The organism is Caldimicrobium sp. SLHALR3 (assembly GCF_058692735.1).
This window is the reverse complement of the sequence record NZ_CP182484.1, coordinates 510,620-565,345: the sequence shown is the minus strand read 5'-3', so window position 1 is coordinate 565,345 and position 54,726 is coordinate 510,620. Positions and strand designations below refer to the sequence as shown.

Sequence of the window (54,726 nt, the reverse complement as noted above, 5' to 3'; positions counted from 1 at the left end):
GGGAGCAAAATTAAGGTTTAATTACTCTTTCTTTTCGGTAGCGTTTTCTGCTTTTTCTGCTTTTTTTGCTTTCTTAGCTTTCTTAACTTTCTTCTTTACAGTCTTCTTAACGGGCTTTACTTTTTCCTCTTTCTTTACTGGTTCTTCTCCAGATGTAGCTGGATCCTGAGCAAAACCTACTGTTGCTGTAAAAGCAAATACTAAACCTGCAATTACGGCTAAAACTTTTTTAACCATCTCTTACCCCCTCCTTTTTTGTTTTGTTTTTATAATTTATATATCAATTTTTGTGCCTAAATTATTTAAAACTTATTTTGTTGTTTTTTAAGGTTTCACATAATTACTTAATTTTCTTATTTGGGGAAATTTTCCCTTTTCAGGAATAAAAAATTTACTTTTTAAAAATTCTTGCTTTTACCAGGTCAAGTTGATAGCCATAAATATGAGCGCCAGCAGAATAGGCATACATGGGACCATTTTCAAGCTCTGCTTCCATAGCTACATATTGTTTAAGAAGTTCTATTCCACCAAGATTTGTAGGGAAACCAGCCCAAAGATCCCAACTCCTAAAATAAACTGAAACAGAAAGTAAAAGTTTATTTTCTACAGGAATAACTTTAAAATCAATAATTCTCAAACAGGGAGGATCAAGTTTACCATCTTTGCCATAACAAATGTCGTGATCCTCTGGAGTTCCTATTTCAATAACTGCCTGATTGGTAAGAGGAGTTTCTTTAAGCATCTGAATAACCCTTTCAAGCTGAGTTCCTCCTTTTGGCATGGGATATTGTATTCTTGAAGAATATCTATAAGTTTCATTGGGAGCTAGTTCCGGATTCATAAGATACTCAGCGAAATACTCTTCTATATACTCTTTACTTGTAGGAGAGGGTATTCCAAGATGAGGAGGTATTTCAGGAACCATATCCTCCCAAGGTCTTTCTATAAAAACTACAAGCGAGGGAAGCTGATATCTTATCTGTTCTTTCTCAAAAGACCCCTTTTGAATATGTTGAACATAACTTCTGTCAAGCATGTTATAAAGTATCTGAAACCAGGCATCAGAAATAGTTTTTGCACAAATTACTAAGGGCTGTAAATTAATCTCCATATTTTAAACCTTTTTTAGCCTTAAAATTCTAAATTAAAACTTTAAAAAATAAAGAGCTAACTTGTCCTTTTAAATTTTTACTCTGCTTGACATAAATTAATGTAGTGCTATTATTTTGAACTTAAGTTAAGTAAGTACTTACATATTAAAGTTTATGATTAAAAATAAGAAAAAATTCGGATTTTTTGTGCTCATTGTTTTAGCTTTGTTTTTTCTTTCCTGGCTTGCTTACTTTCTCTGGCACAGATATCACTATGCAGTAACAGATGCAGTTTTTGTTCAGGCTGATAACCTTATATATGTAAGTTTCCCCAAGGTAAATGGTAAACTTAGAAAACTCTATAAAAACGAGGGAGATTTCGTTAAAAAAGGAGAATTACTTGCAGAACTCGAAAACATAGATTATGCCTTAAAAGTTGAGCAATTAGAAAAGTCTATAAAAGAAATAGAAAATCAGCAAAAAGCCTTGGGTTACAATATTGAAAAACTTGAAAGGGAAATCCCACTAAAAGTAGAACAATTAACAAAAGAAAAAGAGAGCCTTAAAGAAGAAGAAAAATCTCAAATTTATGACATAGAAAAATTAAAAGCTCGTTTAGCCCAGATAAAAAAAGATAAAATTAGATACGAAAAACTTTATAGAGATGGCTTAATCTCAGCTCGCGATTTAGAAGAACTTCAAACCCAGGAAAAAGAATTGGAAAATCAGATATCATCAACCGAAGCAAAGCTTTTATCTACTAAAAGAAAGCAGGAAGAGGTAGATAAAAATATAGCTCTTGCCTTAAATGAAAAAAATACTGTTTGGGCTTACAAATCCTTTTTACTTTCTTTAGAAGCAAAAAAGAAAAACTTAGAAAAACAAAAAGAGGAAGCAAGTGTTTACCACGCCTATACTAAGCTTTACAGTCCTGTGGATGGAGTTATTGCCAAAAAGTTTCATTCTGAAGGAGATGTTTTGAATCCTGGAGAACCAGTTTATGCTATAGTTGATCCTCAGTCTTTTTATGTGCTTGTTTTATTAGAAGAAACAAAGCTAAGAGGGGTAAAAAAAGGATGTCCTGCCAAGATAAAACTTGATGCCTATCCAAATGAGGAGTTTGAAGGAGTAGTTGATGAGGTTTTACCAGCCTCTGCTGCAACCTTTGCCCTTGTTCCAAGAGATATTTCTGCTGGAGAATTTACCAAACTTGCTCAGAGAATTTATGTAAAAATAAAAATCACCAAAGGAAATAAAAATCTTCTAAGAGTTGGGCTGGGTGGTGAAGTAGAAATAAAAAGAAGTTTTTAATAGATGCCTTTAGACAAAAAAATTTCTCAATTTCTTTCAGAGGAAGCTTATCGTTTGATATCAACTAAAGAAAGAGTTCTTGTTACAATCTCTGTAATGATAGGAGCTTTCATGGCTATCCTTGACACTACCATCGTAGATGTAACCCTACCCAAAATGATGGGTCCTTTATCCACAGATCTTTATGGAATTCAGTGGGTTATCACAAGCTATATGATTGCTGCTGCAACAGCTCTTCTTTTCGTAGAAAATTTCTCTAAATACATCGGATATTCCTACACCTTTATAATTGGAATGGGCATTTTTACAGTTTCAAGCTTTTTTTGTGCAAGTGCTCGTACTCTTGCTGAAATGGTAATTTTTAGAAGTTTTCAGGGTATAGGAGAAGCTTTTATTATGGCTTGTGCTCAAACCATTCTTATGCTTATCTATCCACCTGAAAGAAAAGGGACAGCTCTTGGAATATATGGGCTTGGAGTTAGCTTTGCCCCTGCTCTTGGACCTACAGTAGGAGGTTTCATCACTGAATATCTAAACTGGAGGTGGATCTTTTACATAAATGTTCCCATAGGAATTCTAAACATCCTCTCTTCTTTAATACTCCTACCAAAATTCTTAGGAAAAACAAAAGTATTTCACTTTAACTTTGTTAGCTATTTTTTTATTGCAGTGGCAACCATTTCACTTCTCATCATGCTTTCTAAAGGACAGCAATACGGCTGGTTTCAATCAACCTTTATTATTACCTGCTTTTTCTTAAGTTTGGCATGTTTTTCCTTATTTTTTGCAAGTGAAATCTGTGCATCAATCCGTTCCAAAAAGACTCTAATAAACTGGGAAATATTTAAGTTTCCTGAATATAACCGGAGTATGGGTTTTTACTTTTTTATACTCGGCTTTTGTTTATATCAGATTTTTTATCTTCTTCCACTTTATTATGAAAATCTAAAAGGACTTACCACCTTTCAAACAGGTCTTCACATGCTTCCTCCAACACTTCTTATAGGAACTTTTAGTATCATTTCGGGAATACTTTCAGATAAAATCTCTTCTCTTACTATTTTAATCCCAAACTGGTGTTTTCTCTTAATTTATACCATCTTTATTCTTCCCAAACTTAACTACTATACCCCTGCAGTAAAGGCTATTATAATTACTTTACCCCTGGGAATACTTATAGGCACTTTCTTTGCCCCTTTAACTTCTCTTGCTATGAGAAATCTTGGGAATCTAACAGGTCTTGGGGTTGCTTTAATGCACTACATAAGATTCCTGGGTGGTTCTTTTGGAACTGCAATAGCAACCAATCACTTAGAGAAGGCTACAAATAAAAATTTCTTAAGATTAACCGAACTTCAAAACTGGTATTATGTAAAACACTTCATTTACTCAAAAATTCCTTTTATAGAAAAGTTTTTCTCACCTGATATCGCAGAAAAAAAGGCAAAAGCACTTCTTTATCACATCCAGTATATACAGGCTTTAAACTGGGGATTTCAGGAAACCTTTAGAGCTATATCTCTCTGGGTATTAATAGGGGGATTTTTTTTAATGGGTTTGATTTTAATACACCTTAAAAAATCTAATTTGCCTACTTACAAGGCTTTTCTATAGTACAAACTCCACTTTCTTCCGTAGCATTATTAGTAGCATTAATAAGTATGTTAGAAGTATGATTTACTGCCTGAGGAGTAGAAATTTCTTTTTTTCTTTTTTTAGGTAAATTTTCAGGTAAATTTACTTTTTCACTTTTATAAGTCTCGGTTATTTTCTCTTTAACTTCATATCTTTCTTTAAACCATCCTATTATCTCGTCTCTTCCTTTTATTATAGTTATTTTATTTTCTTTCTTATCTAACAAAATAGGAACACTTTCTAAATTGAAAATTCTCATTAGAGGAATAAGATTTTTTGCTTCATAGAGTTCAACTTTTATATTATTTTTCTTGGCATAAGAAATTACTTCCTCACAGTAAGGACAATCCTTTTTATAGATTATAACTGGAGAATTAAAGTTTAAAGGTTTTAAAGGAAAATTTACCAAGGAAGTTGCTATAAATAAAGAAAGAAACCCTAAAATACTCATTTTGTAAACATAAGTCTTTTTTTCTTTCTTTATAAAAAAATGACCCGTATCTTTTTCAGGATAAAAATAATCTAAGAAAAAGGCTAAAAATAAAAGACCTGCAATAATTAAACAATAATTGCAATAGACTTTAAGAAACCAGGTTTGAAATCCTATAAAGTATCCTTCTACTATGATGGAGAGTGCAATAATGTAAGTTCTTAATTTTAGAAAAAATCCTAAAAAGAAGTTTAAAAGATCAAGAAGAGAAATTAAAAAAAGATAGAAAAAGATGGCAAGTCCTATGTAGTTTAAAAATCCGTAATTGTCAAAAGTATGGACAAGGATGCAGCCTTCAGTTTTACATATAGAAGTATTTTTAAAATTTAAATAAATTTCAATTCCTGTTAAAACAAGTCCTATTAAGCTAATTAGAAAGTTTAAAAATTTTATGCGACTAATATTGCCCTCCTTTTAATATTTTAAAGGCTGAATCAAATATTTTTATTGCACAGTAAGGACCGCACATAGTGCAGGCTTTGCTTTGAGATATACCTCCTTCAATTCTATATTTTCTTGCCTTTTCAGGATCAATAGAAAGTTCTATTTGAGCTTCCCAGTCAAGTCTTGCCCTTGCCTTTGCCATTTCTAAATCCCATTCCCAAGCGGATTTAATACCTTTTGCAAGATCTGCCACATGAGCTGCAATTTTTGAGGCTATAAGTCCTTCTTTTACATCCTCAACAGTTGGAAGTCTCAAATGCTCTGCTGGAGTAAGATAGCACAGAAAATCAGCTCCTGCTGCTCCTGCAATAGCACCTCCAATTGCTCCAACAATATGATCATATCCTGGAGCAACATCAGTAGGAAGTGGACCCAATACATAAAAAGGAGCTCCATGACAAAGCTTTTTTTGTAGTTTTACATTTGCAGAAATCTGATCTAAGGGAACATGCCCTGGTCCCTCAATCATCACCTGCACACCCTTCTCCCAGGCTCTTAAAGTTAATTCTCCAAGTATAATCAATTCGTGTATCTGACCACCATCACTTGCATCAGCAATACAACCAGGTCTTATTCCATCTCCTAAAGATAAAGTAATATCATAATTATATGCAATATCAAGAAGTTCGTCAAAGTGTTCGTAAAGAGGATTTTCTTTATTATTATAGATCATCCACTCTGCAATAAACGAACCCCCACGAGAAACAATCCCAAGTATTCTTTCTCTATTTTTTAGTCTTTCAAGTCCCTCCTTAGTTATTCCACAATGAACTGTCATAAAGTCAACACCATCTTCAGCCTGCTTTTCTATTACCTTAAAAATCTCAGAAACTGTCATCTCAACTATAGATTTGTGATGTTTTTCCACTGCTTCAATAGCAGCCTGATAAATAGGCACGGTCCCGAGAGGAACAGGACAATTTTCCCTTATTATTTTTCTTATCTCATCAAGATCTCCCCCTGTTGAAAGATCCATAACTGTATCTGTTCCGTATTTCAATGCTATTTCAAGTTTTTTTAATTCTTCCTCTATAGAAAGTCTATCCTTAGATGTTCCTATATTCACATTTACCTTTGTTTTTAAGCCTTTTCCAATCGCACAGGGTTTGTTAACTTTACTTTTCTTATTTTTGCAAATAACTATATGCCCTTTGGAAAGCCCCTCTCTTATATACTCTGGCTCTACCCCCTCAGCCTCTGCACAGATTTTCATTTCTTCTGTAATTACGCCTTCTTCCGCAAGTTTCTTTAAAGTGCTCATAATAAATAAATCCCCCTTTTTTTTGCCAAATTTTTCACAAAAATTATAATTTAGATTTTTAATTATACACTAAAATTTAAAAAATTTTAGGAGAAAAGAAAAATTTCACTATTAAACTAATTATTGATAGACCTCTAAACAGATTTGATCTTTATTGTGAAGCTCCTTAAAATAAACAGAAACATATTCGTTAAAATTGATGTTTTTAACCTTTAACCCAACATAATTTGGCTCTATAGGAAACTCTCTGCCTCCTCTATCCACCAAGACCGCAAGTTCTATTTTCTTAGGACGCCCCATATCTATAAGGGCATCCATAGCAGCCCTTACAGTTCTTCCTGTATATATAACATCATCCACTAAAATTATGTTAAGATCTTCTATAGAAAAAGGAATTTCTGTTTTTTTTACCTTAGGATAGTTGGTAATTCTTGTCCAGTCGTCTCTATAAAGAGTTATATCAAGGTATCCAATAGGAATTTCAACTCCTGTCTTTTGAAAAAGAATCTCTTTTAGTCTATTTGCAAAGGGAGCACCTCCAGTTTGAATACCTATCAGGGAAACTTTTTCCAAAATAGGATGTTTCTTTAAAATCTGTTCTGCAACTTTCTCAATAAGTTTTTTTATCCTTTTTGGTCCTGCTATTACTTTTTTAACTTTTTGAGTTAAAATTTGATTATCCATAGATTGGATATTAACCATAATTTCCGAATTTTGCAAGTATGATTGCAGAGATAATTTACAGAGTTATATATGGAGATACCGATTGCGGAGGTGTAATGTATTATGGAAATTATTTTAGAATTTTTGAAATAGGAAGAACTGAACTTATTCGGTTAGCTGGATTAAGTTATAAAGAGATTGAAGAAAAGAGAAATATAATTTTACCTGTAGTGGAAGCCTTCGCTAAATATAAAGCCCCAGCTAAATATGATGATCTCTTGGTTATAAAAACCTCTCTAAAAGATCTTAAACCTTACAAAGTGGTTTTTGAATACAAAGTCTTTAAAAATGATACCCTCATCACAGAGGGCTATACCGTTCATGTTCCTATCAATAAAGAGGGAAAAATTGTAAAATTTCCTCAGGATATTTATGAAGCTTTAAATTCTCTTTTGGAAAAATAACTTTATGGAAATAGGAATAGTTGGTCTTCCAAATGTTGGTAAGTCAACTATTTTTAATGCCCTAATTCAGGCTAACAAAGCTCAGGTTGCCAATTATCCTTTTTGCACTATAGAACCAAATGTAGGGGTGGTAAGCGTTGCTGATGAAAGAGTTTACAAAATTGCAGAACTTGAAAAAAGTAAAAAAGTAACTCCTGCAACTATAGAATTTATAGATATAGCAGGACTTGTAAGAGGAGCAAGTAGAGGTGAGGGGCTTGGAAACCAGTTTCTTTCTCATATAAGAAATGTTTCAGCTATTGCTCATGTTATAAGATGTTTTGAAGACCCAGATGTGTCTCATGTGGAAGGATCTATAGATCCTGTAAGGGATGCTGAGATTGTTGAGCTTGAGCTTATAATGGCTGATTTAAATACTATAGAAAAAAGGCTTGAAAAGACGCAAAAAATTGCCAAATCCGATAAGAGTGCAAAAGCTGAGCTTGAAATCCTGCTTAAAGCCAAAGAAATACTTGAAAATCTTAAACCTCTGAGGTCATCTTTAAAAAATTTTGATGATTCTGAAAAACTTTTTCTTGAGAAAACTTTATTTTTGCTCACCATAAAACCCATGATGTATATTGCCAATATTTCTGAAAAGGATCTTCCTGAAGGAGAAAAAAACCCTCTGATTAAAAAATTAAAAGATTTTGCCTTAAAAAATGATATTCCGGTTGCTGTTCTTTGTGGAAAAATTGAACAGGAATTAATTGAACTTCCTGAAGAAGAAAGAAAGGAGTTCTTAAAAGCACTAAATTTAAGTGAATCGGGTCTTAACAAAATGATAAAGACTGGCTATAAACTGCTTAATCTTATTACTTTTTTTACAACCAATCCGAAAGAAACAAGAGCGTGGACTGTTAAAAAAGGGACCAAAGCTTTAAAAGCTGCAGGAAAGATTCATTCTGATATAGAAAAAGGATTTATAGCTGCAGAGGTAATAAATTTTGAAGATTACATAAAAATAGGTTCTCTTCAAAAAGCAAAAGAATTAGGTGCTATAAGAATTGAAGGAAGGGATTACGAAATCAAAGAAGGAGATATCATTTATTTTAGGTTTAATATTTAAAAAAATTAAAAAAAATTTTTTTTAAAAATTCATTGAATTTTTTCTAATCAAATTTTATAATAATATTTAAAGATATTTTTAAAATTCTTAAAAAATTTTTAGATGTTAAAAGAGCTTTTAAATTTATTTACTCCCTATGAATGGATTGTAACAAATGAGCTTGGGGGATATGCCTCGGGAAATGCGTTTTTAGCCAATTCAAGAAAGTATCACGGATTGTTAATTTCTGGAAAAGAAAATGGAAAAAGAATTCATTTAGTTAGTTCTATTGAAGAAAAAGTAACCTTTCTTTCTGGATTAAATTATTTTCTTGACACAAATTTTTATAGAAATACTATTTATCCAGAAGGCTATAAGCTTATAAAAGAATTTTTCTATCTCCCCTATCCTTGTTTTTATTTTGCCTGCCCTAAAAGCAATGATTTTTTTCTTAAAAAATCTATAAAATTGCACAGGGAAAAAAATTCAGTTTTAATAACTTACGAAAACATAAGTTCCTATCCTTTTAGACTTGAACTTAGACCAAAATTTTCTATAAGAGATCACCATTCTATTCAGTTTGAAAAAAGCTGGAAAGAGGCTTCAGTTGATATGGAATTTTCTGAAAAAGAAGTTTTTATCTCTAAGGATGAGGAAAGGGTTTTTTCTTACATTTCTAAGGGAAAAATACTAAAAGAGCCAATTTTTTATTATCAGGTTTACTATCCCATAGAAGAAATAAGAGGTTATGAAGCAACAGAAGACCTTTTTTCTCCTTTCAAAATTGAGGTTGATCTTAATCCAAAAGAATGTTTTTACTTAGTCTTTAGCGAAACCCCTTTAAAAGACTTAGAAAAGGAAATTAAAATCATAGAAGCTTATTACAAAACTTATCCTGAACTTAACCTTAAAAAGAAGTCCTTTTCCTACGAAGAATACTTAAAAATCTTAGAGCTTATGGTAAAAGCCTTTTTATTAAAAGACGACATTATTGCAGGATTTCCCTGGTTTTATTGCTGGGGAAGAGATACCTTTATTGGACTACCTTCCCTTTTTTACTTAGAAGATGGTTTTGAAAGAGCCTATAGAATATTTTTAAAGTATAAAAATAAAATGAAAAATGGTCTTATTCCAAATGTAGTTAGAAGCGAATCAGAAATAAATTACAACTCCATTGATGGGAGTTTGTGGTTTGGTTTAAGAATTTTCCAATTTATTGAAACCTTTAAAGATAAAATTACTGAATCGCAGAAAAAAGAATTGCTTTTAGCTATAGAAGAAATAATTAAGGAGTTTTTAACCAATCCTTCTTTGCCTTTTAGAGTTGATACAAAGGATGGTTTTATTGAAATACCAGATAACATTAACTTAGCTCTCACCTGGATGGATGTAATGATTGACGGAATTCCTTTAACTCCAAGATATGGGAAACCTATTGAAATTTCAGCTCTGTGGTATAACCTCCTTAAGTTTTCTACCAAGTATTTAGAAAAGTCCTTTATTAAAGAGTATAAAATAGATTCTTTGATAAGAAAACAGAGAAAAAACTTTTCTAAGTATTTTAACGGAAAACTCTGGGCTGATAGAATTTACAAGGATGAGCCTGTTTTTGAAATTCGTCCAAACTACATTATAGCCTTAAGTCTTCCTTTTGACATAGGTGATAAGGATTCTATGAAAAAAGGTATAGAACTTGCTAAAAAAGAACTTTTAACTTCTTATGGTTTAAGAAGCTTATCTCCCAGACATCCTGAATTCAGAAAAAGATATTTTGGAAGTCAGTATATAAGAGATTTGGCTTATCACAATGGAACCGTATGGGTATGGCTTATTTATCCTTATGCTGAAGTTTTAAAAAAGATTTACAGCACCAGAAAGGAGAGAAAAATTCTTAAAAATGAGCTTGAAACCTTAGTAAAACCTTTTAGAGAAAGGATTTTATCTGGGAAAATGGCAAGTATCCCTGAGTTATACGATGGAGAAGATCCCTATTATCCTAAAGGAACTCATGCTCAGTTCTGGTCTACTGCAGCAGTTTTTATTATTGAAAAAGAAATAAAAAATCTCGGAGGTATATAAACCTATGAAAGTTCTTATGCTTACCTGGGAATACCCTCCCTTTATAGTGGGAGGGCTTGGGGTAGCTTGTTATGGACTTTTTAAAGCATTAACTGAAAAGGGAATAAAACTTTACATGCTTTTACCAACTCAAGAAAAGGTCTTTTTTGAAATTTCCTCCCCTTTGGAAGCAGACTATCCTGTTGCCAAAAAATGGGATAAAAAACAGTTAGAACCAGTTCCTTTAAGTTTTTACGAATTTCATTATTTAGAACCAGGGGGAGCATATTTTACTACTCCTTTAATATCTATTTCTGAAAGATGGAAGCCTGCTAAAATAAAGACAAAAATACTTTATGAAATTCCCTCTGAGGTCTTAGACAGATTAGCGCTTCTTCTTTCTCAAAATAATTCCCTTATTACCAAAGTAAGAACTTATACAGAGAATGTAATAGAAATTAGTGAAAAGCTTGATTTTGACATAATCCATGCTCATGATTGGCTTACTTATCCTGTGGGACTTTTTTTAAAAAATCTTTATAAAGCACCTTTAATTGCCCATATCCATGCTACTGAATTTGACAGGGCGTTAGGATTTGGACACCCTGTAATTCACGAAATAGAATATCTGGGACTCAATTTTTCAGATAGAGTAATTGCAGTTTCTAAATACACATCTAATATTATAAAAGAGCATTACAAAGTGCCTGAAGAAAAGATAAGAATTGTTTATAATGCCTTTTTACCACCTTTGGAAGCACCTAAAAAAATTAAAAAATTTAAAGAACCGGTTATTTTATTTTTAGGAAGACTTACCATACAAAAGGGGCCAAAAATCTTTTTAGAATTTGCCAAAAAATTAATAGAAAGATATGGGAAAAAAGTAAGATTTTTAATAGCTGGTGCTGGTGAAATGGAAAGGGAACTTATGCTTGAAGCAGCAGGGCTCGGTATTGGAACTCAGATTATGTTTACAGGATTTCTTACGAGAAAAGAAGTGGAAGATGCTTTAAGCATAAGTGATATAGTAGTAATGCCCTCAGTTTCAGAACCTTTTGGACTTGTAGCATTAGAGGCTATGTCTTTTGGATGTGCACTTATAGTTTCAAAGCAATCAGGAGTTTCTGAAATAATAGAAAATGCTTATAAAGTTGATTTTTGGGATATAGACAAGATGGTAAATATAGTAAAGGAGCTACTTGAAAATCCTCAAAAAATGGCAGAAATTCAAGAAAAAGCCAAAAAAGAAGTTGAAAAATTTAAATGGTCAGATAGAGCTGAAGAAGTAATAAACATTTACAAAGAATTGATCAATTCTTACTCTTAAGGCATGCTTTATATAATTTTTTATTTTCAGGTTCATCAACCTTTTAGAATAAGTAAATATAAGGTTTTTGACATCAAAAAATCAACTTCTTATTTTGATGAAGAATTAAACAAATATGTATTTAACAAAGTGTCTGAAAAATGTTACCTTCCTGCAAACAGCCTTTTTAAAGAGTTAATTGAAAGCTCAGAGGGTCGTTTTAAGATATCTTTTAGCATTACAGGAACTTTTATAGAACAGGCTAAAACCTATCGTCCCGATGTCTATAAATCATTTATTGAACTTGTTAAAACTGGCGGAGTTGAGCTAATAAATGAAACCTATTATCATTCTCTTTCTTCTATTTTTGATCTTGAGGAATTTTTAGAGCAAATAAAAGAACATGCAGAAATCATAAAAAAAGAATTTGGATTTGTTCCGAGAGTTTTTAGAAATACCGAACTTATCTATTTTGATAAACTTTCAGATGTTTTACTCAGTTTCCCAAATATAAAAATGATCTTAATTGAGGGAGCAGACAAAATATTAAAGGGAGAATCTCCTTTATACCTCAGAACTTCTTATAATCATGCCCATCTTCTTCTTTTGAAACATTATAAACTTTCAGATGATATTGCCTTTAGATTTAGCGACAGAGCCTGGAATGAATATCCGTTAACTGCTGAAAAATATGTATCCTGGATAAAAGAATTAAATTTAATTGAAAAAGAGGGAAAAAATCTTTACCTAAATCTTTTTATGGATTACGAAACCTTTGGAGAACATCAGTGGAAAGAAAGCGGAATTTTTGAATTTATAAAAAAAGTAGTAGAATTATTGTTAAAGGATAAAGACATTGCCTTTCTTTTACCTTCAGAAGTAAGCTATACTCTAAATTATCAACCAAAGACCATATCTGTTCCAGAACCCACTTCTTGGGCAGATATGGAAAGGGATCTATCTGCCTGGTTGTCAAATTCTTTACAGTGGAATGCTATGAAAACCTGTTATGAGTTATTAAAAAAAGCTAAAGAAAAAGGGAGAAAGGACCTAGTTAAAATCCTTAAATACCTTACTACTTCTGACCATTTTTATTATATGTGCATTAAATATTTTCAAGACGGAGATGTTCATAAATATTTTTCGCCCTATTCTTCACCTGAAGAAATTTACAGGTATTATATGAATGTATTAAGTGACATAGAGGAGAGGTTAGAGGAATAAAATGGACTTTAAAAAATTTTTCGTTTATCCAAAAATTCCAGAAAATTTGCAAAAACTTTTCATTCTTTCCAATAATCTTTGGTTTACTTGGAATTACGATGCTCTTTCACTCTTTTATAAAATTGATGCTGAAACATTTAGAAGATTTAAATATAATGCCAAAAAATTTCTCTATAATCTTCCAAAACTAAAACTTGAAAAGCTTGCAAAGGATGAAAGATTTTTAATGGATTTAGAAGATATCTGGGAATCTTTTGAAGAATATAAAAAATACAAACATCCTTTAATTGAAAGTTTAGATATCACAAAAGATGACATTATAGCTTATTTCAGCACTGAATTTGGTTTCCATCCTGTTTTACCTATATATGCTGGAGGTTTAGGTATATTAGCAGGAGATATTATAATAGGTGCATCAGATCTTGGGCTTCCTCTCATTGGAATAGGTTTAATTTATAAACACGGTTATTTTTTACAAAAAATTGATCCCATAAATAAAACCCAGATTGAAGAGCCAGATAAAGTTGATGTATTTTTAAATTTTTTGCAGGAAGTAAAGGACGAAAAGGGTAATCCCTTAATTATAAATTTAGAAATTCTTGAAGTCCCTATGAAAGTAAAGGTATGGAAGCTTGAGGTAGGAAGAAATGTTTGCTATTTCTTGGATACAGACATTCCTGAAAATCCTTTAGAAGTTAAAAATATTCTAAGATATCTTTATCCAGGAGAACCTGAGACAAGAATAAAGCAGGAAATAATATTGGGATTGGGGGGATATTATGCCTTAAAAGCTATGGGAATAAAACCCAAGCTTTATCACCTTAATGAAGGACATTCCGCTTTTGTAATATTTGCAAGACTTAAAGATTTGATTAAAGAAGAGGGATTAACCTTAGATGAGGCAAAATTACTCATAAAAGAAACCACTATATTTACCACCCATACCCCTGTGATTTCTGGAAATGAACATTTTCCTTATGAACTTGTCAAAAAATATCTTTTTGATCTTTTGGAAGATGTGCTTGATGTAAAAGAAAGAGAAAAACTTTTTGAAGAGGGTTTCATTGGAGAAGACAAAACCATATTTTGGCTTCCTGCTTTAGCTATAAGAAATTCTTCTTATGTAAATGCTGTTTCAAGACTACATCAAAATACTACCAAAAAAATGTGGAATCCCGTTTTTAAAAATCTTATCCCAGAAGAAGTTGGTATTGATTATGTTACTAATGGCGTCCACTGGAGATGGCTGAGTGAACCTTTTTATACTTTACTTAAAAAGTATCTCGGACCCCATTTTATATACATGTCCCCTGATGATATGGAATGGGAAGAAATATTAAAAATTCCAGATGAAGAAATTTGGGAGGCTCATAGAAAAAATAAATATAGATTAATAGCTTATCTTAAAAGAATACTGGAAGAAGAATATTTAAAAATAAGCCAACCAGGAAAAGATAAAAGACTCTTTAAATTTCCTACAGCCCATCACTTAATTATTACATGCGCAAGAAGAATTACAGGTTACAAAAGAAATACCCTAATTCTTTATGATAAGGACAAAATTGCTGAAATACTCAAAAATACAGATACAATTTTACTCTTTGCTGGAAAAGCACATCCTAAAGATGAAGAAGGGAAAAACATGATAAGAGAAATACTTGAATTTAGAGAAAAATATGAACTTTATGATAAGGTTATTTTTCTTGAAAATTACGATATTCATTTGGCAAGATATTTAGTTTGGGGATCAGATGTATGGCTAAATACCCCTCTAAAACCAATGGAAGCCTCAGGAACATCCGGAATTAAAGCTTCTATGAACGGGGTTTTACATTTGAGTGTGCTTGATGGATGGTGGCCTGAAGGTTATACGGGAAATAATGGATGGGCTATTTATCCAAAGGAAGGACTACCTCCTTATAATTCCTTTGAAGCTAACCAAATTTACAACCTTTTAGAAAACGAAATAATACCTTTATTTTACGAAAGAGATGAAGAAGGAATACCCAGAAATTGGGTTAAAATAATGAAACAGGCAATATATACAGCCTGTAAAAATTTTTCCATCACCAGAGCTCTTTTTGAATATACACAAAAATTTTATGTTCCTGCTTTGAATAATTTTAAAGCTCTTACAGAAGATAATTACGCTTTTCTGCATGAATTGATAAAAAAAAGAAATTTAATTTTAGAAAAATGGAATGAAATAAAAATTCTTAATGTATACGATAATATTACCCAAAAAGAACTTTTTGAAGATGACAAGCTTGAAATTACCGTTGAGGTGGATCTTGCTGGTCTTCCACCAAATTTAATAGATGTACAAGTAGTTTTTATAAGTGAAATTTATTGCGTTACCACCCCTGAAGTAGAAGAAGAAGTAAAAAGAGTTTTAAAAATACATTCAATTCCCTTTAAAGAATTCAAAGACAATAAAGCTATCTTTTATAGCGTATATCCTTTACATGGACACGGTTTAAAAGAATATAATGTAAGAATTGTTGGCTTCTATCCCGATCTAATAAAGTGGAAAAATTAAAATCGTGTCTTATATTTTAAATTAAAATTTATGCAGGAGTAAAATCATGGAAATTCTGATATATATCGTATTAGTTTTATCTATCATTTTGATTAGTATATCTATTTTTATATTTATAAAGGTTAACAAAATTATTACTACTTTAAACAAAGATCTTAATCCCTTTTTAGAAAATATTAAAAAATCTTCTGAAAACATAGCTCCTACTTTAAATTCTATCAATACTACCTTTAATAACTTAAATGAACTCATTACTAATTTAAAAATTGTTCCGGGTATAATAAAGGAACTTGGAGAAACTGTAAAAGATTTTGAAAACTATTTAAAAGGTAGAGTAGAAATAATTACAGATGAAATAAAAGATGTATCTAAAGAAACAAAAGAGAGTATTAAAAATGTTAAACTTATTACAGAGAAAATAAAAGAAACAACAAATTCTTTTGATCCGCTTATAAATTCCTTTTCAGAATTTGGAAATACTCTTAAAATACTGGTGGATAATCTCAATGAACAAGTAAGAAGTCTTTATATTGAAGTTAGCTCCTTAATTACTGGTGCCAAAGAGATAAGCAGTAGTCTAAGAAAAATTTTTTCTTTATCCTTTAAAGAGAAAAAATAATCTCAAGTTTATAAGGAGGTGAATTTATGGGTGAGAAAAAAACTGTATTTTTAGCATTTTTGGCAGGTTTTGTAGTGGGAGGCTTAACTGCACTCCTTCTTGCTCCTGCAAGTGGAGAGGAAGTAAGAAGAAAAATCAGAGAAGAGGCTGACAAATCTATTGAAAGATTAAAAAGAGAAGCTGAAGCTTTAAAAGAAAAAGCAGAAGAAATTTCAGCTAAGGCTAAAGAAATCCTACAAACTAAAAAAGAAGAAGTAAAAGAGGCAATTGAAAGAGGAAAAGAGGCAATAAAAGAAAAGAAAGAAGAACTTGCCTCTAAACTTCTTAAAAAAGAAGAAACTTAACTTTTACCACTGAAATTTACTTTTTAAGATTTCAAAGTAATTTCTTTTTAAAGATGGAATTAATTTAAGAGTTTTTTCTGCCTTTTTCATTAAAATAACTTCATCTTTTCTAACATTTAGATTTACTTGACCATCTATTAAAAGATGAATTTCCTCATCTGTTTTATTTACTGAGATCTCAATCAAAGAATCATCAGGGATTACAAGAGGTCTTATATTTATTTTAAAGGCACAAATGGGGGTACAAATAAAAACCTTGGCCTTAGGATGAACTATAGGACCACCTGCAGAAAGATTATAGGCAGTAGAACCTGTGGGAGTAGAAATAATTAAACCATCTCCGTAAATAGTAGTTACTTCGGTTTTGTTTATTTTTAAATTGAGATAAATAATTTTTCCTGCCGGACCCTTCATTATTGCTCCTTCATTTAATGCTACATATTCTTTATTTTCACAAATTACCTTCAAAAGGGTTCTTTCTTCAAAAAAATCAAACCCCTTTTCTAAAGCAAGTATAGTTTGAGGTAATTCTTCTATATAGGTTTCTGTAAGAAAGCCAAATTTACCCATATTAACTCCGAGAATAGGTAAATCGTATTTATAAGCATAAGGGACTGCTTTTAAAAATGTTCCATCTCCTCCAAGAACAAGGATAGCCTTTATCTCTTTCAGCTCTTCTTGAGATAGATTTAACAGTTCTTCTATAGGAATTAATTCCAATCTTTTTTCTTTTTGAAAATCTACCAAAATATCCGGTAATATTGTATTTTTCTTTTTTAAAAACAAAAATTTAAGCATAGTAAAATTTTAAATTTTCCAAATAGATTATCAAGGTTTAAAACATTAATCTTGGTAAATTATCTGGTCTTTTGACTCCTTTGCTTTGAGAAGCCTTTTATCTGCCTTGTCAATTAATTCACTTCTCGTTTTTCCATCTAAGGGATAAGAAGAAATCCCAACACTTATGGTAATTTCTCTGTCTCTAAACTTCTCCTTTATAACATTTCTTAATCTTTCTGCTATCTTTACAGCCTCATTGAGAGAGGTATTAACCATGATAATAGCAAATTCGTCTCCTCCATAACGAAAAACAAAATCCGTTTTTCTCAGTGTCTCTTTCATAGTTTTTGCTATTTCCCTTAAACAGTTATCCCCTTCCAGATGCCCATAAAAATCGTTATACTTTTTAAAGTTATCAAGATCACATAAACACAAGGAAAATTCCCCTCCATACCTTTCTCTGTGTTTCAACTCCTCATCAAGCTTTTCATCAAAATATCTTCTGTTGTAGACCTCGGTTAAGTGGTTATAAAAAGGAGAATAAAGATAAGAAATTGCTATAATACTTGAAATTTGTGATACCAGACTTTCTACAACCATTTTTTCCCACTCTCCGTAAGCATTTGGCTTTGTTGAAGAAAGATTAAGTGTCCCAAAAACCTTTCCCTTATAAATAAGGGGAACATGAAGGGTTGATCTTATTCCCTGTTTGACTTTCTTTTCTTCTAAAGGAAATTCTTTCTCTCTTGTTAGATCTTTTCTTATAAGAGTTTTTTTGTTTTTTACTACCCAGGATGATGCAGTATACTCTAAGGGAAGTCTTTCCCCTTCAAATCTGCCAGTTTTTATTACTTCTGAAACAGCTGCATATCTTATATTTTCTCCTTCTACAATCCCTATACTGAGTCTTTCAAATGGAATAAACTTTTTTAGCTCTTCAGAAAATTTTTTAAAAACTGAAGATATATCAAGCTCAGAAAGGACAATTCTTGAAAGGTAATTAACGGTTTTTAATAGTTCTAATTCTCTTTTTCTCTCCTCAAGAAGAATAAAGGTTTTTAAAGGCGCTGAAATTTGAGAGGCAAGAAGCTTTAAAAATTCAAGATCATCATCTTTATAAGCATAAGGAATGTTTGAACAAAGAACCCATACTGCAAAAAGCTTTCCTTCAAAAAGAAGGGGTAAATAAACAACAGATCTTAAACCTCTTTCATAAAAGCTCTCACTTATCTTAAAGGTTTTACTTTTTTGAAGATCTTTTTCGTAAAAATGAGATTTCGTTTTTATAATTTCGTTAACTGGTGTTTCAGTTAAAGGATTGGTTCATCTCTTCCATATATGTAAACTTTATCTTCTTTTATTATCCATATATCTGTTAAGCTTACAGGAATTCTCTGAGAAAGGATTTCTGTCAGTCTGGTTTCTATTTCTGAAAAGTTTCTGGCTGTAATAATTGTTCCGTTTAACTCATAAATTAATTTTAAAATATCTTCCATTTGTAAAGTTCTAATTTAAAAAACATTTTTTAAAAATTATAATAAATATGTAACTTTATGTCAATTTCCAAGATTAAAACGATAAAATTTTATGAAAAATATGGAACCTCTGCTAACAGTATCTCTTTTTGGACTTATACAAACTCTTGACATACAAAGAATTTGTTTTATTATTTTAAATAGATTTGAAAATGAAAATATTTTTCAATTCTAAAATTTAAAAAGGGGGTGATGCAAAATGCCTTGGTTTGGACCAGGTTTTGGTTGGGGTAGAGGATGGGGATGGAGATGGTGTTGGCTTTTTGGAGGACTTGGTAGAGGTTGGGGATGGAGATGGTGGTGGAGAGTTAATTATCCCTATTATTGGGAAATATCTCCTGAAGCAGAAAAATCTATGTTAGAAACTGAAGCAGCTTTTTTGAAAGGGAGACTTCAGGCAATTGAAAAAAGACTTTCTCAGTTAGAAAAGGCTCAGGCTTAAAACTACGGCTTAAAAAATAAAAAAATAGGAGGTGAAAGCTATGCCTTGGGGAGACAGAACAGGTCCCTTAGGAATGGGACCAAGAACAGGTAGAGGATTGGGATATTGTAGCGGATTTGACAGCCCGGGGTTTACCAAAGGTCCTGGTTGGGGTAGAGGAAGAGGCTGGGGATGGAGATTTTGGGGAAGATATTTTGGCTGGGGTTGGAGATGGCTTTTCGGTTCCCAAGAAAAACCTGTAGATGAAAAAGAAATTCTTAGAGAAGAGGCAGAATCTCTAAGAAGAAGGCTTGCTGAAATTGAAAGAAGACTTGCTGAATTAGAGAATAAATAAAGTGCCGAGGACGGAGTTTGTAAAAAGCACTAAAAATTTTAAAAAAGAAGTTCTTAATGCTTAATTCTGATAACTATGAAAAGGGCAGAGGAAGGGGACAAGGTGGTGGTAAGGGAAAAGGTTGTGGAAAAGGACAGGGTAAAGGGAGAGGCAGAGGAAAAGGTAAGGGTGGTTGTGGTGGCAGAGGCGGAAGAAGAGGATAAAAATAAAATTTTTTAAAAGGAGGAGATTTTATGCGTTTAGCCATAGCTGTAGATAACGGGTTTGTCTCTGAACACTTTAGAAGGTGCCCTCAATTTCTAATAGTTGATTTAGATGAAAATAAAAATATTGTTAAGCAGGAATTAGTTGAAAATCCAGGGGCTCATGCTCATCAACCTGGGCTTGTACCCAATTTTTTAAGTACTCTTGGAGTTAATTGTATTATTGCAGGAGGAATGGGTCCAAGAGCTGTTGCTATGTTTGAAAGTATGGGAATTCAAGTTATCTTAGGAGTAAGTGGAAGAATTCAGGATGTGTTAAACGCTTTTATAGCAGGAACTCTTAAGGGTGGAGAAAATTTGTGCGAACATCCTCAGGAAGGTACCTGTGGACATCATTAAAAACTTTTAGTAATAGAAGGAGGTGAAAAATGTTAGTTTGTATTACTGCTCAGGGAGATAGTCTTGATTCTGAAGTTGATCCAAGATTTGGAAGATGTAATTATTTTATCTTTTACGATACAGAAACCAAAAAATATGAGGTAGTGCCAAATAGATGGAAGGAAGCTATGGGAGGTGCAGGAACTCAGGCTGCACAGTTTGTTTTGGAAAAAGGAGCAAAAAAAGTGATCACCGGAAATATAGGACCTCGTGCTGAGGCTATTTTTAAACTGGCCAATATTGAAGTTGTTCAGGCTTCTGGTAAAGTAAGTGAGGTTATAAATAAATATCTATGAAAATTACGGTTCTTATTGAGAACTCAGTTGGAGTTTTAATCCCCACAGGGCTTTGTGGAGAGCATGGGCTTAGTTTCTGGATTGAGCACAATGGTCATAAAATTCTATTTGATACTGGTCAAACAGGAAAAGTAGTAGAAAATACCCTGCGCTTAGGTATAAACTTAAAAGAAGCAGATGTCATTGTTTTAAGTCACGGACATTATGATCACACAGGTGGATTAAAGGCAGTTCTTGAATTTATAGGAAAACCCATTGATGTTTATGCCCATCCGGGTATTTTTGATCTCCACTGTGTTTCCTCTCCAGTAAATCGCTATGTAGGAATACCTTTTCGCAAAGAGGAGCTTGAAGGTCTGGGAGCTAACTTTAAGTGGATAAAAGAGCCCACTGAAATTTTCCCCAATATTTGGGTTAGTGGTGAAGTTCCAAGAAAAACAACTTTTGAAAAAGTTGATGAAAGAATGTATTTATTAACTGATAAAGGTAAAATCCCTGATCCCATTCTTGATGACACGAGTCTATTTATAAAAACCGAAAAAGGACTTGTGATAATTCTCGGATGTGCTCATTCTGGGGTAGTAAATATAGTTGAGCACGCAAAAGAGGTTACTGGAGAAGAAAAAATTTATGCTATTATTGGAGGAACCCACCTTGCACCTGCAGCAGGATTGCAACTTGAAGAAACTCTTATTTATCTTGCAAAGCTAAATCTTGGACTTATTGCCACTAATCATTGCACAGGCTTAAAAGTAGCCTCAAGGTTTAGAGAAATTTTTGGTCCTCGTTTTAAGTTTGGAACAACTGGAGAAACAATAACTATCTAAGGGGTCTTCATTGATTCTAACAGTTGCAAGTGGAAAAGGAGGAACCGGCAAAACTACTGTTGCTGTAAACCTTGCTCTAAGTTTAGAAAAAGTTCAACTTATTGACTGCGATGTAGAAGAACCAAATGTTCATCTTTTTCTAAATCCAGAGATAGAAAATATTTATCCCGTAAAAACCGTAATCCCAGAAATTGATAAAGCTCGGTGCACATATTGTGGAGAATGTAGCAAAATCTGTGCTTATAATGCCTTATCAGTCCTTAAATTCAACAATACCGGAGAAGTTCTCTTTTTTCCACACTTATGTCATGGGTGCGAAGGTTGTATTTTACTTTGTCCAGAAAAAGCTATTAAAAAAGGAGAAAGAGAAATAGGAATTGTAAGAATTGGAAAGATAAATGGTATTCGTTTTGTAGAAGGAAGGCTTAACATCTCTGAAGTTTTAGCACCTAAGGTAATTGAATCCGCTAAATCTTTTATGGAAAACTCTTCTCCAGTTATTATTGATGCTCCACCTGGAACATCTTGTTCTGTTGTTGCTTCTTTAAAAGGCTCTCATTTTTGCATTTTAGTTACAGAACCTACTCCTTTTGGTCTTCACGACCTTGAAATTGCTTACGAAGTTACCAAAGTTATGAATATCCCCTCTGGTGTAGTTATAAATAAATCTGAAAATGACGAGTTGATTGAAAATTTTTGCCAAAAACACAAAATACCTGTTTTGATGAAAATACCTTTTGACAAAAAAATAGCTGAGCTTTATTCTCAGGGAATACCACTCGTAAAAGGTCTTCCAGAGTATAAAGAAAAATTTTTAGAACTTTTTGAAAAAATAAAAGGATATATAAAATGAAACAAGTTTTGGTAATCAGTGGAAAGGGGGGAACTGGGAAGACGGTAATTTCAGGATGCTTAGCAGTTTATCTTAGAAGTAAAGTAATAGTAGATGCTGATGTTGATGCAGCAAACTTACATCTTCTCCTTCATCCTGAAATAAAAGAAACATACGATTTTGTAGGAGGAAAAATTGCTAAAATTGATAGAGAACGATGTAATGAGTGCGGAGTATGTAGAGAAATTTGCAAGTTTTCTGCTATTTCAGAAGATTTGGTAATTGACCCTTTATCTTGTGAAGGCTGTACTATTTGCACTTATTTTTGTCCAGAATCTGCCATAATTTTAGAGGATAGAATTTCTGGAAAGTATTTTATTTCTGATACAAAGTATGGACCATTTGTTCATGCAAGGCTTGGAATTGCTCAGGAAAATTCTGGAAAATTGGTAGCAAAACTAAGAGAGATAGCCAAAGAGATAGCAAAAAGAGAGAAAAAGGAGTTTATTATAATTGACGGTCCACCTGGAGTTGGATGCCCTGTTATGGCAAGTATGACAGGAGTTGATTTAGTAATTGCAGTAACTGAGCCTACTCTTTCAGGAATTCACGATCTTGAAAGAATTTTAGAACTTGCCAATCACTTTAAAATTCCCGTTAAAGTTATCATAAACAAATTTGACCTTAATACTGAGATGAGCTCAAAAATGGAATTTATTTTAAAAGAAAGGGGTACAAAAGTTATTGGAAAGATTCCTTTTTCAGAGGAAATTATAAATTCTGTCAAAATTGGATTGCCCTTTTTAGAGTATGTTAAAATATTTAATAAAGGTCTTGAAGTTGCTGAAGGGATAGAGAAAATTTTTGATAATGCCTTACATTCAGCCTTTTGATCCCTGGAGGTCAAAACTTTGCACCTGTCCACCAAAATACAGTCTAAATCCCTATACAGGCTGTGGGCACAGGTGTCTTTACTGTTATGCCACAAGCTTTATAAAAAACTTTTATTCTCCAAGACCTAAAAAGAATTTTTTAAAAACTGTAGAACGGGAACTCAAAACAGTCCCGGAAGGAACTCTCATTTCTCTTTCTAACTCATCTGATCCTTATCAACCCTTAGAAAGGGTTTATAAGTATACCAGAAAGTTCTTAGAGCTTCTCACAAAAAAGCCTTACAGAGTTTTAATTATCACAAAGTCTGATCTCATTTTAAGGGATTTAGAGCTTTTTAAAAACCTTCAATGCGTGGTTAGCATTACCATTACCTCAAAAACTTTCTCTCCAAAACTTGAACCAGATGCTCCAAGCTACGATAAGCGTTTAAATGCTTTAAAAATCTTATCCCACGAAGGAATTCCTGCTTCTGTAAGACTTGATCCAATTATCCCCGGGATAAACGATAGAGAAATTTTAGAAATTTTTGATGAAGTAGCTCCCTTTGTGAAACATGTCACTGCAAGCACCTATAAAGCTAAGCCAGATTCTTTAAAAAGACTGATAAATGCCTTTTCTGAAAAAAGAACTCTATGGGAAAGGCTTTATTTAAAAGAAGGTAAAAAACAAGGAAACAGCATTTATCTTAAAGATGAAATGAGATATAAACTAATTTATCCCCTTTACGAAAAGGCTAAAAAATACGGTCTTTCTTTTGCAACTTGCAGAGAGGCTTTAAAAGATTTTGAAAATCCCGGGAGATGTGATGGAAGTTTTTTAATCTGACTTATAAGCAGTATAAAGAGCAACTATTCCCATAGTGAGAAACTTATATTCTGCTTTAGTAAATCCGGTTTCTAAAAGGTGTTTTTTTATGATCTCTGGATGAGGAAACTTTTTGATGGAATCTGCAAGATAAAGATAGGCAGACCTATCTTTTGTTAAAATACCCCCAAGAAGAGGCATGTAGTGGTCAAGGTATAACTTGTATAGCCTTTGAAAAATTTTATTCCCAGGCCAGGAAAATTCTAAAATCACAAGTTTACCTTTAGGTTTTAAAACTCTATAAAATTCCTTTAAAGCCTTTTCCATATTAGGTAAATTTCTCAAACCAAAGGCAATACTTATTCCTCCAAAAGAATTATCTTTAAAAGGTAAAACCTCTGCATCTGCACAGATAGGATAAATAAGACTATTTGAAATCCTTTTTTTTCCGTAATAAAGCATGGAAAAGCTAAAATCAAGTGCAAATATTGGCTGGCGATTCTTCTGGTAAATCTCTAAGGTTAAGGTATATGGTCCACAGCAGAGGTCAAGTATGGGTGGTTCTGAAGATTTTAAGCTTTCTGCAACTCTTTTTCTCCAAAGCTTATCCTGCCCAAAACTACCTATTAAATTTACAAGATCATATCTTTTAACGATTTTTTCAAACTTTTCTTTTATAAATTTTTTATCTTTCATAAAGCCTCAAAAAAATTTAACTCTACATTTTTCTCTATTAAGCCTTTTTTAAATAAATGTTCGCAGAAGGTTAAAAAGGCTCTTTGTTTTAAACCTGAAAAATCATATTCTAAATGGGTTAAATAATTGAAGACGAATTCTTTTGGAAGATTTAAATAGCTTTTCTCAACGATTTCTTTTAAATTGGAAAAAGCCCGAGCTCTTGCATAATAAATTTCTTTGCAAAATTCCTTAAGTTCTTCTTTGTACTTATGGGCAATATCTTTTTTAACAATAAATAGGGCAAAAATGAAGGGAAGATGAGTAAATTTTAGCCAAAGTTCGGCAAGATCCGTAATAATTGCGTTTTTTTTGTTTGTATTGTTAAACTGAAGCACTAAAGCCTCATCTCCTATGGCTAAGTATCCAGAAAGTTCCTTTTTTTCTTCCTCAGTTAAATCTTTCCAGTTTTTAAAAAGTTCTACATACTTTGGTTTTATTCCGATAAAATCTTCTAAAAGTATTCTTAGCAGATTATAGGAACTTTCTGTTTCTGGAGTAATTCCTATTTTTTTTCCATCAAGCCTTTCAAGGGGTTCTCTGTGATAAAGAATTACACTTTTTACTTCTCCAACAGCGCTGATAGAGATATCAGGAAGTATCAAATAATCGTTAAAATTTTTTGCGTAAAACACGCTTGAGCTTAAACTTCCGTGAATCTCTCCTTTAGCTAAACTTTGATTAAGCTTTTTAGGAACTTCAAGGATAATTTTAAAAAAAGGATTATTTGAAGGAAGATAAAAGAGTAACGGCAAAGTATTAATATACAAAGGACTTCCCATTTTTAGTTTAAACATAAAACCTAAATTTTACCTCCTTTTCAGAATTTATTAGACTTCTAAGCATTTCTTCAGGTTTTTCACTTAAGTAATCTCTTACCTCCACAATTAGTATGTGAGGAGAATAACCTGGGAAAATTGCTCCCATTTTATCAAAGCCTAAAGCCTTTGCACCATTAAAAGTTGCCATTTTTAAGATTTCCTCAGGAGAAATATCAGGATAGTAAGTATAAACAGTTTTCATTTCTTCCCAGATAGAAAGTTTATCATTGCTTGCAAAACTATCTGTTCCAAGGCAAATATCAAGCCCTGCTGAAAGGAGTTCTTTTATCTTGGGAATACCAACTCCTATAAATAAATTACTTCTCAAACAAATGCATATCTTGGTTTTTGCTCTTTTAAGTATTTTTAGATCCTCTTCATCTATGTGAATCACATGAACAAGAAGTGTTTCTTCATCGAGAAGTTTTAAACTATCAAGATACTTTATAGGACTTAATCCGGGAGGGATAAAATTTTCATCCCACTGTCCTCTCTCTTTAAGAAGTTCCTTTATGGAACCTTCTCCTTTTTCTAAAAATTCTTTTTCTTCTAAGGATTCTGCACAATGAAGGCAAAAGATTCTTTTTCTTTTTTTGTTATAGGACTTAATAGCCTGTAGTAAAAGGGGAGAAACACTATAAGGTGCATGAGCTGAATAGGTAATTTTAAAATTTGAAGAAGGAGCTTTAAGTTGGATCTCTTTTAAATTGTATCCTCCTTTAAAACTAATTACTTCCTGAAAAAAATATCCATAAAAAGGGGATTTGCAAAGCAAATCAAGGGTTATAGCTGTATTTCCCACATCTCCAATTATTCCTATTCCATCTCTCCATAGATGATAAAGAACCATTCTGGCAGATTCTCTAATGTCAATTAAACTTAGTTCCTGCCTTAATTTTATAACATTTCTAACCCAGGAAACAAAATCTCCCAAGGCAGGAGATAGTTTAAATCTTAAAGCTGAAAGTTCTAAATGAGTGTGAGCATTTACTAAAGCTGGAAGAACTACTGTTTCTTCAAAATCAATAAACTTTGCCAAAACTGCCTCTTTTGAAACATCCTTAAATCTTCCTACATTTACTATTTTTTGGTTTTTAATTTCTACTCCTCCGTCTAAAATTGGCTGAGAAATTACGGGTAAAACCCACTTTGCCCTGATAAGATAATGATGATAAGGTTGAAGTTTTAATTCTCCCATAAAAATTTATTCTAAAAGGGTGTAATCCATTTTTCTTCTTTTGGGAATGTATCCTGCACTTTCTATGTAATGTCTAATTTCTTTTTCACTCAATCTGTGAGAAACTCCTGCAGCTGCAACTACATTTTCTTCTATCATAGTGCTTCCAAAGTCATTTCCTCCAAATTCCAAAGCTATTTGAGCTATGTAAGGTCCTTGAGTAACCCAGGAGACTTGGATGTTTTTTATGTTATCAAGAAAAATGCGAGAAATAGCAAGAACCCTTAAATATTCTGCAGAGCCAACCTTTATTAAATGTCTTAAGCGTGTATTTTTAGGCTGAAAGGTCCAAGGAATGAAGGCTGTAAAACCTCCTGTTTTATCCTGTAAATTTCTAATTTTTGAAAGGTGCTCTATTATTTCTTCTCTTGTCTCTATGTGTCCAAACATCATGGTAGCGGTGGTCTTTAAGCCAAGCTTATGAGCAGTCTCCATAACCATTAACCATTCATCTGCAGAACACTTATTAGGTGAAATAAGCTTTCTCACTCGGTCTGAAAGTATTTCAGCTCCTCCTCCAGGAATGGAATCAAGACCTGCTTTTATCAATCTTTCCAAAACCTCTTTTATACTTAATCCAGAAATTCTACTAAAGTGAACAATCTCAGGGGGAGAAAAGGCATGTAAATGGATTTGAGGAAAGTTTGTTTTTATAAATTTTAGCATTTCCTCATAAAAAGAAAAAGGAAGATCTGGATGAAGTCCTCCTTGAAGCAAAATTTGATATCCTCCAAGATCTATAGTCTCCCTTATTTTTTTAGCAAGCTCTTCAAAACTTAAAACATAACCATCTTTTGAATTTGGAGGCTTGTAATATGCACAAAACCTACAGCCTGAGATGCAAATATTAGTATAATTTATGTTCCTATCAACTACATAAGTTACTATTTTTTCTGGATTAATTCTAAACCTAACAATCCTTGCAAGATAGCCAAGTTCAGGCAAACTAAAATCAAAAAGCTTTAAAGCCTCTTCTTCATCTATTCTTTCTCCATCTAAAATTTTTTTAATTATTTTCTCTTTCATTTTTCTATTCCTTTTCTTGATTTTACGCCTTTTTCATAGTAATGTTTGACTTTTCTCATTTCTGTTACAAGGTCTGCTACTTCTATAATTTCTTGAGGAGCCTGTCTTCCCGTGATAATTATTTCCAGATTATCTGGTTTATTTTTAATAACCTCTAAAAATTCTTCCAGATCTATTATTCCCCAGTTCAGAGCATAGGTAATTTCGTCAAGAACTATTATATTATAGGTTCCAGATTTTGCCAGTTCTTTCACCTCTTCCCATCCTTTAAGAGTAAGTTCTCTTATTTCAGGATCAATCTTTCCTTTTACAAATTCTTCTTTGCCAAAAGCTTTATATAAAAGTTGAGGAAAAAATCTTTTTAATATCTCTACTTCACTTGAGGTTCCTGGTTTAAAAAACTGAAAAAATGCAACTTTTAGTCCTGCTCCTAAAGCTCTTATAGTAAGTCCGATAGCAGCAGTAGTTTTACCTTTACCTTCTCCTGTATAAACTTGAATGTAGCCTTTAAAATTTTTCATTTTAAGTTTTTATTTTATCTCAAAAAGGTTATTATAAAAATTCCAAAAAGCATTAAAATCACTGCAAAAAGCCTTACCAAAATATAGGACTCTTTAAACAATAAATACCCTAAAATAACTGCAAAAAGAATACTTGTTCTTTTAAGTGCTATCATATAGGCAGTCTGTATTTTACTGAGAGCTATCATGTGAAAATAACACATAAGTGCCTGAGTTAATCCTATTAAAAGAATCGGTTTGAAATTTGTTTTTACAAATTCACAAAGTTTTATGCGATAAAGAATTTTCATACTTAAAGTTGAAGCTATTCCAAGAATTGAAAAATAAAAAGAAGCAAACCAAAGAGGATTACTAAGAAGTATTCCTTTTTTACCGAGAACAGAAGTTATAGAATAAATAAGAGCAACTTGTAGAAGTAAAAAACTACCTTTTTCTTTTTTAATAGCCTTTATAGGAGCTAAAAATCCTTCTTTTAAAGAAGGAAGATTAATACAATAACTACCTAAAAATACCAAGGTTATTCCTAAAGCCCCATTTTCAGAAATTTTTTCTCCTAAAAGAATATAACCTGTAAGCATTATAAAAACAGGTGTAAAAGAAAGGAAAGGTATGGTTAAAGAAAGGGGAGAAAGTCTAATTCCTTTCATATAAAGTATAGTTGCTGTAATTTCTAAAAGAAGAAGAAGGGAAACATTATTTACAAACTGAAAGTTAAAATAGTTTACTCCATTGTATTTATAAGTAAGAAATAGAAAGATGGGAAAAAGAAAGGGGAAACTTCCCAGAGTTCTTGCAACAACCATATAGGGATGTTCAAAAGAAGAGAGATACTTTTTGTTTAAAGCATCACTTAAAGCTACGAAAAATCCCGACAAAATTGCAAAAACACACCAAATCATTTTTTCTGCCACTTACAATGTAGTAGGGTTAAATTAGATTTAATGGGCAGGAGGCACAAAGTGGGGCTTTTTTCTTACAAAAATTTTTACCACATGCAACAAGCAGTGCATGAAATTCATTAAAAAGCTTGGGATCAGGGGGTAGATTTTCCATAAATAAAGATTGTATTTCTTCGTAAGTTACTTCTTCAGGAATAAGAGAGTGTCTACTCAAAATTCTATAAGTGTAAGCATCAACTACAAAAATGGGCAAATTTCCAGCATAAAGAAGCATACTGTCAACGGTTTCCTTTCCAAGACCCTTTACACTAAGCAATTCTTCTCTTGCTTTGTGAAGCCCGTTTGAAAAAAGAAAATCTAAATTCCCTTCGTATTTTTCCACTAAAAATTTTACAAAGTTTTTAAGCCTTTTTGCCTTAAGATTATAAAATCCTGATGGTTTTATCAACTGGGCAATAACCTCTATCGGAGTTTCATAAAGTTTAAATGGATCTAAGAGATTTTCCTTTTTTAAATTTTCTATAGCTTTTTTTACATTTTTCCAGCTTGCATTTTGAGTAAGAATAGCTCCTACACAAACTTCAAAAGGTGTATCTGCAGGCCACCAATTTTGAGATCCAAAAAAGGCATACAGTTTTTCATAAATCTCCCATAAAATTTGAGAAATGTTTTTCATGCTTCTTCTAAAAATACTACTACTGTTTGAGATGGAAAATCAAAAACAAAAAACCCCTCTTTTTCAAGTTCATCTCTTATTTTATCTGCTAACTCATAATTTTTTTCTTTTTTAGCAAGCTCCCTTAATTTAACCCTTTCTAAAATTTTCTCATCTTTTACCCTTTGAGGAAATTTAAATACCTTAAAGACTTGATTAAGCTTTTTGAAACTTTTTAAAAACTCCTCTTTGTATTCCGAGGATATTCCTTCTTTTAAGTAAGGATAAATCTTTTTAAAAAAGGTTATCAATTCAGAAATAACAAGTGGTGTATTAAGGTCCTCTTTTAAGGCTTTTTCCCAGTTATTTTCAAAGTCTTTTAAAATCTGCCAAAGCCTTTCTTTTTCTGAAGAATTCATTTCTCTTTCAGGACTTGCTCCTAAAAAGGCTACATATCTATCAATCTTTTTCAATATTTTAGAACTTTCCTCTAAACCTTTCCAGTCAAAATTAAATCTATTTCTGTAATGAGTTCTCAAAAAGTAAAATCTAAGAGTCCTTCCTGAAAACCCCTTCTCTTTTATGTCTTCTATCGTTATTTTATTTTCAGATGAAAGTTTTTTACCGTTATAAAATACTAAACCTGAATGAACCCAGTATCTGGCAAGCTCTTTTCCTGTTATAGCCTTGGCTACAGCTCTTGTATTTTCATGATGAGGAAAAATGAGATCGCTACTACTGGTAAATATGTCAATTTCTTCTCCTAAATATTTTAAAACGAGGCTTGCGCAATGAATATGCCATGTTGGTCTTACTTTACCAAAAGAAGTTTCTATAAAATATCCCCTTTTTAATTCCAAAATCTGAACCCTTTTTAAAAGGGCAAAATCAAAAGGCTCTTCCTTTTCGTATTCTTCAAGATCAATGGTAGCTCCAGGTTTAAGATAATTCAAATCTATTTTAGAAAGTTTCCCGTATTCAGGAAACCTTGAAATATCAAAATAAAGACTTGAATACTTTACATAGGCTTTATCTTTCTCAAGCACCTTAATAGCCAATTCTTTCATATCTTCCAGATGATTACTGACCTTAGGATAAAAATCAGCCCTTTCAATTTTTAACCACTCCAAATCTTCGTAAAATTTTTTCTCTATTTTAGAAGTAAGCCCTTCTAAATCTACATTTTTTTCAAGGGCAGTGTGAATGGTTTTGTCATCAAAGTCTGTCAAATTTACTACATGGATTACTTTATAACCTTTGAGTTTTAAATAACTTTTCAAAATATCTGCGGTGATCAGTCTTCTATAAAGACCTATATGAGGCTCTGCATTTAAGGTTGGTCCACAGGTATAAATCTTTACTTCTCCGTTTTTAAGAGGATAAAAAGGTTCTCTCTTTCCTGAGAAAGTATTGGTAAGAATAAGATCTACCTCTTTGTATGGCTCTTTTTTATTGGTTTCAAAACTCCAAAGTGGCGTTGAAAGGTATCTTTCTCCTCCATCTGGAAATATAACCACAATCAAACCTTCCTTTAACTCTTCTGCCAGTTTTATAGCTCCTGCAAGAGCTGCACCAGAGCTCATACCCACAAATATACCTTCTTCCTTAGCAAGTCTTCTTGCCCAGTAAAATGCTTCTTCATCTTCCACATTTATAACCTTTTCTAAGAGTTTTTTATCGTAAATGCTGGGAGGATAGGATTCTTTCATATTTTTAAGCCCTTGAATCTTATGCCCTGGATTTGGTTCCACTCCCACAACCTTTAAAGATAGTCTATTATCCTTGGCAAATCTTGCTATTCCCATTGCTGTGCCTGTAGTTCCAAGACCACAAACTACATGGGTAACTTTCCCTTCTGTATCTCTTAATATTTCTGGTGCAGTAGTTTTATAATGACTCAGCCAGTTTGCGGAATTATTGTATTGATCTGTGCAGTAATATTTGTCTGGGTTATTTCTTAAAATTTCATAAACTGCCTCTATAGCTCCATCTGTTCCCTTTTCAGCAGGAGTTAAAAGGATTTCCGCTCCAAAGGCTTGCATAATTTTTCTTCTTTCAATTGAAGCAGACTCAGGCATGGCTATAACGCATCTATATCCTTTTACCGCACATACCAAAGAAAGCCCTATTCCAGTGTTTCCGCTTGAAGCCTCAATTACGATTTTTTCAGGAGTTAAAAGCCCTCTCTTTTCTGCCTCTTCAATCATAAAAAGTGCAGGTCTATCTTTTACTGAACCACCAGGATTTTGACTTTCCAATTTTCCCCAAATTTCTACAGATGACTTGACTTTTATATTTCTTAGTTTAATTATGGGAGTATTACCTATTTTTTGTAAGATATTATGAAATCTCATAAATTTTTGTTGAGCTTTTTATTCGTTTTATTTTATATTACTTTAGGAACTTGCCAAGTAAATAAATCTTATAATTTTGGTCCCTCCTTTATTTCTTTGCTACCAAACCAGTTTATCTATTTGGAAAATCTAAAGTACACTCTTTGCGAAAATGATACCCTGGTTGATCTTGCTGTTCAATTCAGAACCGGATATTATCACTTAATTCTTGCTAATAAAGATATAGACCCTTGGGTTCCTCCAATTGGAAAAACAATAATTATTCCCAAAAAAATTTTAATTCCAGAAGAATTTCTTTTTATGCCTGATAATGTTATCATTGTCAATCTTCCAGAAATGAGACTATACTACTTTAAAAATGGAAAGGTTTTTATTGCTCCAATAGGGATTGGAGATAAAGGAAGTCTTCCTCCTTTAGGAGTTTATACTATTATAAATAAAAAAGAAAAACCTACCTGGTATCCTCCTCCATCAATAAAAGCTGAAGATCCTACTTTACCTGATGTAGTTCCTCCTGGACCAGATAATCCCATGGGAGATTATGCACTTTATTTATCAAGAGGGCTTTACGCCATACACGGAACAAATAAGATTTATAGTATAGGAAGAAGGAGCACACATGGATGTATCCGCCTTTATCCAGAAGATATTGAATTTTTATACAAAAATGTTCCCATAGGAACCTTGGTAAAAATCGTTTACGAACCCTATAAACTTGCCATACAAAATGGGAAAATATATTTACAAGCTTATCCAGATATGGAAAACCTCATTAAATACCCTATTAAACACATTATTCAGAAACTCGATCTTATTACCAAAAAGAAAAATTTAAATTATCAAATAGATTTAATTAAACTGGAAAAGGCTTTAGAAAAAGCTGATGGTCTTATTTATGAAATAGGGAAAGTGAAAAAGTAAAAGTTATTCGTTTTTCTTCAATCTTTTATAAATCAGCAAAAAAGTGAGAGCCCTTTCTTCAACCTCTTCCAATAATCCGGTTTTGTAAAGGCTCTTTAGAGCTTCTATATGAAGCCTGTGATTAGAACATTCTGCTTCTATCTCTGCCACCAAAGGTTGTCCCAAAGCAAAGATATCCCCCATTATATCTAAAATCTTATGTCTTACAAATTCATCAGGAGTTCTTAATCCTTCTGGATTAAGAACCTTTTCTTCATCTAAAATTATAGCATTGGAAAGACTTCCACCCTTTATTATTCCTTTATTTTTTCTTTCAAAAAGTATGTCTTTAAAACCAAAAGTTCTCGCAAAGGAAATTTCATGAATATACACTTTCGGATTTAACTCCAATTCTAAACTTTGATATCCTATTAGTGGATGGTTAAAGTATAAAGAGGCTTTTATTTTTAAAGTATTTGATGGTTTAAATTTTATCTTACCACCATTTCCATTTTGATACTGAAAACTTTTGCGAAGATAAAACTTTTTTTTGGGAGTTAGTAAAAACTTATATCCTACTTCTTGAATCTTTCTTACCCAGGGATAGGCTGAACCATCAAAAAGAGGTATCTCTTCCCCATAAACACGAACTATAGCATTATCTATCTGAAGACCGTGAAAAGCAGAAAGAAGATGTTCAACCAAATAAATAAAGTGCTCCCCGTCAGTCAAAGCCGTAGCACCATCAAGCCCAATTATGTTATTTATACTTAAAGGTATTAAAGGTTTCTCTGGAAGGTCTTCTCTTACAAAGAGAATCCCAGTATTTTCCTCAGCTGGCTCAATTTCCACCTTTATATTTTTCCCAGAAAATATTCCCTCTCCTTCTAAAACTATCTTCCCTGCCAAAGTCCTTTGATATTGCATTTTCAACCTCTCTTACTTTCAGTCTCTATTTATCTAAAATTTAAGCAATATCTGTGCCAATTTTAAGATGCCTGATTTTTCAATATTTTAAGTATCTACCGATGTTTCAGGGTGTGTAATTTAATAATCAGGTGTGTTTTAAATTACACAACTAAATCTGAGTTAAATCGTAGATTTTATCTTTTAAAATAACTTTTTTAACCCTTCCTTTGAGTTTTTTATTCAAAAATGGAGTATTTTTACTTTTTGATTGAATAATTTCTTCTGTTAAGATGTATTCTTCTTCTGGATCAACAATTATAACTTCAGCCACAGTTCCCTTTTTAAACGATGGAGGCTCAATACCCAAAACTTTTGAGGGATTCACGATAAGTTTTTCAAAAAGAGCCAAAGGTGTTAGATATCTTTCTCTTACTAAATTGAGACTTAAAGGAAGTAAAGTTTGAAGTCCTATCATTCCAAAAGAGGCATATTCAAATTCTATTTCCTTTTCAAGAGGGCTATGAGGTGCGTGATCACTTGCTATTACTTCTATTAAATTCTCTTTTAAAGCCATTTTTATAGCCTCTACATCTTTTTCAGTTCTTAAGGGTGGGTTAACCTTAGCAAGGGTATTATAATTTTCTACTTCCTTTTCAGTTAAAGTGAAGTAATGAGGACAGGTTTCAGCTGTAAAGGGAATTCCTTCCTCTTTAGCCCATTTTAAAAATGGAATAACCTCTCCTGTTGAAAGGTGGGCTAAATGAATAGATTTTTGAGTTTCTTTAGCAAGGATTAGATCCCTTACTACTGCTATAGTCTCAGCTGAGGCAGGAATTCCTTTTAATCCAAGTTTTGCTGAAAAATATCCTTCATTAATTTGTCCACCCTTAGATAGAGTTTTATCTTCGCAATGGGAGATTATTGCCAAATCAAAATTTTTGGCATAAAGAAGGGCTCTTCGCATAACTTCAGAATTTTGGACCCATTTTCCATCATCAGAAACCGCTACAACTCCAGCTTTTTTAAGCCTTCCAAATTCAGTAATTTCTTTTCCTTCTTGATTTTTGGTGATACAGGCGATAGGATAAACTGAAACATAAGCTTTTTTAGAAGCTCTTTCCAAAATATATCCCGTAACTTCTGGAGTGTCGTTAGGAGGCTTGGTATTTGGCATACAAGCTAATCTCAAAATCCCTCCATATAAAGCTGCTTTTGTCCCTGTCTCTATGTCTTCTTTCCATTCCTCTCCAGGTTCTCTCAAATGCACATGAATATCTACAAGTCCAGGTAAAACCCACAAATTTTTCGCCTCTATTACTTCTACTTTTTCCTTAATTTCTATATTCTTTTCAACACCTAATATTTTTCCCTCTTCAATCAGCACATCTCCTACAAAATCAAGATTTTGTGAAGGATCAATTATTCTTCCTTTTTTAATCAAAAGTCTCATAATCTTTTCCACCTGTAAGAAGCTTAAGTAAAATTGCCATTCTTATTGCTACTCCATTTTCTACCTGTTCGAGAATTACCTGAAAGGGATACTTTTCCATCTCGTATGAAAGTTCTACACCCCAGTTGATAGGACCCGGATGCATAAGAATTGCTTTTTCTTTCATTAGCTCTAAATGTGCTGGTTTGAGCCCAAAAAACTCGTGATATTCAAGGAAACTTGGAACGAGTGTTTCTCCGTGCCTTTCTTTCTGTATTCTTAAAGCAATAACCACATCGGCATCTTTAATAGCTTCCTCTATTTTGTAGCAAATTTTAAAGCCTTTCTCATTGATTTTGTAATAGCTTTCTTCTTTTAAATTAGGCAAAAGTTGAGCAGGACCAGAAACCCAAACAGAAGAACCCATTTTTTGGAAAGCTAAAATATCAGAATGAGCAACCCTGCTGTGTTTTATATCACCTATTATGGCTATTTTTAAATCTGAAAGGGTGCCAAGCTTTTCTTTTACAGTTAAAAGATCTAAAAGTGCTTGAGTAGGATGTTCATGAGTCCCGTCTCCTGCATTCACTACAGGAACTTTGCTATGTTGAGCTACAAAGTGCGGTGCACCTGCTACGGGATGTCTTATAACAAATAGATCTGCCCCTATGGCTTCTAAATTTTTAATGGTATCAAGAAGGGTTTCTCCCTTTTCAATACTCGTTCCTTTACCTGTAAAAGTTAAAGTATCTGCAGATAAGGTTTTAGCAGCTTTTTCAAAGGAAAAACGGGTTCTTGTAGAGGGTTCATAAAAAAGATTAATTACCAATTTTCCTCTTAAAGTAGGAACTTTGGGAATGGGTCTGTATAAAATTTCTTTAAGGTTTTCTGCTAAGTTTAAAAAATTTTCTATTTCCTCTTTGCTAAGGGAGGCGATATCAAGAAGGTGTTTATTTTTTAAATCCATAAATATTCCTTTATATATTCTACTGCCTCTTCAGGTGTATCAAAAATCCTAAAAAGATCAACATCCTTGGGAGAAATCTTGTTATTAGGAATAAGGTAATCAATCATCCATTGATAAAGTGGAGCCCAAAAATTTTTACCTATGAGCACAATAGGAACGGGTCTTATTTTCTTTGTTTGAACTAAAGTAAGAACTTCAAACATTTCGTCTAAGGTTCCAAACCCACCAGGGAAAAACACAAAAGCTACTGAATACTTTGCCATCATCACCTTTCTTACAAAAAAGTATTTGAATTCTAACTTTATATTGGCATAAGGATTAGGTTCTTGTTCTAAAGGTAATCTTATGTTTAATCCTACAGAATATCCTCCTGCTTCTGATGCTCCTTTATTAGCTGCTTCCATAATACCGGGTCCGCCACCAGTAATGACTGAAAATCCAGCTTTTACCAAAAGTCTACCCAGTTCTTCTGCTTTTTTATAATCAGGATGATCTGAGGGAGTTCTTGAGGAACCAAAAATAGTTACTGCTGGATAAACCTTGGGAAGAAGTTCAAAACCTTCAACAAATTCGGCAAGAATCTTAAAAAGTCTCCAAGATTCTTTTGCTGCAAGACCTTCAAGAACATATTGTTTTTCTTCAAAAAATCTGCCTTCAAGTGGTCTCTGCACCTGACACCCCTCCTAAACCATATTCTTCTAAAAATTTTAAAGAGTTTATTTCAAAAGGCAAAAAAAATTTAAAAAACTTTTCACTAATTTTAAAAATTTTTTCTCTATCATCAACCCAATTTTTTAATTCTTCCTCCAATTTTTGCAACCTTTCAAAATCAGGAGGCATTTCAATTAAAGTTCTTAACATTTGAATTGTTTTCAAATCCAAAACTTCACCTTCATCATTTTTACACCTAAAACATAAAATCCCGCCCTCAAATACAGAAAAGTAAAAAATCTTTTTAGGTTGATAACCACATTTTACACATTGAAATAACTCTGGTGCCCATCCGGAAAATTTTAAAATTTTTAATTCAAAAAAGGGTTTCCACAAATTACCAATACTATTTCTTTTTTCTATTTCTCTTAAAAATTTTTTTATGAAAGAAAAATACTCTACCGCAAGACCTGAAAAACTTATTTTAGAAAGAATTTCTCCTATGTAAGAAATTATTATATACTTTTTATGATCCTTTCTGATAGTTTCTGGCAAAAAAAGAAGATCAGCTTTTTCCAGAATAGGAAACTTGCCTTTAGAAGTCTTTCTTAGATGAGCTTTTATAAGATTAAATTCTTCTAAAAGATTAACAAATCTTTTTCGACTCTTTTGAGCTCCTTTAGCAATGCTCCAGACTTTTCCTTTTGGAGTTAAAAGCTCTACTAATAAATCTATTTCGCCTAATTTCTCTTTAGAAAGAATTAAAGCCTCTAAAGAAAAAATCATCTACTTACAAATAGATTCTAATGTACCTTTTTTCTTCAAGTTCTTTAATCCACTTTTCCAAAAATTTCTGAGCTTTAACTTCAAACAACTTTTGATATAACTTCTCTTTCATCTCTTCAAAAGAAGGAGGAGTCCCTTCTTCAATCTTTAGAAGCCTTATTATGTAAAACTGATCCCCTATTTTTATTACAGGGGTAACCTCTCCTGGAGCAATGGTTTTAAGTTTTTCTAAAATTTCTGAAGCAAGTTCGTCTTTTTTAAAGGTCTCCTCTTTTATAAATTGTAAATTCTTAGGATAATCTCGATATACATCCTCAAAACTTTTACCTTTAAGAATCTGTTCATGTATTGAGGAAGCAAAATTTTCGTCTCCACTTATTATTAAAATTGATAGAATATACTTAGGAGTTTTTTCGTAATTTTTTATAGCCTCATCGTATGCCTTTTTAAGTTCATCATCAGTAATGAAGACTTTACCTCTTACCTGAATCTGCACAAATTTAATCTTAAGTAGTTTATCTCTTAATTTTTCTTTATACTCCTCATAACTCATTCCTTGCTTTTTTAAATATTCTTTAAACTTTTCCTCTCCACCTACAGCATCTATATCAATTTTTATAACTCTTTCGAGTTCCTCATCAGTAACGGTAAGTCCATATTTTTGAGCTTCAATTTTTAAAACACTTTCTTCTATCCACCCTTTTAAAATTTCTCTTCTTATCTGATTCTTTATTTTTTCTTTTTCCTCTGAAGGTAAATCAGGATTTACAAATTTTTCAAAATAGGGTTTACACATCTCCTCAAGGTCATAAAGAGTCAAAAATTCGTCTCCCACTACAGCTACAATTTTATTTATAGTTTCAGAAAAAACAGGAAAAGTGCAAAAAAAGACTAAGAAAAAGAGGAAAAATGTAATTTTTTTCCACATAAATTTATTATTGGCTTTCTAAGCTTAAAGTGGTGTAATATCTTCCTCTTGCTGTTTTAATTCCTAATAAAACCTTATTTGTATTTAAGGACGGTTTAAGAGCCTGATAAAATTCTTCCAAATTATTTACTTTTTTGCGATTAACCTCATCAATCACAAGACCAGGTCTTAATCCAGCATAATCTGCTGGCGTTTCTGGAAAAACCTCAGTAATTACCACACCTTTAGTAGTGAAAAGCCCCATTCTTTTTGCTAATTCAGGAGTAATATCCTCAACTGTAAATCCTAAATTTTCTAAAAATCCTTCCAACTCACTTATCTCAGCTTTTGAAATAAAGATGCCCTTTTTAGGAGCTTCAATTTTAACTTTTACTTCCATTTCTTTACCTTCTCTTATTATTTTTAAAACCACTTCAGTACCTGGTTTAGTTAAGAGCACATAATTTCTTAGTTCTGAGGAATTTTTAATTGGTTTTCCGTTGTAACTTATAATAACATCTTTTTCTTTTAAACCAGCTTTTTCAGCAGGGGAGTCTTTCATTACTTCGGTTACAAGTGCTCCTTCAGTAATTTTTAACCCTAATTCTTTAGCAAGGGCAGGTGTTATATCTTGAATATATACTCCTAAAAAACCCCTTTCCACCTTTCCTTTAGCTTTTAATTGCTCTACTACGGTTTTTACAATATTACTTGGAATGGCAAAACCTATCCCCATGTAACCACCAGATCTGGTAAAAATAGCAGTATTCATTCCTATGACTTCCCCTTTTAAGTTAAGTAAAGGACCCCCTGAATTTCCGGGATTTATAGCTGCATCTGTTTGAATAAAATCTTCTACATCTGAAATTCCGATTCCGCTTCTTCCTTTGGCACTCACCACCCCTACAGTTACAGTGTGAGAAAGTCCAAAAGGATTACCAATAGCAATAACCCACTCTCCAACTTTTATTAAATCTGAATTACCAAGGGTTAAAGTTGGAAGATTATTAGCATCTATTTTAAGTAATGCTATATCAGAAAAAGGATCAGTCCCCACAATTTTTGCATTAAAACTTCTACCATCTACTAATTTTACTGTAATATTTTGAGCTCCTTGAATTACATGATTATTAGTAACAACATAACCATCCTTAGAAATTATAAATCCAGAACCTGCTCCCCTCTGCTTATAATTAGGAACTGAAAAGAATCTTCTAAAAAATTCGTCACCAAAAAAATCAAAAGGAAAAACATCTTTTGGAACAGAAATAACTCTTTCAGTCTCAATATAAACCACAGCTGGAGCAGCTTTTTCTGCAACATAGGAAAAAGCTTCTGAAAGCTCTTGAGCTATTTCCAGACTTTTTGTTGAAACTGTAGTTCCATCTCCGGCAACTAATTTTTTGGAACTCAGGAGTCCGGTTTTATCTATGAAAGTTTTGGCTAAAACTCCAAAAGCAAAAGCAATAATAACTAAAATTAAAATTAGTTTATACTGACTTTTGAGAAAATCTTTCATATAGGTCCCCCTCCTTTCTTTTAAGTTTTTTGGATACCACATACTCCATAATTTTTTTCAGATTTACCACATCTTCTTTATTGTAAATAATGAGTTTTCTCAAAGCATCTTTGTCTCTCTCTTCTGTCCACTTTCTCCACAATTTTACTGCATCATAACCATTCAAACCTTTTAATTTCCTCTCAATACCTAATACCTTCTCTATCTTTTTTAAACCTCCCTTTAATCCCACTTCTTTGGTTAACAAAAAGAGATCAATATGAATAAGTGGTGTTATCAAATCTGGAAAAGTTTTTTTAATAAAAGGAACATCAAAATTTTCACCTCCAAAGGTTATCCAGATAGGAGTTTCAGCAAGAAAATTATAAGCTCTATTTAAATTTAAATCCTTTATAAAAGGAAAGTATTTATTCTCCTTGTATATCCCAATTATGGTAATATCATTATTTTCTTTTGAAAGACCCTCTGTTTCAATATCCACAAATAAGATCTCCGAAGGAAAATGAAGATAAACTTGCCATTTTTCAGAAAGATTGAGATATCTTAACCTTTTTTTGAAATCCTCTATTATACTACTTGCTCTCATTTTTGGATTCTTTTTTCAATTTTAAATAAATTTTTGGCTGATACTCTTTGTAGAGATTTTGCAAAATCTGTGCCATTAGCTCTTCTTCTTTCTTTTGTAAATAATCTTTTTCAACTACACTTTTTATTTCATCAAAAGAGGGTATTCTCTCAGGTATAATTTTTTCAACTTTTACAATGTGATACCCAAAAGGAGATTTTATAGGCATGCTTATTTCTCCTTCTTTAAGTTTAAAAACTTCTTTTTCAAACTCTGGTATAGTTTGCCCTTTTTTAATAATCCCCAAATCTCCCCCTTTTTCTTTTGAACCAGTATCATCGGAATAAATCTTAGCAAGCTCTTCAAATTTTTCTCCCTTTAAAAGCTTTTCTCTAACTTCGTTTGCTTTTTTAAAAGCCTTCTCTTCAGTAGCATTATCAGCATCTTTGGGAACATAAATTAAAATATGCTTAACCTGTCTTCCTTCTGGTTCCTTATATTCTTCTTTATTTTTTTCGTAATATTCCCTTACTTCCCTTTCACTTATTTTTAAATTGGCTACTTTTTTTTCAAAATACTTTTGAGCAATGAAATTTTTTTCAATTTCCATCAATTCTTTTTTAACTTCTAAATCTTTATCAATTCCTTCCTTTTTCCCTGCAAGAGAAAGTAAAGATAAATTAACCCATCTGTTAACTATGGCTTTAACTACATCTTCTTTCAATTCTGGTTTTGTCTTCAAAATCTGCTGAATATGGGCATCTTTTTCCATCATTCTGTTAACATCTTTTTCATAAAGTTTATAAGGTCCAACCTCAGCTAAAAGTTTATTTTCTGCCCATCCATTTAAAAAAAAGAGAAAAACCATTGCAAAAATTACAAAAACAATCGTTAATTTTTTCATTTAACTTCCCTCCTATTTTATTTTTGTTCCAGGTAAAAAATATCCAGGACCGCAGGTTTTTCCTGGATAAACATAAGATTCTTTTCCTAAAAGTGTTCCTGGTTGTAAAACAGAATTACATCCAGTTTGACATCTGTCTCCCAAAATTGCTCCCAATTTTTTAAGCCCCGTATTTATAATTTCTTTATTAATTACTAAAGTTATATTTTTTTTGCTAAATTTCAAGTTAGCAAGTTTTGTTCCTGCTCCTAAATTAACATCGCTTCCAAGGATGCTATCTCCTACATAGGCAAAATGGGAAGCTTTGGCAAAACTTAAAAATATACTGTTTTTAATCTCGGTAGTATGCCCTATTACTGCTTTTTCTCCTGTATAAACACTTCCTCTTATATAAGCACCGTGTCTTATTTGAGTTCCTTTAGAAAAATAGGCTGGAGGTGAGATTAACGAGAAAGATTCCACCACTACACCTTTTTCAAAAAATATTTTTTTCCCTGTTAAAACTGTTCCTGCTTTTAAGATTGCTCCCTCTATTTTTTCTCCCTTAAAGTAATATTCCCCCTCAAAATCTTCACATTCCTTTAAAGGAACTATTTCACCATCTTCTGTTAAAATTAAACTTTCAGGAAGGGGAATATCAATGGGAATATTTCTGGGCAAATCAGGAATTGTATCCATTAGGTAGCTTTTTAAATTTTTCAAAGGTTCCCAGGGGAACCCCTCCTTAAATAATTCCGCTATTTTTTCTTTTTCCAAGTTCTCAAAAAATAAGTCTAAGGAAATATTCATATTGGTAACATTATAAACCTTTAAAGCACTCTTGTCAAAAAGAAATTTTTGATTAAAATTTTAAAAAAGTCGCCCCTGTAGCTCAATAGGATAGAGCAGCGGCCTTCTAAGCCGTAGGTTGGGGGTTCGAGTCCCTCCAGGGGCGCTTTTTTTCTTAAATTAAAAAGAGGTGAAATTATGAAAAAAGGTATTCATCCTGAATATTATGAAGACGCAGTAGTTATGTGTGCTTGTGGAAACAGATTTACTGTAGGCTCTACCAAAAAAGAAATTAGGGTTGAAATCTGCTCTAAATGCCATCCTTTTTTTACAGGAGAAATGAAATTTGTAGATACTGAAGGAAGAATTGAGAAATTTATGAGAAAATATGCCGATTTTTACGAAAAACAAGAAAAATCTCAGAGTTAATTTGTAGAAATATGAGCTTAGCTAATTTTTACTTAAAAAAATTAGAAACCTTAGAAAAAAATTTTGAAGAAATTTCACGCAAGCTTTCTGATCCTTCTATAATTTCAAAGCCTGAGGTTTATGCCAAATTAGCAAAGGAACACGCTGAACTTTTGGAAATTGTTGAAACTTACAGAGAATATAAAAAGATTTTACAGCAAATAAAGGAAAATAAGCAAATACTGGAAGAGGAGACTGACGAAGAATTATTGGAACTTGCTAAACAGGAACTCAAAGAACTTGAAAATAGGTTAGAAGATTTAGAAGAAAAATTACCCATTCTTCTTTTACCAAAAGACCCCAATGATGAAAAAAATGTAATAATAGAGATAAGAGCTGGAGCTGGTGGAGAAGAGGCAGCTCTATTTGCTGCAGATCTGCTGAGAATGTACAGTCGCTATGCAGAAAGAAAAGGATGGAAGTTTGAGATTCTTGATGCAAACGAAACAGGTTTGGGTGGTTTTAAAGAAGTTATAGCTAAAATTGAAGGAAAGGGTGCTTATAGCAGGTTAAAATATGAAAGTGGAGTTCACAGGGTGCAAAGAGTTCCTATTACTGAGTCCTCAGGTAGGATTCACACCTCTACTGTTACTGTAGCTATATTGCCAGAAGTAGATGAGGTAACTGTGGAAATAAAGCCTGAAGACCTAAAAATTGAAACTATGAGAGCAAGTGGACACGGTGGACAGCATGTTAATAAAACTGAAAGTGCAGTAAGAATTACTCATATCCCTACAGGAATAGTGGTAACCTGCCAAAACGAAAGGAGTCAACACCAAAATAAAGTAACTGCTTTAAAAATTTTAAGAGCAAAATTATATGAGCTTGCTTTAAGAGAACAGGCTGAAAAAATCCAGGCAGAAAGAAAATCTCAGGTAGGAACAGGTGAAAGGTGCGAAAAAATAAGAACTTATAACTTTCCACAAAATCGTGTAACTGATCATCGTATCGGTCTTACGGTTTATAATCTCCCTGAAGTTCTCGATGGAGATTTAGACGAATTTATAGATGCTTTGATTACTCATTACAGAACCGAAGCTTTGAAGAAAGAAGAAGAAAAGCTCAGCATGGCTGCTTAAAAAGATGATTTCTCATTACAGTTTTGGCAACCTAACCTTTAAAGAAAAAACTTATAATAAGGATCTTATTATTATAAAAACGCCTTCTGAAGAAAAGATATTATCTAACTGGTGGAGAAAGGAAGGGCATAGACTTCAGGTTGAAGATTTAGAAGAAGTATGGAAAAATCCTGTAGAATTTTTAATAATTGGAACAGGGGCTTATGGAGTAATGAAAGTTGATCCTGAAGTAGAAAAAAAAGCTAAAGAATTAAATATAAAAGTTGAAATTTATCAAACTGATAAAGCAGTAAAAAGATTTAATGAGCTTTATTCTTTAAAGACTTCAGTAGCAGGCGCCTTTCATTTAACCTGTTAATTATTCCCAACTCCAAGGATTTTCTTTTTTAACTGGATTCTGATTGGAAGGCGGTAAGGTTTGCCTTTGAGGTTCTACATAGGTTTGAGGCTGAGTAACTTGGGGTTGTGAACTTTGAGGCTGTGAATAGGTAGGTTGTGAATAAGTGTAGGGTTGAGGTGCTGGTGCTATCTGAGTTGTATAATATCTTGGTTTTTTTTCCTTCTCCCCAAAAGGCCAAATGTGAGACCACAATTTAGAAAGAATTCCCTCATCTTCTTGGTAATAGTAGTAATAAGGTGGAGGAGAATAGGGGTAATAAGGTTGTGGTGGATACATAGGTGGATAATTTGGAACCATGGCTGTGGCATTGGTATTTTTATTTTTTTCTTCTTCATCTTCTGCCCAACCTATGGTTCCTTTAGAAAGATCTATTACCAAGTTTCTGGTTAATCCCTCTTCTCCCAAATCTCCGTAAGGACTTTTTGCTCTGGTTACCTTTGGTTTACTTTCTACAGGAACCTGAGGATAAAGATAGGGGGCATAATAATAGTAACCCCTTTCTGGATGGTCTTTACTTGACCCATAAGGAACCATAGCATAGTAAGGCTCCTTGTAAAAATCTTCCTCTTTTCCTTCTATGTACATTCTTGCTTTTTGGGCAAATCTTGAAAGCTGAGAAATTATTTCAGAAACATCCTTTAGCTCCTGAAAAAATTGGGCGGGTTTCTTTTCATCTGACAAATCCATTATCTGAGCATCTATACTAACTGAGTTACCTAAAACAGTAATGCTTCCCCATATTACATAATTTGCTCCAAATTTTTTACCCAGCTCTTTAGCCACATTTTTATCTATCTTCTGGTAATTTTTGATTTCATTCTTAACTTTATCCACATCCACTATCTCTATCTTGGAAGGCAGATACAGACGGCTGACAAGCATCTCAGGTATAGCCTCTTTTAAATAGGAATACTCTGGATTAGAATAAATCTCAAAAGGAAGAATTAAAACCTTTTTAGTTATTGAACTACCTTCTTCAGCAAAAACCTTAAAACAAGTTAAAGAAAGAATTAATATAATAATAAATATCAGTCTTTTTCTCATAGGGTTTTACCTCTTTTTAAGGATTCTTTTTTAAAAATAATCCATTTTAAAATTTTGTCAAAAAACAAACTTTCAAATCTCTTTTAAATCTTGCCCAAAATTTAAATTTTAGATTATAATATATACTACTAAATAGTTTTTTCCAAAACCAGTAAAGGAGGCAAGAATGAAAGTAGTAATAGCTTATGATGGATCACAAGATGCAAAAGAAGGACTCAAGGTAGCTCAAAGATTTTTAAAAGAAGAAATAGATGAATTAATTCTTCTTTATGTAGTGCGTAAAAGAGAAGATATGAGCAAAGAAGAAGAAGAAAAAGAAATAGAAAAAGGTAAAAAACTTCTTGAGGAAGCTAAAAAGGAACTTAAAGATCACTTTACCATAAAAGAAACTGTAATATCCGATTATTCTATTGCTGAGGCAATTCTCAATTTTGTGGAAAATGAAGAGGCTGATATGTTGATTATGGGAGCAAGAGGAGTCAGACCTGATATTATAAGATATACCCTTGGAAGCACCACGGCAAAGGTCGTAAGCTTTGCTCCCTGCTCTATATACATTGCTAAGAAAAAGTAACTTTATTTTAAATGACTGATTTATTTCTCTTTTTGAGTTTTTGTATATACTTTATTTCTTTAATAGGATTTGGATTTTATTTCAAAACTCTTAAAAAAGAAGTTTTAAGATATGCTCAATTTGTCTTGTTAATAGGTTTTTGCTTTCATACCCTTTTTTGGATGATAAAAATCTATCAAATCTTTACCACTTCTATCCTTTCTTTTAAAGATCTTCTTAACTTTTTCTCGTGGGAATTAGTGCTTATCTACTTTATTTTTACTTTAAGTCCTATTAAAATTAATACTGCAGGATTTTTTTTACTTCCTCTCGTATTAATACTTTTTGCTATTTCTTTTCTTTTCCCAAAAGAGATCTTATCTCCTTTTAGCCCACATTTTAAGAGTTTTTGGTTCCCTCTGCATGCCTTTACAGGACTTTTTTCTCATGGATTTTTGCTTTTTGGAGTAGTAATCTCCTTAATGTATATCTTGCAGGAAAGAGAAATCAAAAAAAAACATCTTGGTCTTTTTTTTAAAAAACTTCCACCACTTGAATATTTAGATAGAATAAACGAAAAATGTCTTTATCTGGGATTTATTTTTCTTTCACTTGCTATAATAAGTGGGGCTATTTGGAGTGAAAGGGCTTTCGGAAATTACTGGAGATGGTCCCCAAAAGAGGTAATAACTTTAATACTCTGGTTAATTTACGCTGTTTTAATACATCAGAGAATCTTAATTGGCTGGAGAGGAAAAAAAGCTTCCTATATGTTTTTGCTGGGCTTTGGTATTTGGCTTATTAGTTTTTTTGTGATAAATTTATTCTCCAAGGGGTTTCATACCTATGGGTCTTGATATTACTATACTATTAATTGGCTTAAATCACAAAACTGCTCCTGTTGAAATTAGAGAAAAACTTGCCTTTAAAAATCTACCTTCCCATCCTTTAGAAGTACTCAGAAAAGAGATTTCTTCTTTTAAGGAAGGACTTTTTTTATCTACCTGTAACAGAGTTGAGTTTTACTTTATTTTAGAGCCAAAAAATAAAAACCAATTTTTGACTGATTTTTCTAATTTTTTAGAAAGGGCTTCTTCTTTGAAGTGGAATGAGTTAGAACCTCATCTTTATTTTTTGGAAAACGAAGAGGCAGTAAAACATCTTTTTGAAGTTTCCTGCGGACTTGATTCTATGGTAATTGGAGAGCCTCAAATTCTTGGACAGGTTAAATCTGCATATAAGGAAGCTTTAGAACATCGCACTTCCGGTATAGTTTTAAATAGACTTTTACATAAATGCTTTTTCGTGGCTAAAAAAGTAAGAACTGAAACAGGCATAGGAGGTGGTGCTGTCTCTGTTAGTTATGCCGCTTATAGCTTAGCTAAAAAGATTCTCGGTTCTTTAAAAGATAAGACTGTTCTTCTCGTAGGTGCAGGAGAAATGGCAGAACTTGCCTGCATGCATTTTTTCTCAGAAGGAGTTAAAAAAGTCCTTATTGCTAACAGAACCCTTTCAAAAGCTATTGAACTGGCAGATAAATTTAAAGGAGAAGCCTATTCCTTAGATGAACTTCCTACTGCTTTAATAAACGCGGATATAATAATTTCTTCAACAGGCGCACCAAACTACATAATTACCAAAAATATGGTAGCAAGTATTTTAAAACCAAGAAAATACAGACCTCTTTTTATAATTGATATTGCTGTTCCAAGAGATGTAGAGCCTGAGGTCAATAACCTTGAAAATGTTTATCTTTACGATATAGATGATCTTAAATCAGTGGTAGAGGAAAACTTAAAAGAAAGAAAAAAAGAAGCTGCAAGGGCACAAGTAATAATTGAAGCCGAAGTTTTCAAATTTCAGAAATGGCTAAAAGAACTTGACTTTTATCCAACTTTAAGAGCATTAAGTGAAAAGGTAGAAATTTTAAGACAAAAAGAACTGGCTAAAACTTTTAAAAAACTCAAAAATTTATCAGAAGAAGAAAAAAGGGCTATTGAAATTTTAACCAAATCTCTGGTGCAGAAAATTCTTTACTATCCCATCAATTTTATAAAAAAAAGTTATCACGAAGAGGGAAAATACGCTATAAGCTTAATAAGAAGTATTTTTGAACTTGATGAACCTTTTAAAGAAATTTCTGAAGCTGAGATAGAAACTTTATCTTATCAAATTGAAGAAGCAATTTCAAAGTCAAAAAGTGATTCCTCAAAAAATGCTAATTCTAAAAAAATATTAATTCAGTAAAATTGAAAGTAAGATTAAAAGGGAATATCTTCTTCGTCTAAAAGATTTTCCTCTATTTCCTCTAAGGGTATTTCTTCTGTATTATTTTTAGACTTTGAAGCCAATAAAGGTTCTTTTTTTTCTGATTCCGTTTGAGATTTTTTATCAAGAATCTGCAATTTATCAGCTATGATTTCGGTAACATATCTTTGATTTCCCTGTCTGTCTTCAAATTTCCTGGTTCTTATTTTTCCTTCTATGTAAACCTGAGAACCTTTAGAAAGGTATTCTCCGCAAATTTCTGCAAGTCTACCAAAAGCAACAATTCTGTGCCACTCTGTAAGGATTTCTTTTTCTCCGTTTCTTATTATTACTTCATTGGTAGCAATTCTAAATGTAGCAACTGGCTTTCCGTCAAGAGTATATCTTATTTCTGGGTCTGCTCCGAGTCTTCCAATTAAAATGACTTTGTTTATACTCATCTTATTTTTAAATGATATTCTACTTTTTGTTTTTTTCAATTCAAAAATTGGATTCTTGTATTAAAATAAAAAACCTGATGAAAGCATGGGTAATAGAAAAAATTGCCAATGTGCTTGAAGATCCTGAACCTTTAAAGTTAGTAGAGTTAGGAGATCCCATCCCAGCTGAAGATGAAATAGTTATAAAAGTCCATGCCTGTGGAGTTTGCCATACCGAAATAGATGAAATAGAAGGTAGGGCTTTACCTTCTTTTTTCCCCATTATTCCAGGACATCAAATTGTAGGGGAAGTGGTAGAAATTGGAAAGGAAGTTAAAAATTTCAAAGTAGGAGATAGAGCTGGAGCTGGTTGGATATATCATAGTTGTGAAAAATGTGAATATTGCAAAAGGGGATTAGAAAACCTTTGTTCATCCTTTAAAGCAACGGGAAAGGATGTTCATGGAGGATATGCTGAGTATTTTAAAATAAAAGAAACTTTTGCTTTTCATTTACCTAAATTATTTTCTTACGAAGAGCTTGCGCCTCTTTTTTGTGCAGGAGCTATAGGCTACAGAGCTCTCAAACTTGCAAATCCCAGAGATGAACAAAATATAGGACTTGTTGGATTTGGGGCATCCGGACATCTTGTCTTGAAACTTATTAAAGCCCTTTTTCCTTTTTCCAAAGTTTTTGTGTTTGCAAGAAATCCTAAACAAAGGGAGCTTGCTTTGAATCTTGGAGCTTTTTGGGCAGGCACCTTTGAGGAAAAACCACCTCAAGATATTCACTGTGCTATAGATACAACTCCTGTTTGGAAACCACCTCTTTCTATCTTAAAATATCTTGTTCCTGGAGGAAGGCTCGTAATAAATGCCATAAGAAAAGAAGAGCACGATAAGGATGCCTTTTTAAATCTTAATTATGAAAAAGACCTCTGGATGGAAAAAGAAATTAAAACTGTTGCCAATGTAACAAGAAAAGATATAAAAGAATTTTTACAAATTGCTGAAACTTTTAACATCAAACCAGAAATTGAAGTTTATCCCTTTGACAAAGCCAATCAGGCTCTAAAAGACATTAAAAACAGAAAAATTAAAGGTGCAAAGGTTTTAAAAATAGTAGAATGAAGCTTAAATTTGGCATAGGATTTGACATTCATAGATTAGTTCCTGGCAGAAAGTTGAAACTCTGCGGAATAGAGATACCCTTTGAAAAAGGACTTCTTGGACATTCAGACGGAGATGTGGGACTGCATGCTTTAATAGATGCTATACTCTCAGCAGGGGGACTCCCAGATATAGGGACACTTTTCCCGGATACAGATCCCCAATACAAAGATGTGGAAAGCATAAAACTTCTTGAAAAAACTTTATCCCTTATTAATGAAAAAGGATTTAAAGTTTTTCAAATAGATCTAATCTTTATATGTGACAAACCAAAACTTTCTCCTTTTTATGAAGAGATGAAAAGCTTACTCTCTCAAAAGCTAAAGGTTGATTTTTCAAATATAGGAATTAAAGCAAAAACAACTGAAGGATTAATGGAAGCTTTAAAAATTGAGGCTATAGCCTGTTTATGTTTAGCTGTTCTTGCTGAAAAAAATTTTTAAGCTTGTATTTTTTTTATTATATGTTACTCTACTTTTAAGATAGAAGACTGAGTTTTTAGAGTCCAAATCTCTAAAATCTCAGCTTCTATCAAATTAAAAATCTAAAAGGAGTTAGAGATGCGTAAGGTTAAATTAGGTGATGTAGTAAGCATTCATTGTATTGGTAGATTGAAAAATGGGGAAATTTTTGAAAACACCTTTGATGGTGAACCTTTTATTTTTCAGGTTGGTTCTCCTGAAATAATTCCTGGACTTTCTGAAGCACTTATCGGTATGGAAGAGGGAGAAGAAAAAGAAGTTATGATACCCTATGAAAAAGCTTTTGGTCCAAGAGATGAAAATTTAGTAAGAACTATCCCGAGAGAAGCCTTAAGTATTGATGTAGAACCTGAGGAAGGATTGATGCTAAATCTCATAGTGGATACACCTCAGGGAGAAATGAATTTTCCTGCAACTATAATTAAAGTAACTGAAGATGAACTCACCCTTGATTTAAACCCTCCTCTGGCAGGGGAAGATCTTTATTTTCGAATCAAACTTCTAAAAATCTTCAACCTTGACGAAGAAGATATAATCCTATAAGATTTTCCATTTCCAGGGGGGTTCTCCCCCATTTATTTTTAAAAAATTCTGATTTATTATTCAAGGTATGATTCTTGAAATTCTCAAAAGTTTTTTAATCATCTTTTTATTTGCTATCATAATCGGCTCAATTTTTGTCAATTTAAAGATTTCACCTGTAATCGGCTTTCTACTCACAGGAGTAATAATAGGACCTTCTGTATTAGGTTTTATAACAGACTCTCATTTAATCGAAACTCTCGCAGAATTAGGGGTGGTCTTTTTAATGTTTCTTATAGGAGTTGAATTTTCTATTAAAAAACTTCTTGCCTATAGAAAAGAAATTTTAATCGCAGGTTTACTTCAAGTCATTTTAACTATTTTAATGGTTTTAGGTATTACCGTCTTTTTTCTTAAAAAAACTCCTCAAATAGGCATTTTCTTTGGCTCTCTTGTTGCGATGAGTAGCACAGCTTTAGTGCTAAAAATTTTGATGGACAGAGGAGAACTAACGACTTCTTATGGAAGAGTGTGTTTTGGAATTCTCATTTTTCAAGATTTGTGTGTTATACTTTTAATGCTTTTTCTTCCAATTTTAAGTGGAGAAAGGGGCTCTATAAAAGATATTTCCTTAATTTTAGCAAAATCTCTAATTATACTTGGAATTACTTTTTTAGCTGCCCTTTATTTATTTCCTATAATACTTCACCAAATTGTGAAAACTCGTAACAGAGAATTATTTCTTATGACTATTTTAGTTCTTTCCTTAGGAACTGCTTTCTTTTCTTATAAATTAGGACTTTCTTTAGCCTTGGGAGCATTTTTAGCAGGACTTATTATCTCAGAATCAGAATACGCGCTTCAAACTATTGCTGAAATAAAACCTATTAAAGATCTTTTAATGGCTATTTTTTTCGTATCTGTGGGACTCCTTTTAAAACCTCATTTTCTTTTGAATAACATAAAACTAACCATTTTTGTAGTTCTTTTTATACTTTTTATAAAATTTGTAGGAATTTTTCTATCAACTCTTGCGATAAGTAAAAGCTTAAGAATTTCGCTTTTAACCAGTTTTATGCTTTCTCAAACAGGAGAATTTTCCTTAGTGCTTGCTTTAGAAGGAAAAAAATTTGGACTTCTTGAAGAAAGCTGGTATCAAATTTTTATAGGTTCTTCCATTGTCACTCTTTTCCTTACTCCTTTTTTAATAAATTGGTCTCACAGATTAACTGATCTTTTTCTTGAAAAAATATCTTACAAAAGTTATTTAAGACTGAAAAGAAAAAAGGAAAAAAGAAAGGAGGAAAAAATCTCTTTAAAGGATCATACTATTGTTGTAGGATATGGAGTAGGTGGGCAAACTATAGTTTATGGGCTCAAAACTCTTAAAATACCTTATGTAATTGTTGATTTAAACCCTAATACGGTTAAAATTTATAAAAAAAGGGGAGAACCTATCTTTTTTGGAGATGCAACAAATGTTGAGATTTTGAGAAAATTAGGAGTTGAAAGGGCTAAGGCTCTGGTAATAGTTATCGGAGATCACATAGCTTCAAGGAAAATTACTTTACTTGCTCGTAAAGAAAATCCCAATTTATACATAATAGTTAGAACACGCTTTGTAGCAGAAATTGAAGAATTTGTTAAATTAGGAGCAAATGAAGTAATACCTGAAGAATTTGAAGCCTCTATTGAAATATTTGCTAAAGTTCTTCACTATTATAAAGTCCCGAGAAACATAATCTTTGATCTTTTAGAAAATGTTCGTAAAAACCACTATAAAGCCTTTAGAACCCCTGATAAACCTATTTTAGGAAGTATTGAAAATTTAGAATTTCTGAAAACTATTGCTACTGAAACCTATTTAATTAAAAAAAACAGCCCCTTAATTGGATTAAGTTTAAAGTCTCTTGATCTCAGATCTAAAACTGGAGCTACAATTATAGCTATAAAAAGAAACGAAGAATTTATAGTAAACCCACAAGCTAATTTTATTTTAAAAGAGGGAGATGTTTTAGTGCTCATAGGGAACGAAAACCAACTTAATAAAGCTTTGGTTTTTCTTGAAGATCCTATAAGAAATCAATCTTGACAAAAAAGATAAAAAGGTTATTTTAAGTAAAAAAATTGAATTAGGGGCCGTAGCTCAGAGGGAGAGCGCGTGAATGGCATTCACGAGGTCGTGGGTTCAAGTCCCACCGGCTCCACCAAATTTTAAACTATGTCTCAAGAAAAAATAGTTAACTTAGATCAAAAAATTAAAATTTCTAACAAACCATCCGTTTCTCCTATTGACGAATTAACTCTTAAAACCACTAAAGAAATCGTTATCAAATTTATAGAAATGGGCAGATGCTCTCCTGCTACTTTTGAAGAAGTTTTTACCCAAGTTTTTTCAGTAGTTAAAAAAACTCTTAATAAAGATTAATGTATCTTCTTGCTATTCATGGTAGTCCGAGAAAAAACGGAAACACAGAGGTTTTATTAGACTCCTTTTTAAAAGGGGTTCAAAAAAGTCCTATCACTTACGAAAAAATAAGACTTTCTGAACTTAAATATCTGCCCTGTATAGAATGCGGTGAGTGTGAAGTTAAAGGAGAATGCGTTTTAGAAGACGATCTAAAAGAGATTTATCCAAAAATTCTAAAGGCTGATTTTTTAGTAGTCGCAACTCCAATATTTTTCTACAGCCATACCTCTTATGTTCAGGCTTTTTTTGAAAGATTTCAAGCTTTCTGGGCAAGAAAATACATTCTTAAACTTCCTCATCCCTTTAACAAAAACCCCAAAGGAATTCTTTTTTCCTTAGGTGCAACAAAAGGGAAAAAACTCTTTGAGGGTTTGGTAAGAAGTTTTAAGTATGTGCTTGATACCATTTACGGAATCTACATAGGAGGCGTCTTTATAAGAGGAGTTGATAAAAGAGGAGAAATATTAAATCATCCTGATTATTTAAATCTTGTTGAAAACTTAGGTTCTAAACTTTCTTCTTTTTCAGAGGAAGACCTTGTGAAGAGTTCTGAAAAACTTGGACTTAACAAAAGCTCTACTCCTTAAGATTTGCCATACTTTTCAAAAAGCTCTTTATATCTTCTTGCATGAGCTTCTATATCCTCTGCTTTCCATATATCACTTATAACTGCAATCATATCCGCTCCAAGTTTAATTAATTCTTCAGCATTATCAAAGGTTATGCCACCTATAGCACAAATAGGTATTTTTAAAATCTTTTTAGCTTCTAAAAGTATTTCTTTTTTAACTAACTTTGCGGATGGCTTTGTTGGAGAAGTGAAAAAACTACCAAAAGCTACATAATTTGCAGAAAGGTTTTCCATTTCCTTTGCTCTCTTAATATCTCCGTAACAGGAAACACCTATTATTTTGTCTTTTAAAATCTTGCGAGCAAGATCTATGTGAAAATCCTTTTCCCCAAGATGAACCCCATCTGCTGAAACCTTAAGGGCAAGCTCAACTCTATCATTCACTATAAAAATCGCTCCGTATTTATGACAAAGCTCCTTTAAAGCCTGGGCATAAGGAACTAAAAATTCATCAGAATTTTTTTTATCTCTTAATTGAACGATCTTTGCCCCTCCTTTTAAAGCCTTTTCAACCTTTTTTAAAATTTCATCGTTCTCGTAGGGAGTAAGTTTTTCATCTGTTATCACATATAAACCTGAAAGCTTCATCTTTAAATTCTTTCTATGATATTTGCTTCTGGTAAATTTTCTTTAAAAAACTCTTTTGCCCATTCATAAAAATCTTTAGAATAGGGGGCTACATTGTCTTTTTTGAGTGTTTTCCCAGGAACATACTTTTGAAAAGCAATAAATTTAAAGTCTTTAAGA

Annotated in this window: 61 protein-coding genes, 2 tRNA genes and 1 pseudogene (1 of these 64 running past the window's edge); 33 read left to right on the top strand and 31 right to left on the bottom strand. The window is 32.4% G+C overall.

The features are described from left to right. Positions 1-21 precede the first annotated feature (21 nt). Positions 22-237 carry a hypothetical protein gene (locus tag ACLGLP_RS02975; protein ID WP_492113451.1) on the bottom strand — a complete coding sequence of 72 codons (216 nt, stop codon included), beginning with the start codon at positions 235-237 and terminating at the stop codon, positions 22-24. 154 nt (positions 238-391) lie between these two features. Next, positions 392-1,111, bottom strand: a complete 720-nt coding sequence (locus ACLGLP_RS02970) for a thymidylate synthase (protein ID WP_492113450.1) — start codon at positions 1,109-1,111, stop codon at positions 392-394. Between the two features lie 154 nt (positions 1,112-1,265). On the opposite strand from ACLGLP_RS02970, the gene ACLGLP_RS02965 reads away from it, so the two are divergent. Together ACLGLP_RS02965 and ACLGLP_RS02960 are read left to right on the top strand one after the other, a co-directional pair. Beyond that, on the top strand, positions 1,266-2,402 hold the full coding sequence (locus tag ACLGLP_RS02965) for an HlyD family secretion protein (RefSeq protein ID WP_492113449.1): 1,137 nt from the start codon (positions 1,266-1,268) through the stop codon (positions 2,400-2,402). 3 nt (positions 2,403-2,405) lie between these two features. After that, on the top strand, positions 2,406-4,016 hold the full coding sequence (locus ACLGLP_RS02960) for a DHA2 family efflux MFS transporter permease subunit (RefSeq protein ID WP_492113448.1): 1,611 nt from the start codon (positions 2,406-2,408) through the stop codon (positions 4,014-4,016). Here ACLGLP_RS02960 and ACLGLP_RS02955 read toward each other — a convergent pair. The 3 genes from ACLGLP_RS02955 to pyrR form a co-directional block, all read right to left on the bottom strand. Next, positions 3,994-4,488, bottom strand: a complete 495-nt coding sequence (locus tag ACLGLP_RS02955; protein ID WP_492113447.1) for a hypothetical protein — start codon at positions 4,486-4,488, stop codon at positions 3,994-3,996. The two genes, ACLGLP_RS02960 and ACLGLP_RS02955, sit on opposite strands and share 23 nt — an antisense overlap. Positions 4,489-4,924: 436 nt before the next feature. Next, entirely contained in the window at positions 4,925-6,235 is a 1,311-nt protein-coding gene (gene thiC / locus ACLGLP_RS02950) for a phosphomethylpyrimidine synthase ThiC (RefSeq protein ID WP_492113724.1), read from the bottom strand. Positions 6,236-6,352: 117 nt separating this feature from the next. After that, positions 6,353-6,934 (bottom strand): bifunctional pyr operon transcriptional regulator/uracil phosphoribosyltransferase PyrR, encoded by a 582-nt coding sequence (gene pyrR, locus ACLGLP_RS02945; RefSeq protein ID WP_492113446.1) that lies wholly within the window; start codon positions 6,932-6,934, stop codon positions 6,353-6,355. A gap of 20 nt (positions 6,935-6,954) precedes the next feature. On the opposite strand from pyrR, the gene ACLGLP_RS02940 reads away from it, so the two are divergent. From ACLGLP_RS02940 to ACLGLP_RS02905, 8 genes are all read left to right on the top strand, one after another. Next, complete coding sequence (locus tag ACLGLP_RS02940) at positions 6,955-7,359, top strand: acyl-CoA thioesterase (protein ID WP_492113445.1); 405 nt, start codon at positions 6,955-6,957, stop codon at positions 7,357-7,359. A gap of 4 nt (positions 7,360-7,363) precedes the next feature. Beyond that, positions 7,364-8,467 (top strand): redox-regulated ATPase YchF, encoded by a 1,104-nt coding sequence (ychF, locus tag ACLGLP_RS02935; RefSeq protein ID WP_492113444.1) that lies wholly within the window; start codon positions 7,364-7,366, stop codon positions 8,465-8,467. Between the two features lie 102 nt (positions 8,468-8,569). Further along, the gene (locus ACLGLP_RS02930; protein WP_492113443.1) at positions 8,570-10,525 is read left to right on the top strand and encodes an amylo-alpha-1,6-glucosidase; all 1,956 of its coding nucleotides are present in this window, start codon (positions 8,570-8,572) and stop codon (positions 10,523-10,525) included. A gap of 4 nt (positions 10,526-10,529) precedes the next feature. Continuing rightward, entirely contained in the window at positions 10,530-11,831 is a 1,302-nt protein-coding gene (locus tag ACLGLP_RS02925; protein WP_492113442.1) for a glycosyltransferase family 4 protein, read from the top strand. Positions 11,832-11,834: 3 nt separating this feature from the next. Continuing rightward, on the top strand, positions 11,835-13,034 hold the full coding sequence (locus ACLGLP_RS02920; protein ID WP_492113441.1) for a glycoside hydrolase family 57 protein: 1,200 nt from the start codon (positions 11,835-11,837) through the stop codon (positions 13,032-13,034). Position 13,035: 1 nt separating this feature from the next. Further along, complete coding sequence (gene glgP, locus ACLGLP_RS02915; protein ID WP_492113440.1) at positions 13,036-15,573, top strand: alpha-glucan family phosphorylase; 2,538 nt, start codon at positions 13,036-13,038, stop codon at positions 15,571-15,573. Positions 15,574-15,619: 46 nt separating this feature from the next. Further along, complete coding sequence (locus ACLGLP_RS02910; RefSeq protein WP_492113439.1) at positions 15,620-16,192, top strand: hypothetical protein; 573 nt, start codon at positions 15,620-15,622, stop codon at positions 16,190-16,192. Positions 16,193-16,218: 26 nt separating this feature from the next. Further along, on the top strand, positions 16,219-16,536 hold the full coding sequence (locus ACLGLP_RS02905; protein WP_492113438.1) for a YtxH domain-containing protein: 318 nt from the start codon (positions 16,219-16,221) through the stop codon (positions 16,534-16,536). A 3-nt stretch (positions 16,537-16,539) separates the two neighbouring features. Here ACLGLP_RS02905 and ACLGLP_RS02900 read toward each other — a convergent pair whose 3' ends face one another. The 4 genes and pseudogenes from ACLGLP_RS02900 to ACLGLP_RS02885 form a co-directional block, all read right to left on the bottom strand. Further along, positions 16,540-17,334, bottom strand: a complete 795-nt coding sequence (locus ACLGLP_RS02900; protein ID WP_492113437.1) for an NAD(+)/NADH kinase — start codon at positions 17,332-17,334, stop codon at positions 16,540-16,542. Positions 17,335-17,379: 45 nt separating this feature from the next. After that, the gene (locus ACLGLP_RS02895) at positions 17,380-17,916 is read right to left on the bottom strand and encodes a GGDEF domain-containing protein (RefSeq protein WP_492113436.1); all 537 of its coding nucleotides are present in this window, start codon (positions 17,914-17,916) and stop codon (positions 17,380-17,382) included. A gap of 18 nt (positions 17,917-17,934) precedes the next feature. Beyond that, positions 17,935-18,603, bottom strand: a pseudogene (locus tag ACLGLP_RS02890) (GAF domain-containing protein); the annotation flags it as partial. A 23-nt stretch (positions 18,604-18,626) separates the two neighbouring features. Then, positions 18,627-18,812: a hypothetical protein gene (locus ACLGLP_RS02885; protein ID WP_492113435.1), complete on the bottom strand. Its 186-nt coding sequence runs from the start codon at positions 18,810-18,812 to the stop codon at positions 18,627-18,629. Positions 18,813-19,050: 238 nt separating this feature from the next. Here ACLGLP_RS02885 and ACLGLP_RS02880 point away from each other — a divergent pair, with 238 nt between their 5' ends. From ACLGLP_RS02880 to ACLGLP_RS02845, 8 genes are all read left to right on the top strand, one after another. Beyond that, positions 19,051-19,293, top strand: coding sequence for a DUF5320 domain-containing protein (locus ACLGLP_RS02880; protein ID WP_492113434.1), 243 nt, complete (start codon positions 19,051-19,053; stop codon positions 19,291-19,293). A 40-nt stretch (positions 19,294-19,333) separates the two neighbouring features. Next, the gene (locus ACLGLP_RS02875; RefSeq protein ID WP_492113433.1) at positions 19,334-19,627 is read left to right on the top strand and encodes a DUF5320 domain-containing protein; all 294 of its coding nucleotides are present in this window, start codon (positions 19,334-19,336) and stop codon (positions 19,625-19,627) included. Positions 19,628-19,860: 233 nt separating this feature from the next. Continuing rightward, positions 19,861-20,229, top strand: a complete 369-nt coding sequence (locus tag ACLGLP_RS02870; protein ID WP_492113432.1) for a NifB/NifX family molybdenum-iron cluster-binding protein — start codon at positions 19,861-19,863, stop codon at positions 20,227-20,229. A 29-nt stretch (positions 20,230-20,258) separates the two neighbouring features. Then, the gene (locus tag ACLGLP_RS02865) at positions 20,259-20,564 is read left to right on the top strand and encodes a NifB/NifX family molybdenum-iron cluster-binding protein (RefSeq protein WP_492113431.1); all 306 of its coding nucleotides are present in this window, start codon (positions 20,259-20,261) and stop codon (positions 20,562-20,564) included. Further along, positions 20,561-21,391 carry an MBL fold metallo-hydrolase gene (locus tag ACLGLP_RS02860; RefSeq protein ID WP_492113430.1) on the top strand — a complete coding sequence of 277 codons (831 nt, stop codon included), beginning with the start codon at positions 20,561-20,563 and terminating at the stop codon, positions 21,389-21,391. Before ACLGLP_RS02865 ends, ACLGLP_RS02860 begins: the two co-directional genes overlap by 4 nt. Before the next feature lie 10 nt (positions 21,392-21,401). Then, a complete protein-coding gene (locus tag ACLGLP_RS02855) occupies positions 21,402-22,244 on the top strand; it encodes an ATP-binding protein (protein ID WP_492113429.1) in 843 nt (280 codons plus the stop codon). Continuing rightward, entirely contained in the window at positions 22,241-23,116 is an 876-nt protein-coding gene (locus tag ACLGLP_RS02850) for an ATP-binding protein (protein WP_492113428.1), read from the top strand. The genes ACLGLP_RS02855 and ACLGLP_RS02850 overlap by 4 nt, the downstream gene beginning before the upstream one ends. Continuing rightward, positions 23,094-23,942: an SPL family radical SAM protein gene (locus tag ACLGLP_RS02845; RefSeq protein WP_492113427.1), complete on the top strand. Its 849-nt coding sequence runs from the start codon at positions 23,094-23,096 to the stop codon at positions 23,940-23,942. The genes ACLGLP_RS02850 and ACLGLP_RS02845 overlap by 23 nt, the downstream gene beginning before the upstream one ends. Here the strand turns inward: ACLGLP_RS02845 and ACLGLP_RS02840 are convergent. Genes ACLGLP_RS02840 through ACLGLP_RS02805 form a run of 8 tightly spaced genes read right to left on the bottom strand, consistent with a single transcriptional unit; the run spans position 23,934 to position 32,169 of the window. Then, positions 23,934-24,617, bottom strand: coding sequence for a ubiquinone/menaquinone biosynthesis methyltransferase (locus tag ACLGLP_RS02840; RefSeq protein ID WP_492113426.1), 684 nt, complete (start codon positions 24,615-24,617; stop codon positions 23,934-23,936). The genes ACLGLP_RS02845 and ACLGLP_RS02840 overlap by 9 nt on opposite strands. Then, a complete protein-coding gene (locus tag ACLGLP_RS02835) occupies positions 24,614-25,453 on the bottom strand; it encodes a menaquinone biosynthetic enzyme MqnA/MqnD family protein (protein WP_492113425.1) in 840 nt (279 codons plus the stop codon). The genes ACLGLP_RS02840 and ACLGLP_RS02835 overlap by 4 nt, the downstream gene beginning before the upstream one ends. Then, the gene (locus ACLGLP_RS02830) at positions 25,446-26,675 is read right to left on the bottom strand and encodes an amidohydrolase family protein (RefSeq protein WP_492113424.1); all 1,230 of its coding nucleotides are present in this window, start codon (positions 26,673-26,675) and stop codon (positions 25,446-25,448) included. Before ACLGLP_RS02830 ends, ACLGLP_RS02835 begins: the two co-directional genes overlap by 8 nt. A gap of 6 nt (positions 26,676-26,681) precedes the next feature. Beyond that, entirely contained in the window at positions 26,682-27,740 is a 1,059-nt protein-coding gene (gene mqnC, locus ACLGLP_RS02825) for a cyclic dehypoxanthinyl futalosine synthase (RefSeq protein WP_492113423.1), read from the bottom strand. After that, positions 27,737-28,261, bottom strand: a complete 525-nt coding sequence (cobO, locus tag ACLGLP_RS02820) for a cob(I)yrinic acid a,c-diamide adenosyltransferase (protein ID WP_492113422.1) — start codon at positions 28,259-28,261, stop codon at positions 27,737-27,739. The genes mqnC and cobO overlap by 4 nt, the downstream gene beginning before the upstream one ends. A gap of 14 nt (positions 28,262-28,275) precedes the next feature. Continuing rightward, positions 28,276-29,160, bottom strand: a complete 885-nt coding sequence (locus tag ACLGLP_RS02815) for an EamA family transporter (protein ID WP_492113421.1) — start codon at positions 29,158-29,160, stop codon at positions 28,276-28,278. A 28-nt stretch (positions 29,161-29,188) separates the two neighbouring features. Next, entirely contained in the window at positions 29,189-29,836 is a 648-nt protein-coding gene (locus ACLGLP_RS02810; protein WP_492113420.1) for an endonuclease III domain-containing protein, read from the bottom strand. Then, the gene (locus tag ACLGLP_RS02805; RefSeq protein WP_492113419.1) at positions 29,833-32,169 is read right to left on the bottom strand and encodes a cysteine synthase; all 2,337 of its coding nucleotides are present in this window, start codon (positions 32,167-32,169) and stop codon (positions 29,833-29,835) included. The genes ACLGLP_RS02810 and ACLGLP_RS02805 overlap by 4 nt, the downstream gene beginning before the upstream one ends. On the opposite strand from ACLGLP_RS02805, the gene ACLGLP_RS02800 reads away from it, so the two are divergent. Then, on the top strand, positions 32,158-33,090 hold the full coding sequence (locus ACLGLP_RS02800; RefSeq protein WP_492113418.1) for a L,D-transpeptidase: 933 nt from the start codon (positions 32,158-32,160) through the stop codon (positions 33,088-33,090). The two genes, ACLGLP_RS02805 and ACLGLP_RS02800, sit on opposite strands and share 12 nt — an antisense overlap. 3 nt (positions 33,091-33,093) lie before the next feature. Here the strand turns inward: ACLGLP_RS02800 and lpxC are convergent, their stop codons facing one another. The 10 genes from lpxC to ACLGLP_RS02750 form a co-directional block, all read right to left on the bottom strand. After that, positions 33,094-33,996, bottom strand: a complete 903-nt coding sequence (lpxC, locus tag ACLGLP_RS02795; RefSeq protein ID WP_492113417.1) for a UDP-3-O-acyl-N-acetylglucosamine deacetylase — start codon at positions 33,994-33,996, stop codon at positions 33,094-33,096. Positions 33,997-34,147: 151 nt separating this feature from the next. Next, positions 34,148-35,428 (bottom strand): dihydroorotase, encoded by a 1,281-nt coding sequence (locus ACLGLP_RS02790; protein WP_492113416.1) that lies wholly within the window; start codon positions 35,426-35,428, stop codon positions 34,148-34,150. Beyond that, positions 35,412-36,374, bottom strand: coding sequence for an aspartate carbamoyltransferase catalytic subunit (locus ACLGLP_RS02785; RefSeq protein ID WP_492113415.1), 963 nt, complete (start codon positions 36,372-36,374; stop codon positions 35,412-35,414). Before ACLGLP_RS02785 ends, ACLGLP_RS02790 begins: the two co-directional genes overlap by 17 nt. After that, a complete protein-coding gene (locus ACLGLP_RS02780; protein WP_492113414.1) occupies positions 36,365-37,045 on the bottom strand; it encodes an LOG family protein in 681 nt (226 codons plus the stop codon). The genes ACLGLP_RS02785 and ACLGLP_RS02780 overlap by 10 nt, the downstream gene beginning before the upstream one ends. Further along, a complete protein-coding gene (gene recO, locus ACLGLP_RS02775; protein ID WP_492113413.1) occupies positions 37,029-37,811 on the bottom strand; it encodes a DNA repair protein RecO in 783 nt (260 codons plus the stop codon). Before recO ends, ACLGLP_RS02780 begins: the two co-directional genes overlap by 17 nt. A gap of 4 nt (positions 37,812-37,815) precedes the next feature. Continuing rightward, positions 37,816-38,739, bottom strand: a complete 924-nt coding sequence (locus tag ACLGLP_RS02770) for a peptidyl-prolyl cis-trans isomerase (RefSeq protein ID WP_492113412.1) — start codon at positions 38,737-38,739, stop codon at positions 37,816-37,818. Positions 38,740-38,746: 7 nt separating this feature from the next. Next, entirely contained in the window at positions 38,747-40,237 is a 1,491-nt protein-coding gene (locus ACLGLP_RS02765) for a DegQ family serine endoprotease (protein WP_492113411.1), read from the bottom strand. Next, positions 40,209-40,823, bottom strand: coding sequence for a ribonuclease H-like domain-containing protein (locus ACLGLP_RS02760; protein WP_492113410.1), 615 nt, complete (start codon positions 40,821-40,823; stop codon positions 40,209-40,211). The genes ACLGLP_RS02765 and ACLGLP_RS02760 overlap by 29 nt, the downstream gene beginning before the upstream one ends. After that, positions 40,810-41,706, bottom strand: coding sequence for a peptidylprolyl isomerase (locus tag ACLGLP_RS02755; RefSeq protein ID WP_492113409.1), 897 nt, complete (start codon positions 41,704-41,706; stop codon positions 40,810-40,812). The genes ACLGLP_RS02760 and ACLGLP_RS02755 overlap by 14 nt, the downstream gene beginning before the upstream one ends. 12 nt (positions 41,707-41,718) lie before the next feature. After that, positions 41,719-42,384, bottom strand: a complete 666-nt coding sequence (locus ACLGLP_RS02750) for an LbetaH domain-containing protein (protein WP_492113408.1) — start codon at positions 42,382-42,384, stop codon at positions 41,719-41,721. Positions 42,385-42,566: 182 nt separating this feature from the next. Between ACLGLP_RS02750 and ACLGLP_RS02745 the strand changes: the two genes are divergently transcribed. From ACLGLP_RS02745 to ACLGLP_RS02730, 4 genes are all read left to right on the top strand, one after another. Continuing rightward, positions 42,567-42,640: transfer RNA gene (locus ACLGLP_RS02745), tRNA-Arg, on the top strand. Between the two features lie 32 nt (positions 42,641-42,672). Further along, positions 42,673-42,903 carry a 50S ribosomal protein L31 gene (gene rpmE / locus ACLGLP_RS02740; RefSeq protein WP_492113407.1) on the top strand — a complete coding sequence of 77 codons (231 nt, stop codon included), beginning with the start codon at positions 42,673-42,675 and terminating at the stop codon, positions 42,901-42,903. 11 nt (positions 42,904-42,914) lie between these two features. After that, positions 42,915-44,021: a peptide chain release factor 1 gene (prfA, locus tag ACLGLP_RS02735; protein ID WP_492113406.1), complete on the top strand. Its 1,107-nt coding sequence runs from the start codon at positions 42,915-42,917 to the stop codon at positions 44,019-44,021. Between the two features lie 4 nt (positions 44,022-44,025). After that, positions 44,026-44,379 (top strand): Mth938-like domain-containing protein, encoded by a 354-nt coding sequence (locus ACLGLP_RS02730; protein ID WP_492113405.1) that lies wholly within the window; start codon positions 44,026-44,028, stop codon positions 44,377-44,379. Here ACLGLP_RS02730 and ACLGLP_RS02725 read toward each other — a convergent pair whose 3' ends face one another. After that, positions 44,380-45,465 carry a hypothetical protein gene (locus tag ACLGLP_RS02725; protein ID WP_492113404.1) on the bottom strand — a complete coding sequence of 362 codons (1,086 nt, stop codon included), beginning with the start codon at positions 45,463-45,465 and terminating at the stop codon, positions 44,380-44,382. 166 nt (positions 45,466-45,631) lie between these two features. Here ACLGLP_RS02725 and ACLGLP_RS02720 point away from each other — a divergent pair, with 166 nt between their 5' ends. From ACLGLP_RS02720 to hemA, 3 genes are read left to right on the top strand one after another with little or no spacing between them, the layout of a single operon-like run. After that, complete coding sequence (locus ACLGLP_RS02720) at positions 45,632-46,039, top strand: universal stress protein (RefSeq protein ID WP_492113403.1); 408 nt, start codon at positions 45,632-45,634, stop codon at positions 46,037-46,039. Positions 46,040-46,050: 11 nt separating this feature from the next. Further along, positions 46,051-46,875, top strand: coding sequence for a cytochrome C assembly family protein (locus tag ACLGLP_RS02715; protein WP_492113402.1), 825 nt, complete (start codon positions 46,051-46,053; stop codon positions 46,873-46,875). Next, positions 46,865-48,265, top strand: coding sequence for a glutamyl-tRNA reductase (gene hemA, locus ACLGLP_RS02710; RefSeq protein WP_492113401.1), 1,401 nt, complete (start codon positions 46,865-46,867; stop codon positions 48,263-48,265). Before ACLGLP_RS02715 ends, hemA begins: the two co-directional genes overlap by 11 nt. Before the next feature lie 14 nt (positions 48,266-48,279). Here hemA and ACLGLP_RS02705 read toward each other — a convergent pair whose 3' ends face one another. Next, on the bottom strand, positions 48,280-48,726 hold the full coding sequence (locus ACLGLP_RS02705; RefSeq protein WP_492113400.1) for a single-stranded DNA-binding protein: 447 nt from the start codon (positions 48,724-48,726) through the stop codon (positions 48,280-48,282). Between the two features lie 77 nt (positions 48,727-48,803). On the opposite strand from ACLGLP_RS02705, the gene ACLGLP_RS02700 reads away from it, so the two are divergent. The 7 genes from ACLGLP_RS02700 to ACLGLP_RS02670 all read left to right on the top strand — a co-directional run bounded on the left by ACLGLP_RS02700 (position 48,804) and on the right by ACLGLP_RS02670 (position 53,935). Further along, the gene (locus tag ACLGLP_RS02700) at positions 48,804-49,835 is read left to right on the top strand and encodes a zinc-dependent alcohol dehydrogenase family protein (RefSeq protein ID WP_492113399.1); all 1,032 of its coding nucleotides are present in this window, start codon (positions 48,804-48,806) and stop codon (positions 49,833-49,835) included. Beyond that, entirely contained in the window at positions 49,832-50,317 is a 486-nt protein-coding gene (gene ispF / locus ACLGLP_RS02695; RefSeq protein ID WP_492113398.1) for a 2-C-methyl-D-erythritol 2,4-cyclodiphosphate synthase, read from the top strand. Before ACLGLP_RS02700 ends, ispF begins: the two co-directional genes overlap by 4 nt. 117 nt (positions 50,318-50,434) lie before the next feature. Then, complete coding sequence (locus ACLGLP_RS02690; protein WP_492113397.1) at positions 50,435-50,899, top strand: FKBP-type peptidyl-prolyl cis-trans isomerase; 465 nt, start codon at positions 50,435-50,437, stop codon at positions 50,897-50,899. A 67-nt stretch (positions 50,900-50,966) separates the two neighbouring features. After that, on the top strand, positions 50,967-52,970 hold the full coding sequence (locus tag ACLGLP_RS02685; protein WP_492113396.1) for a monovalent cation:proton antiporter family protein: 2,004 nt from the start codon (positions 50,967-50,969) through the stop codon (positions 52,968-52,970). Positions 52,971-53,013: 43 nt separating this feature from the next. Next, positions 53,014-53,088, top strand: a tRNA-Ala gene (locus ACLGLP_RS02680). An 11-nt stretch (positions 53,089-53,099) separates the two neighbouring features. Continuing rightward, complete coding sequence (locus ACLGLP_RS02675) at positions 53,100-53,306, top strand: hypothetical protein (protein WP_492113395.1); 207 nt, start codon at positions 53,100-53,102, stop codon at positions 53,304-53,306. Beyond that, a complete protein-coding gene (locus ACLGLP_RS02670) occupies positions 53,306-53,935 on the top strand; it encodes a flavodoxin family protein (protein ID WP_492113394.1) in 630 nt (209 codons plus the stop codon). Before ACLGLP_RS02675 ends, ACLGLP_RS02670 begins: the two co-directional genes overlap by 1 nt. Here ACLGLP_RS02670 and thiE read toward each other — a convergent pair. Beyond that, complete coding sequence (gene thiE, locus ACLGLP_RS02665; RefSeq protein ID WP_492113393.1) at positions 53,932-54,567, bottom strand: thiamine phosphate synthase; 636 nt, start codon at positions 54,565-54,567, stop codon at positions 53,932-53,934. The genes ACLGLP_RS02670 and thiE overlap by 4 nt on opposite strands. A 2-nt stretch (positions 54,568-54,569) precedes the next feature. Then, positions 54,570-54,726, bottom strand: partial view of an anaerobic ribonucleoside-triphosphate reductase activating protein gene (locus tag ACLGLP_RS02660; RefSeq protein WP_492113392.1) — the final stretch only. It continues 536 nt past the right edge of the window; 157 of the gene's 693 nt are visible here — the last part of the coding sequence; the start codon falls outside the window, past its right edge; its stop codon occupies positions 54,570-54,572.

What these genes read in the sequence shown, in the direction of transcription:
- ACLGLP_RS02975 (WP_492113451.1), bottom strand. Translation starts at nt 237, where the DNA reads ATGGTTAAAAAAGTTTTAGCCGTAATTGCAGGTTTAGTATTTGCTTTT.
- ACLGLP_RS02970 (WP_492113450.1), bottom strand. Translation starts at nt 1,111, where the DNA reads ATGGAGATTAATTTACAGCCCTTAGTAATTTGTGCAAAAACTATTTCT.
- ACLGLP_RS02965 (WP_492113449.1), top strand. Translation starts at nt 1,266, where the DNA reads ATGATTAAAAATAAGAAAAAATTCGGATTTTTTGTGCTCATTGTTTTA.
- ACLGLP_RS02960 (WP_492113448.1), top strand. Translation starts at nt 2,406, where the DNA reads ATGCCTTTAGACAAAAAAATTTCTCAATTTCTTTCAGAGGAAGCTTAT.
- ACLGLP_RS02955 (WP_492113447.1), bottom strand. Translation starts at nt 4,488, where the DNA reads ATGAGTATTTTAGGGTTTCTTTCTTTATTTATAGCAACTTCCTTGGTA.
- pyrR (WP_492113446.1), bottom strand. Translation starts at nt 6,934, where the DNA reads ATGGTTAATATCCAATCTATGGATAATCAAATTTTAACTCAAAAAGTT.
- ACLGLP_RS02940 (WP_492113445.1), top strand. Translation starts at nt 6,955, where the DNA reads ATGATTGCAGAGATAATTTACAGAGTTATATATGGAGATACCGATTGC.
- ychF (WP_492113444.1), top strand. Translation starts at nt 7,364, where the DNA reads ATGGAAATAGGAATAGTTGGTCTTCCAAATGTTGGTAAGTCAACTATT.
- ACLGLP_RS02930 (WP_492113443.1), top strand. Translation starts at nt 8,570, where the DNA reads ATGTTAAAAGAGCTTTTAAATTTATTTACTCCCTATGAATGGATTGTA.
- ACLGLP_RS02925 (WP_492113442.1), top strand. Translation starts at nt 10,530, where the DNA reads ATGAAAGTTCTTATGCTTACCTGGGAATACCCTCCCTTTATAGTGGGA.
- ACLGLP_RS02920 (WP_492113441.1), top strand. Translation starts at nt 11,835, where the DNA reads ATGCTTTATATAATTTTTTATTTTCAGGTTCATCAACCTTTTAGAATA.
- glgP (WP_492113440.1), top strand. Translation starts at nt 13,036, where the DNA reads ATGGACTTTAAAAAATTTTTCGTTTATCCAAAAATTCCAGAAAATTTG.
- ACLGLP_RS02910 (WP_492113439.1), top strand. Translation starts at nt 15,620, where the DNA reads ATGGAAATTCTGATATATATCGTATTAGTTTTATCTATCATTTTGATT.
- ACLGLP_RS02905 (WP_492113438.1), top strand. Translation starts at nt 16,219, where the DNA reads ATGGGTGAGAAAAAAACTGTATTTTTAGCATTTTTGGCAGGTTTTGTA.
- ACLGLP_RS02900 (WP_492113437.1), bottom strand. Translation starts at nt 17,334, where the DNA reads ATGCTTAAATTTTTGTTTTTAAAAAAGAAAAATACAATATTACCGGAT.
- ACLGLP_RS02895 (WP_492113436.1), bottom strand. Translation starts at nt 17,916, where the DNA reads ATGGTTGTAGAAAGTCTGGTATCACAAATTTCAAGTATTATAGCAATT.
- ACLGLP_RS02885 (WP_492113435.1), bottom strand. Translation starts at nt 18,812, where the DNA reads ATGGAAGATATTTTAAAATTAATTTATGAGTTAAACGGAACAATTATT.
- ACLGLP_RS02880 (WP_492113434.1), top strand. Translation starts at nt 19,051, where the DNA reads ATGCCTTGGTTTGGACCAGGTTTTGGTTGGGGTAGAGGATGGGGATGG.
- ACLGLP_RS02875 (WP_492113433.1), top strand. Translation starts at nt 19,334, where the DNA reads ATGCCTTGGGGAGACAGAACAGGTCCCTTAGGAATGGGACCAAGAACA.
- ACLGLP_RS02870 (WP_492113432.1), top strand. Translation starts at nt 19,861, where the DNA reads ATGCGTTTAGCCATAGCTGTAGATAACGGGTTTGTCTCTGAACACTTT.
- ACLGLP_RS02865 (WP_492113431.1), top strand. Translation starts at nt 20,259, where the DNA reads ATGTTAGTTTGTATTACTGCTCAGGGAGATAGTCTTGATTCTGAAGTT.
- ACLGLP_RS02860 (WP_492113430.1), top strand. Translation starts at nt 20,561, where the DNA reads ATGAAAATTACGGTTCTTATTGAGAACTCAGTTGGAGTTTTAATCCCC.
- ACLGLP_RS02850 (WP_492113428.1), top strand. Translation starts at nt 22,241, where the DNA reads ATGAAACAAGTTTTGGTAATCAGTGGAAAGGGGGGAACTGGGAAGACG.
- ACLGLP_RS02845 (WP_492113427.1), top strand. Translation starts at nt 23,094, where the DNA reads ATGCCTTACATTCAGCCTTTTGATCCCTGGAGGTCAAAACTTTGCACC.
- ACLGLP_RS02840 (WP_492113426.1), bottom strand. Translation starts at nt 24,617, where the DNA reads ATGAAAGATAAAAAATTTATAAAAGAAAAGTTTGAAAAAATCGTTAAA.
- ACLGLP_RS02835 (WP_492113425.1), bottom strand. Translation starts at nt 25,453, where the DNA reads ATGTTTAAACTAAAAATGGGAAGTCCTTTGTATATTAATACTTTGCCG.
- ACLGLP_RS02830 (WP_492113424.1), bottom strand. Translation starts at nt 26,675, where the DNA reads ATGGGAGAATTAAAACTTCAACCTTATCATCATTATCTTATCAGGGCA.
- mqnC (WP_492113423.1), bottom strand. Translation starts at nt 27,740, where the DNA reads ATGAAAGAGAAAATAATTAAAAAAATTTTAGATGGAGAAAGAATAGAT.
- cobO (WP_492113422.1), bottom strand. Translation starts at nt 28,261, where the DNA reads ATGAAAAATTTTAAAGGCTACATTCAAGTTTATACAGGAGAAGGTAAA.
- ACLGLP_RS02815 (WP_492113421.1), bottom strand. Translation starts at nt 29,160, where the DNA reads ATGATTTGGTGTGTTTTTGCAATTTTGTCGGGATTTTTCGTAGCTTTA.
- ACLGLP_RS02810 (WP_492113420.1), bottom strand. Translation starts at nt 29,836, where the DNA reads ATGAAAAACATTTCTCAAATTTTATGGGAGATTTATGAAAAACTGTAT.
- ACLGLP_RS02800 (WP_492113418.1), top strand. Translation starts at nt 32,158, where the DNA reads ATGAAATCTCATAAATTTTTGTTGAGCTTTTTATTCGTTTTATTTTAT.
- ACLGLP_RS02805 (WP_492113419.1), bottom strand. Translation starts at nt 32,169, where the DNA reads ATGAGATTTCATAATATCTTACAAAAAATAGGTAATACTCCCATAATT.
- lpxC (WP_492113417.1), bottom strand. Translation starts at nt 33,996, where the DNA reads ATGCAATATCAAAGGACTTTGGCAGGGAAGATAGTTTTAGAAGGAGAG.
- ACLGLP_RS02790 (WP_492113416.1), bottom strand. Translation starts at nt 35,428, where the DNA reads ATGAGACTTTTGATTAAAAAAGGAAGAATAATTGATCCTTCACAAAAT.
- ACLGLP_RS02785 (WP_492113415.1), bottom strand. Translation starts at nt 36,374, where the DNA reads ATGGATTTAAAAAATAAACACCTTCTTGATATCGCCTCCCTTAGCAAA.
- recO (WP_492113413.1), bottom strand. Translation starts at nt 37,811, where the DNA reads ATGATTTTTTCTTTAGAGGCTTTAATTCTTTCTAAAGAGAAATTAGGC.
- ACLGLP_RS02770 (WP_492113412.1), bottom strand. Translation starts at nt 38,739, where the DNA reads ATGTGGAAAAAAATTACATTTTTCCTCTTTTTCTTAGTCTTTTTTTGC.
- ACLGLP_RS02765 (WP_492113411.1), bottom strand. Translation starts at nt 40,237, where the DNA reads ATGAAAGATTTTCTCAAAAGTCAGTATAAACTAATTTTAATTTTAGTT.
- ACLGLP_RS02760 (WP_492113410.1), bottom strand. Translation starts at nt 40,823, where the DNA reads ATGAGAGCAAGTAGTATAATAGAGGATTTCAAAAAAAGGTTAAGATAT.
- ACLGLP_RS02755 (WP_492113409.1), bottom strand. Translation starts at nt 41,706, where the DNA reads ATGAAAAAATTAACGATTGTTTTTGTAATTTTTGCAATGGTTTTTCTC.
- ACLGLP_RS02750 (WP_492113408.1), bottom strand. Translation starts at nt 42,384, where the DNA reads ATGGATACAATTCCTGATTTGCCCAGAAATATTCCCATTGATATTCCC.
- rpmE (WP_492113407.1), top strand. Translation starts at nt 42,673, where the DNA reads ATGAAAAAAGGTATTCATCCTGAATATTATGAAGACGCAGTAGTTATG.
- prfA (WP_492113406.1), top strand. Translation starts at nt 42,915, where the DNA reads ATGAGCTTAGCTAATTTTTACTTAAAAAAATTAGAAACCTTAGAAAAA.
- ACLGLP_RS02730 (WP_492113405.1), top strand. Translation starts at nt 44,026, where the DNA reads ATGATTTCTCATTACAGTTTTGGCAACCTAACCTTTAAAGAAAAAACT.
- ACLGLP_RS02725 (WP_492113404.1), bottom strand. Translation starts at nt 45,465, where the DNA reads ATGAGAAAAAGACTGATATTTATTATTATATTAATTCTTTCTTTAACT.
- ACLGLP_RS02720 (WP_492113403.1), top strand. Translation starts at nt 45,632, where the DNA reads ATGAAAGTAGTAATAGCTTATGATGGATCACAAGATGCAAAAGAAGGA.
- ACLGLP_RS02715 (WP_492113402.1), top strand. Translation starts at nt 46,051, where the DNA reads ATGACTGATTTATTTCTCTTTTTGAGTTTTTGTATATACTTTATTTCT.
- hemA (WP_492113401.1), top strand. Translation starts at nt 46,865, where the DNA reads ATGGGTCTTGATATTACTATACTATTAATTGGCTTAAATCACAAAACT.
- ACLGLP_RS02705 (WP_492113400.1), bottom strand. Translation starts at nt 48,726, where the DNA reads ATGAGTATAAACAAAGTCATTTTAATTGGAAGACTCGGAGCAGACCCA.
- ACLGLP_RS02700 (WP_492113399.1), top strand. Translation starts at nt 48,804, where the DNA reads ATGAAAGCATGGGTAATAGAAAAAATTGCCAATGTGCTTGAAGATCCT.
- ispF (WP_492113398.1), top strand. Translation starts at nt 49,832, where the DNA reads ATGAAGCTTAAATTTGGCATAGGATTTGACATTCATAGATTAGTTCCT.
- ACLGLP_RS02690 (WP_492113397.1), top strand. Translation starts at nt 50,435, where the DNA reads ATGCGTAAGGTTAAATTAGGTGATGTAGTAAGCATTCATTGTATTGGT.
- ACLGLP_RS02685 (WP_492113396.1), top strand. Translation starts at nt 50,967, where the DNA reads ATGATTCTTGAAATTCTCAAAAGTTTTTTAATCATCTTTTTATTTGCT.
- ACLGLP_RS02675 (WP_492113395.1), top strand. Translation starts at nt 53,100, where the DNA reads ATGTCTCAAGAAAAAATAGTTAACTTAGATCAAAAAATTAAAATTTCT.
- ACLGLP_RS02670 (WP_492113394.1), top strand. Translation starts at nt 53,306, where the DNA reads ATGTATCTTCTTGCTATTCATGGTAGTCCGAGAAAAAACGGAAACACA.
- thiE (WP_492113393.1), bottom strand. Translation starts at nt 54,567, where the DNA reads ATGAAGCTTTCAGGTTTATATGTGATAACAGATGAAAAACTTACTCCC.